Origin of the sequence: Microbispora sp. H10670, assembly GCF_014161385.1 — a bacterium.
Lineage (GTDB): Bacteria > Actinomycetota > Actinomycetes > Streptosporangiales > Streptosporangiaceae > Microbispora > Microbispora triticiradicis.
Genome location: NZ_JABBWW010000023.1, coordinates 57,395 through 115,065 on the forward strand (window position 1 = coordinate 57,395; position 57,671 = coordinate 115,065).

At 72.8% G+C, this 57,671-nt stretch carries 47 protein-coding genes and 2 pseudogenes (2 of these 49 running past the window's edge); 24 read left to right on the top strand and 25 right to left on the bottom strand.

All coding sequences use genetic code 11. The features are described 5' to 3' along the window. Positions 1-738 carry the 5' portion of an RNA polymerase sigma-70 factor gene (locus tag HHX33_RS26920; RefSeq protein WP_182877039.1) on the bottom strand. 201 nt of this gene lie to the left of the window's left edge, so only the first 738 of its 939 coding nucleotides appear in the window; its start codon is at positions 736-738; the stop codon falls past the left edge of the window. A gap of 207 nt (positions 739-945) precedes the next feature. Here HHX33_RS26920 and HHX33_RS26925 point away from each other — a divergent pair, with 207 nt between their 5' ends. The 4 genes from HHX33_RS26925 (at position 946) to HHX33_RS26940 (ending at position 4,389) form a co-directional block, all read left to right on the top strand. Continuing rightward, positions 946-1,689 (top strand): SDR family NAD(P)-dependent oxidoreductase, encoded by a 744-nt coding sequence (locus HHX33_RS26925; RefSeq protein ID WP_117409784.1) that lies wholly within the window; start codon positions 946-948, stop codon positions 1,687-1,689. A 208-nt stretch (positions 1,690-1,897) separates the two neighbouring features. Next, positions 1,898-2,464: a PadR family transcriptional regulator gene (locus HHX33_RS26930; protein WP_182877040.1), complete on the top strand. Its 567-nt coding sequence runs from the start codon at positions 1,898-1,900 to the stop codon at positions 2,462-2,464. Between the two features lie 70 nt (positions 2,465-2,534). Continuing rightward, complete coding sequence (locus tag HHX33_RS26935) at positions 2,535-3,530, top strand: ATP-binding cassette domain-containing protein (RefSeq protein ID WP_182877041.1); 996 nt, start codon at positions 2,535-2,537, stop codon at positions 3,528-3,530. 4 nt (positions 3,531-3,534) lie between these two features. Then, a complete protein-coding gene (locus HHX33_RS26940) occupies positions 3,535-4,389 on the top strand; it encodes an ABC transporter permease (RefSeq protein ID WP_117409781.1) in 855 nt (284 codons plus the stop codon). Positions 4,390-4,407: 18 nt separating this feature from the next. On the opposite strand, the gene HHX33_RS26945 is transcribed toward HHX33_RS26940, so the two are convergent. From HHX33_RS26945 to HHX33_RS26955, 3 genes are all read right to left on the bottom strand, one after another. Beyond that, positions 4,408-5,820: a condensation domain-containing protein gene (locus HHX33_RS26945; RefSeq protein ID WP_182877042.1), complete on the bottom strand. Its 1,413-nt coding sequence runs from the start codon at positions 5,818-5,820 to the stop codon at positions 4,408-4,410. Further along, positions 5,817-6,095 (bottom strand): acyl carrier protein, encoded by a 279-nt coding sequence (locus tag HHX33_RS26950; protein WP_182877043.1) that lies wholly within the window; start codon positions 6,093-6,095, stop codon positions 5,817-5,819. Before HHX33_RS26950 ends, HHX33_RS26945 begins: the two co-directional genes overlap by 4 nt. 233 nt (positions 6,096-6,328) lie before the next feature. Beyond that, positions 6,329-7,660, bottom strand: coding sequence for a hypothetical protein (locus tag HHX33_RS26955; protein WP_182877044.1), 1,332 nt, complete (start codon positions 7,658-7,660; stop codon positions 6,329-6,331). Between the two features lie 213 nt (positions 7,661-7,873). On the opposite strand from HHX33_RS26955, the gene HHX33_RS26960 reads away from it, so the two are divergent. Beyond that, positions 7,874-10,093, top strand: coding sequence for a thiamine pyrophosphate-dependent enzyme (locus HHX33_RS26960; RefSeq protein ID WP_182877045.1), 2,220 nt, complete (start codon positions 7,874-7,876; stop codon positions 10,091-10,093). A gap of 43 nt (positions 10,094-10,136) precedes the next feature. On the opposite strand, the gene HHX33_RS26965 is transcribed toward HHX33_RS26960, so the two are convergent. Continuing rightward, a complete protein-coding gene (locus HHX33_RS26965) occupies positions 10,137-10,712 on the bottom strand; it encodes a TetR/AcrR family transcriptional regulator (RefSeq protein ID WP_117410194.1) in 576 nt (191 codons plus the stop codon). Between the two features lie 46 nt (positions 10,713-10,758). On the opposite strand from HHX33_RS26965, the gene HHX33_RS26970 reads away from it, so the two are divergent. The 4 genes from HHX33_RS26970 to HHX33_RS26985 are packed head-to-tail and all read left to right on the top strand — an operon-like array spanning position 10,759 to position 16,341. Next, positions 10,759-12,333 carry a carboxyl transferase domain-containing protein gene (locus HHX33_RS26970; RefSeq protein ID WP_182877046.1) on the top strand — a complete coding sequence of 525 codons (1,575 nt, stop codon included), beginning with the start codon at positions 10,759-10,761 and terminating at the stop codon, positions 12,331-12,333. A gap of 3 nt (positions 12,334-12,336) precedes the next feature. Continuing rightward, the gene (locus HHX33_RS26975; protein ID WP_182877047.1) at positions 12,337-14,307 is read left to right on the top strand and encodes an acetyl/propionyl/methylcrotonyl-CoA carboxylase subunit alpha; all 1,971 of its coding nucleotides are present in this window, start codon (positions 12,337-12,339) and stop codon (positions 14,305-14,307) included. Continuing rightward, the gene (locus HHX33_RS26980) at positions 14,298-15,191 is read left to right on the top strand and encodes a hydroxymethylglutaryl-CoA lyase (RefSeq protein ID WP_182877048.1); all 894 of its coding nucleotides are present in this window, start codon (positions 14,298-14,300) and stop codon (positions 15,189-15,191) included. Before HHX33_RS26975 ends, HHX33_RS26980 begins: the two co-directional genes overlap by 10 nt. 1 nt (position 15,192) lies before the next feature. Next, positions 15,193-16,341, top strand: coding sequence for an acyl-CoA dehydrogenase family protein (locus tag HHX33_RS26985; RefSeq protein ID WP_182877049.1), 1,149 nt, complete (start codon positions 15,193-15,195; stop codon positions 16,339-16,341). A gap of 150 nt (positions 16,342-16,491) precedes the next feature. Here the strand turns inward: HHX33_RS26985 and HHX33_RS26990 are convergent, their stop codons facing one another. Further along, positions 16,492-16,938 carry a hypothetical protein gene (locus HHX33_RS26990; protein ID WP_182877050.1) on the bottom strand — a complete coding sequence of 149 codons (447 nt, stop codon included), beginning with the start codon at positions 16,936-16,938 and terminating at the stop codon, positions 16,492-16,494. 247 nt (positions 16,939-17,185) lie between these two features. Here HHX33_RS26990 and HHX33_RS26995 point away from each other — a divergent pair, with 247 nt between their 5' ends. Next, a complete protein-coding gene (locus tag HHX33_RS26995; RefSeq protein ID WP_117409609.1) occupies positions 17,186-17,629 on the top strand; it encodes a GNAT family N-acetyltransferase in 444 nt (147 codons plus the stop codon). A gap of 113 nt (positions 17,630-17,742) precedes the next feature. Here HHX33_RS26995 and HHX33_RS27000 read toward each other — a convergent pair whose 3' ends face one another. The 4 genes from HHX33_RS27000 to HHX33_RS27015 form a co-directional block, all read right to left on the bottom strand. Further along, a complete protein-coding gene (locus HHX33_RS27000) occupies positions 17,743-18,537 on the bottom strand; it encodes an ArsR/SmtB family transcription factor (protein ID WP_138460066.1) in 795 nt (264 codons plus the stop codon). 207 nt (positions 18,538-18,744) lie between these two features. After that, positions 18,745-21,228: a hypothetical protein gene (locus HHX33_RS27005; RefSeq protein ID WP_182877051.1), complete on the bottom strand. Its 2,484-nt coding sequence runs from the start codon at positions 21,226-21,228 to the stop codon at positions 18,745-18,747. Positions 21,229-21,265: 37 nt separating this feature from the next. Continuing rightward, a complete protein-coding gene (locus HHX33_RS27010; RefSeq protein WP_182877052.1) occupies positions 21,266-22,219 on the bottom strand; it encodes a carbohydrate kinase family protein in 954 nt (317 codons plus the stop codon). Next, on the bottom strand, positions 22,216-23,118 hold the full coding sequence (locus HHX33_RS27015; protein ID WP_182877053.1) for a pseudouridine-5'-phosphate glycosidase: 903 nt from the start codon (positions 23,116-23,118) through the stop codon (positions 22,216-22,218). Before HHX33_RS27015 ends, HHX33_RS27010 begins: the two co-directional genes overlap by 4 nt. Before the next feature lie 119 nt (positions 23,119-23,237). Between HHX33_RS27015 and HHX33_RS27020 the strand changes: the two genes are divergently transcribed. From HHX33_RS27020 to HHX33_RS27040, 5 genes are all read left to right on the top strand, one after another. Continuing rightward, entirely contained in the window at positions 23,238-24,797 is a 1,560-nt protein-coding gene (locus tag HHX33_RS27020; protein ID WP_182877054.1) for a phytoene desaturase family protein, read from the top strand. A 118-nt stretch (positions 24,798-24,915) separates the two neighbouring features. Next, the gene (locus tag HHX33_RS27025; RefSeq protein WP_310741549.1) at positions 24,916-25,635 is read left to right on the top strand and encodes a response regulator transcription factor; all 720 of its coding nucleotides are present in this window, start codon (positions 24,916-24,918) and stop codon (positions 25,633-25,635) included. After that, positions 25,632-27,062 (top strand): sensor histidine kinase, encoded by a 1,431-nt coding sequence (locus HHX33_RS27030; RefSeq protein ID WP_182877056.1) that lies wholly within the window; start codon positions 25,632-25,634, stop codon positions 27,060-27,062. The genes HHX33_RS27025 and HHX33_RS27030 overlap by 4 nt, the downstream gene beginning before the upstream one ends. A gap of 165 nt (positions 27,063-27,227) precedes the next feature. Then, positions 27,228-28,298 (top strand): transporter substrate-binding domain-containing protein, encoded by a 1,071-nt coding sequence (locus HHX33_RS27035; RefSeq protein ID WP_182877057.1) that lies wholly within the window; start codon positions 27,228-27,230, stop codon positions 28,296-28,298. After that, positions 28,288-29,349 (top strand): hypothetical protein, encoded by a 1,062-nt coding sequence (locus HHX33_RS27040; protein WP_182877058.1) that lies wholly within the window; start codon positions 28,288-28,290, stop codon positions 29,347-29,349. The genes HHX33_RS27035 and HHX33_RS27040 overlap by 11 nt, the downstream gene beginning before the upstream one ends. Before the next feature lie 7 nt (positions 29,350-29,356). Here HHX33_RS27040 and HHX33_RS27045 read toward each other — a convergent pair whose 3' ends face one another. Continuing rightward, the gene (locus HHX33_RS27045; RefSeq protein ID WP_220502235.1) at positions 29,357-30,295 is read right to left on the bottom strand and encodes a LysR family transcriptional regulator; all 939 of its coding nucleotides are present in this window, start codon (positions 30,293-30,295) and stop codon (positions 29,357-29,359) included. Between the two features lie 113 nt (positions 30,296-30,408). On the opposite strand from HHX33_RS27045, the gene HHX33_RS27050 reads away from it, so the two are divergent. After that, on the top strand, positions 30,409-31,302 hold the full coding sequence (locus HHX33_RS27050) for an NAD(P)H-binding protein (RefSeq protein ID WP_182877059.1): 894 nt from the start codon (positions 30,409-30,411) through the stop codon (positions 31,300-31,302). A gap of 42 nt (positions 31,303-31,344) precedes the next feature. Continuing rightward, positions 31,345-31,578: a darcynin family protein gene (locus HHX33_RS37760; RefSeq protein WP_220502253.1), complete on the top strand. Its 234-nt coding sequence runs from the start codon at positions 31,345-31,347 to the stop codon at positions 31,576-31,578. Between the two features lie 21 nt (positions 31,579-31,599). Here HHX33_RS37760 and HHX33_RS27060 read toward each other — a convergent pair whose 3' ends face one another. After that, positions 31,600-32,046, bottom strand: a complete 447-nt coding sequence (locus tag HHX33_RS27060; protein WP_182877060.1) for a type II toxin-antitoxin system VapC family toxin — start codon at positions 32,044-32,046, stop codon at positions 31,600-31,602. An 8-nt stretch (positions 32,047-32,054) separates the two neighbouring features. Further along, entirely contained in the window at positions 32,055-32,351 is a 297-nt protein-coding gene (locus tag HHX33_RS27065; protein WP_182877061.1) for a FitA-like ribbon-helix-helix domain-containing protein, read from the bottom strand. Positions 32,352-32,536: 185 nt separating this feature from the next. Here HHX33_RS27065 and HHX33_RS27070 point away from each other — a divergent pair, with 185 nt between their 5' ends. Beyond that, positions 32,537-33,709 carry a bifunctional glycosyltransferase family 2/GtrA family protein gene (locus HHX33_RS27070; protein ID WP_182877062.1) on the top strand — a complete coding sequence of 391 codons (1,173 nt, stop codon included), beginning with the start codon at positions 32,537-32,539 and terminating at the stop codon, positions 33,707-33,709. Continuing rightward, positions 33,706-35,808, top strand: a complete 2,103-nt coding sequence (locus tag HHX33_RS27075) for a glycosyltransferase family 39 protein (protein ID WP_259402887.1) — start codon at positions 33,706-33,708, stop codon at positions 35,806-35,808. The genes HHX33_RS27070 and HHX33_RS27075 overlap by 4 nt, the downstream gene beginning before the upstream one ends. A 130-nt stretch (positions 35,809-35,938) precedes the next feature. Here HHX33_RS27075 and HHX33_RS27080 read toward each other — a convergent pair whose 3' ends face one another. Continuing rightward, the gene (locus HHX33_RS27080) at positions 35,939-37,129 is read right to left on the bottom strand and encodes an RNA-guided endonuclease InsQ/TnpB family protein (protein WP_182877063.1); all 1,191 of its coding nucleotides are present in this window, start codon (positions 37,127-37,129) and stop codon (positions 35,939-35,941) included. Then, entirely contained in the window at positions 37,116-37,307 is a 192-nt protein-coding gene (locus tag HHX33_RS27085) for a hypothetical protein (RefSeq protein ID WP_259402888.1), read from the bottom strand. The genes HHX33_RS27080 and HHX33_RS27085 overlap by 14 nt, the downstream gene beginning before the upstream one ends. Positions 37,308-37,438: 131 nt before the next feature. Here HHX33_RS27085 and HHX33_RS27090 point away from each other — a divergent pair, with 131 nt between their 5' ends. Continuing rightward, positions 37,439-37,855 carry a ferritin-like domain-containing protein gene (locus HHX33_RS27090; RefSeq protein WP_117409557.1) on the top strand — a complete coding sequence of 139 codons (417 nt, stop codon included), beginning with the start codon at positions 37,439-37,441 and terminating at the stop codon, positions 37,853-37,855. Between the two features lie 105 nt (positions 37,856-37,960). Here HHX33_RS27090 and HHX33_RS27095 read toward each other — a convergent pair whose 3' ends face one another. After that, the gene (locus HHX33_RS27095) at positions 37,961-38,755 is read right to left on the bottom strand and encodes an FAD-dependent monooxygenase (protein ID WP_220502237.1); all 795 of its coding nucleotides are present in this window, start codon (positions 38,753-38,755) and stop codon (positions 37,961-37,963) included. Between the two features lie 74 nt (positions 38,756-38,829). Between HHX33_RS27095 and HHX33_RS37410 the strand changes: the two are divergent. Beyond that, positions 38,830-38,949 (top strand): annotated as a pseudogene (locus HHX33_RS37410) (helix-turn-helix domain-containing protein); the annotation flags it as partial. Positions 38,950-38,970: 21 nt separating this feature from the next. Further along, positions 38,971-39,300, top strand: coding sequence for a hypothetical protein (locus tag HHX33_RS27100; RefSeq protein ID WP_310741550.1), 330 nt, complete (start codon positions 38,971-38,973; stop codon positions 39,298-39,300). A 101-nt stretch (positions 39,301-39,401) separates the two neighbouring features. Here the strand turns inward: HHX33_RS27100 and HHX33_RS27105 are convergent, their stop codons facing one another. From HHX33_RS27105 to HHX33_RS27135, 7 genes and pseudogenes are all read right to left on the bottom strand, one after another. Then, positions 39,402-40,229, bottom strand: a complete 828-nt coding sequence (locus HHX33_RS27105; protein ID WP_220502238.1) for a helix-turn-helix domain-containing protein — start codon at positions 40,227-40,229, stop codon at positions 39,402-39,404. A gap of 90 nt (positions 40,230-40,319) precedes the next feature. Beyond that, positions 40,320-42,086, bottom strand: coding sequence for an acyclic terpene utilization AtuA family protein (locus HHX33_RS27110; RefSeq protein WP_182877064.1), 1,767 nt, complete (start codon positions 42,084-42,086; stop codon positions 40,320-40,322). After that, positions 42,083-42,889, bottom strand: coding sequence for an enoyl-CoA hydratase-related protein (locus HHX33_RS27115; protein ID WP_182877065.1), 807 nt, complete (start codon positions 42,887-42,889; stop codon positions 42,083-42,085). The genes HHX33_RS27110 and HHX33_RS27115 overlap by 4 nt, the downstream gene beginning before the upstream one ends. 602 nt (positions 42,890-43,491) lie before the next feature. Continuing rightward, positions 43,492-45,435: pseudogene (locus tag HHX33_RS27120) on the bottom strand (acetyl/propionyl/methylcrotonyl-CoA carboxylase subunit alpha); the annotation flags it as partial. Between the two features lie 40 nt (positions 45,436-45,475). Next, positions 45,476-47,074 (bottom strand): acyl-CoA carboxylase subunit beta, encoded by a 1,599-nt coding sequence (locus HHX33_RS27125; RefSeq protein ID WP_182877066.1) that lies wholly within the window; start codon positions 47,072-47,074, stop codon positions 45,476-45,478. 152 nt (positions 47,075-47,226) lie between these two features. Then, positions 47,227-48,903 (bottom strand): serine/threonine protein kinase, encoded by a 1,677-nt coding sequence (locus HHX33_RS27130; protein ID WP_182877067.1) that lies wholly within the window; start codon positions 48,901-48,903, stop codon positions 47,227-47,229. Positions 48,904-48,966: 63 nt separating this feature from the next. Continuing rightward, positions 48,967-50,343, bottom strand: coding sequence for an FAD-binding oxidoreductase (locus tag HHX33_RS27135; protein ID WP_310741551.1), 1,377 nt, complete (start codon positions 50,341-50,343; stop codon positions 48,967-48,969). 196 nt (positions 50,344-50,539) lie between these two features. On the opposite strand from HHX33_RS27135, the gene HHX33_RS27140 reads away from it, so the two are divergent. Further along, a complete protein-coding gene (locus HHX33_RS27140; protein WP_259402890.1) occupies positions 50,540-53,293 on the top strand; it encodes an immune inhibitor A in 2,754 nt (917 codons plus the stop codon). Between the two features lie 234 nt (positions 53,294-53,527). Then, positions 53,528-54,457 carry a diacylglycerol/lipid kinase family protein gene (locus HHX33_RS37415; protein ID WP_182877069.1) on the top strand — a complete coding sequence of 310 codons (930 nt, stop codon included), beginning with the start codon at positions 53,528-53,530 and terminating at the stop codon, positions 54,455-54,457. Positions 54,458-54,461: 4 nt separating this feature from the next. On the opposite strand, the gene HHX33_RS27150 is transcribed toward HHX33_RS37415, so the two are convergent. Beyond that, a complete protein-coding gene (locus tag HHX33_RS27150; RefSeq protein WP_182877070.1) occupies positions 54,462-55,319 on the bottom strand; it encodes an SWIM zinc finger family protein in 858 nt (285 codons plus the stop codon). After that, on the bottom strand, positions 55,320-57,671 hold the 3' portion of the coding sequence (locus tag HHX33_RS27155) for a DEAD/DEAH box helicase (RefSeq protein ID WP_182877071.1). Its footprint extends 816 nt past the window's final position; the window shows 2,352 of its 3,168 coding nt (coding positions 817-3,168); its start codon lies beyond the right edge, outside the window; it ends in the stop codon at positions 55,320-55,322.

The window sequence follows — 57,671 nt, forward strand, 5'->3', positions numbered from 1 at the left end:
CGCGGCCAGCAGGCGAGCCACCTTGCCGGCCCCCACGACGGGCCGCGGCACAGCGGGCTTGACGCCGCCGCCGTCGCTCAGGGCGACGACGTCGGGAGCGAGGACGTCGAGCAGGCTCTGCAGCTCGCCGGTCTCGACCGCGCGCTGGAACGCCTGGAGCGCGTCGCGGGTCTCGGCCGCGGAGACCACGTCGCGCGGCCGCCGGGCGGCGACGTGCGCTCGAGCCCGGTGGGCGATCTGGCGGACCGCTGCCGGGCTCTTGCCGACGGCGTCGGCGATCTCGTCGTATCCGACGTCGAACACCTCGCGCAGCACGAACACCGCCCGCTCGGCCGGCGCGAGCGTCTCCAGCACCAGCAGCATCGCCATCGAGACGCTGTCGGCCAGCTCGACGTCCTCGGCCACGTCGGGTGTGGTCAGCAGCGGCTCAGGCAGCCAGGGACCGACGTAGGACTCCCTGCGCCGGCCGAGCGTACGCAAGCGGGTCAGCGCCTGCCGGGTGGCGATCCGCACCAGGTACGCACGCCGATCCTCCACGGTGTCCAGGTCGACGCCCGACCACCGCAACCAGGTCTCCTGCAGGACGTCCTCGGCGTCGGCGGCCGACCCGAGCATCTCGTAGGCGACGGTGAACAGCAGGTTGCGGTGGGTGACGAACGCCTCGGTGGCGGGATCGGTCCGGCCGCCGCCGGCGAACGCTCCAGCTGTGCCCGCCGTCCGCTCGCTCCGCTCGTTCATATTCCCCGCCCCTGCCTGTCGCCGCTCGACTCTGCCACACGTGTGCCACACGCAAGACGCCGGTCCCCGTCGCCGTGTGACACCCGCTCGCGGTGACACACCTCACATCCGCGTCCTGTCACAGGGGTCGGGTCGGCGGCGTCTGCATGGTCGTCAGGACGCCGCGTGACGACGAACGCGGCAGGCGAACCACGGAAGTGAGGATCGATGACGAACACGGACCGGACTTCGGTGCTGATCACCGGTGCCAACAAGGGACTCGGTTTCGAAGCGGCCCGGCGGCTCGGGGAACAGGGGTGGACCGTCTTCCTGGGGTCGCGCGACGAAGGACGCGGAAGGGCGGCCGCCGGCAAACTGGCCGCCGGCGGCGTGGACGTGGTCATGGTCCCGCTGGACGTGACCTCGGACGAGTCGGTGGGCGAGGCCGTACGGCTTGTGCGACGGCACACCGACCGGCTCGACGTGCTGATCAACAACGCCGGGGCGCCGGGCAGGATCATCCCGCCCGCGGACGCGACGGCCGACGAGGTCCATTCCGTCTACGACACCAACGTGTACGGGCCGATCAGGGTCACACACGCGTTCCTCCCCCTGCTGCGGGCGGCGGACAACCCGCGCGTGGTGATGGTGTCCAGCGGCGGGGGTTCCTTCGCGGTCGTGACCGATCCGGATCAGCCGGTCTCGAAGATGCACGAGCTCGCCTACAGCTCGTCGAAAGCGGCACTGAACATGATTACCGTCCGATACGCCCAGGCGCTCCCGGAGATCAAATTCAATGTCGCCACCCCCGGAGAGGTCGTCAACCGCAAGTTCGCCGCCACCGACATGAACAACCACACCGGCGCGATGACGGTCACCGAGGGCACCGACTCGATCATCGAGCTCGCGACGCTCGCCTCTGACGGGCCGACCGGGATCTTCATCGATCGCCTCGGCCCCATCGCCTGGTAGTTCCGGGCCCCGTGACGGTCTTGTCGAGCTCGGGACGCGTGGTGGCGCGAGCGTAGCCGATCCGCGCGTGCCCGGCCGGCTCGACGTCGGCCCCGGCGGTGCGGGGCAGCCGGGTTGTTCGGGGCTGGTCGCGCGGACCCGAGCGGGGGCTTGTTCGCGCCAACTATCTAGATATATCTTTCATGTATCTCGATAGTTGGAGGATCGCATGCACGAGGATGGAGGGCCCCCGGCTGTCCCGCTCGCGCCTCCGCCGCCACCGACACCGCCACCACCGCCGTCACCCCCACCACCGCCGCAGGCCGGTCCGCGGCTCCCTCAGCCGCCCGCGCTGGGACCGCGCGTACGGCGGGGCGACGTCCGTGCGGCCCTGCTGCGCCTGCTGACCGAGGAGCCGCGCAACGGCTACCAGCTGATCGAGGAGATCGCGCGGCGCAGCGGCGGGGTCTGGCGGCCCAGCCCCGGCTCGGTCTACCCCGCCCTCCAGCAGATGGAGGACGAGGGACTGGTCCAGGGAGAGGACGCGGGCGGCAGCCGTACGTACCGGCTGACCGAGGAGGGCGGGCGGCAGGCCGGCGAGCGGGCCGAGCCGTGGGCGGACGTCTGCCGCGGCCTCCCCGCGGACCGGCACGAACTGCGGACGCTGTGGGGCCAGCTCGGCGAGGCCTTCGTCCATCTGACGCACGTCGCGGACGACCGCCAGGTCGACGAGGCCAAGAAACTGCTCAGGAGCACGCGCCAGGCGATGTTCCGGATTCTCGCGGAGGACGCATGAACGAGCGAAGCGAGCGGATCGACGGGCGCGGGGCGGTTCACGTGAGCCCGCGGCCTTCGGAGGGGGTGGCATGAACGCGCGGGCCGGTGATCTCGGCGCGGCGGTGGCGGTGCGCGGCCTGCGCAAGACGTACGGCAAGGTCGAGGCCGTCAAGGGCGTCGACTTCGAGGTCGCGCCCGGCGAGGTGTTCGGCTTCCTCGGGCCGAACGGCGCGGGCAAGACCACCACGATCAGCATGCTGTGCACGCTCGCCACCCCCACGGGCGGCACCGCCCTCGTCGCCGGGCACGACATCGTGACGGAGCGCGACGCCGTGCGCCGCAACATCGGGCTGGTCTTCCAGGACCCCACGCTGGACGGCTACCTGACCGCCGAGCAGAACCTGCGCTTCCACGCCGAGCTGTACGGCGTGCCGAAGGACCTGGTCGGCGACCGGATGCGCCAGGTGCTGGACATGGTCGGGCTGTGGGACCGCAGGGACGGCAAGGTCATGACGTTCTCCGGCGGCATGAAGCGCCGGCTGGAGATCGCCCGCGGGCTGCTGCACTCGCCCCGGGTGCTCTTCCTGGACGAGCCCACGGTCGGCCTGGACCCGCAGACCCGCTCGGCCATCTGGGGATACATCGGCAAGCTGCGGCACAGCGAGGACATCACGATCTTCATGACGACGCACTACATGGACGAGGCCGAGTACTGCGACCGCATCGCGATCATCGACCACGGCGAGCTCGTGGTGATCGACTCGCCGGAGGCGCTCAAGGCGAGCGTCGGCAAGGACCGCGTGCAGATCCAGACCGGCGACGACGAACGCGCGATGGTCCTGCTCAGGGAGAGGTTCGGCGTCGAGGCCGCCGTACGGGAGGGCCAGGTGACGTTCGCGGTCCCGTCGGGGGAGGAGTTCGTGCCGAAGCTGTTCGCCGGCCTCGGCGTGCCGATCCGGTCGGTAAGCGTGTCGCGCCCCTCGCTCGACGACGTCTTCATGTCCTACACCGGCTCCACGATCCGCGACGCGGAGTCGTCGGGGACCGGCAACCAGTGGATGCGCGCGATGGCCAGGGGAAGGTGAGCGGATGACGACCGACGTGGTCCGGGTGAGCGTGCCGCGGGCGGGCGGAGGCCACGACCTGCGGGCGGTCAAGGTGGTGCTGCACCGGGAGTTGCTGCGGTTCGCCAACGACCGCACGCGGATCGTGTCCTCGCTGGTCCAGCCGGTGCTGTGGCTGTTCGTGATGGGCACCGGGCTCGGCACGCTGGTGCGCGGTTCGGTGCCCGGCGTCGACTTCCGGACGTTCATGTACCCCGGCATGATCTCGATGACCGTGATCATGACGGCGATGTTCTCGGCGGGATCCATCGTGTGGGACCGCGAGTTCGGGTTCCTGCGCGAGATGCTGGTCGCGCCGGTCAGCCGGGGCGCGATCGTGGTCGGCAAGTGCCTGGGCGGCGCCGTCGTCGCCACCCTGCAGGGCGTGATCATCCTCGCGCTCGCGGGGCTGGTCGGCGTGCCGTACTCGCCGGGCCTGATCCTCACCCTGCTCGGCGAGATGTTCCTCGCCGCCTTCACGATCACCGCGTTCGGCGTGACGCTCGCCGCCCGGATGCGCACCATGCAGAGCTTCTTCGGCGTGATGCAGATGGCGATCATGCCGATGATGTTCCTGTCGGGCGCCATGTTCCCGCTGGCCGGTCTGCCGTCGTGGCTGCACGTGCTCACGACGGTCAACCCGCTGACGTACGCCGTGGATCCGATGCGCCGGGCGGTCTTCGGCCACATCGACGTGCCGCCGCAGGTGGACGCGATGCTCAACCCCGGCGTGAGCTGGTTCGGCCACCGGCTGCCGGTGGTGCTCGAACTCGGCCTGGTCGCCGCCGTCGGCGCGGTCCTGCTGGCCGTGGCCGTGGCCCAGTTCCGGCGTACGGACTAGACAGTTCCGGCGTACGGACTAGACGGTTCCGGCGTACGGGCCGACCCCGCACACCCGGGGGACGGCGGCGAGCGGGACGTCCTCGTCGAGGGCGCGGACCAGCAGCGCCTCCACGCCGAGGAGCATGGCGCGGGCCGTCTCCAGGGGCAGGTAGGCGGTGTCGGCGATGAGGCTGAGCTGTCCCGTGTCGGTGGCCGCGCCCACGGTGAAGAACGCCTTGAACCGGACGCCGGGCCAGGCGTTCGTGACGTAGGTGCGGGTCTTCGCGGTCAGGTCGGCGGGGGACTCGCCGGCGATCTCGCCGGCCTCGGGCCGGGGCACTCCCGGCCAGGTGCCGATGGTCCGCCGGTCGTTGAAGAACGCGTCGAGGTCCGGCTCCCGGCCGCGGCGGCGGCCGATGTCCTCGCGCATGGCCTGCATCGCGAAGGGGTCGTAGTGCGCGTTGCGGTACGCCGTGAAGGCGGCGCGGTGCGCCTCCCGGCAGGCGTCGGCGAAGCCCTCGGAGGGCGGGTCGAGGACGAACAGGCCGTCCTGGCCGACGTTGCCGATCATGGTGCGGGTGCGGGGGTCGCGGCGGTTGCTGTGCACGAGCTGCATGACCGCCTTCGTGCGGCCGCTCACCGTGGCCAGGACGGTCGCGCACGCGCCGAGCAGGACGCTGGTCGTGCTGATGGTCCACCGCTCGGCCAGCGTCTCGGCCGCCGCGGCGAGCGCGACCGACTCCATGCCGACCTCGATGAACCGGGGGTCCTCCGGCTCGCCCGGAGGATGGTCGAACACGTCGAGCGGCGCCTCCTCCAGGACGGCCCGCCAGTAGCGGATCGACCTGGCCGAGCGCGCCTGGAACGACTCCTCGCGCTCCAGGGCCGCCTGGTCCATCGGATGCCAGTCGGCGGGCGGCGGCTCCTCCCCTCTGAGCAGGACCTTCCACTCCTCCGAGAGCAGGCTCAGGGCCTGGAAGTCCACGGCCAGGTGGGAGAAGGTCAGCGCCAGCGCCATGGGCCGCCCGGCCTTCAGGACGGCGGCGCAGCGCAGCGGCAGCTCGCGGTCGTGGACGAAGGCCGTCGTGCTCAGTTCGCCGGAGATCCGTTCGGCCGCCCGCAGCGCCCGTTCCTCCCCCGCCTCCACCAGGTCCACCGTGAGCCGGCCGTCGCGTCTCACCCGCTGCACCGGTCCGTCCGGCGTGCCGTGGAACGTGGTACGCAGGGTCTCGTGCCGTTCGATCAGCACGCGCAGCGTGTCCAGCACGGTGGCGAGGTCGCGCCTGCCGTACACCGGCAGCACCCAGGGGCAGTTGAGGAAGGACTGGCTGTCCCCCATCAGATGGACGGCCCGCCAGATCAGCCGCTGCCCCCAGGTCAGCGTCGCCTCGCCCTCCCGCGCGCCGTGGAACTCCACCGTCGCGCCCGCGCAGCCCTCCGGGGTCGTCACGCGCCCGCCGTGGTCCGGTCGCCGGGCTCGGCGGCCCGGGACACCAGCGCGGCGAGGGCGTCGACGCTCTCCAGCGAGGCCCAGTCGCCGCCGAGGCCGACCTCGATCCCGAAGGTGTCCTCGATCGCGTCGACGAGCCGCACCCGGGCCACCGAGGTCAGGCCGAGCGCCGACAGCGAGCGCTCGCCGGCGAGCGCCTCCTCGGCGCCGATCGCGCCCTCGGACACCTCGGCGACCAAGTCCGCCAGGGCCCGTCTGTACTGTCCGGCCGTCATGCCGCACCACCCGTCATATGACGTCCTCCGCTGTCCCGGGGGAATCATGCCGACCTGGCACGGAAGCATAGGCAAATCGGATCGGGAATGACAACGAAACAGAAAAGACGCTGACCGAAAACTTTCGGAAACGGGTCGCGCGGTCCGCGAAGGGGCCGTGACGCGGATCGGCCCGGGGCGTGACACCCGCCCCGGGCCGGCCTGACCGTCTTCTCTAGTGCTTCTCGTCTTCTCTAGTGCTTCACGCGGACCCAGTCCGCGCGGCTGGACGAGCGCCGGGCCTCGTCGTCACCGGGGAAGACCACCTTCCAGCTTCCGGAGCGCGTCGCCTTGGTCCTGCCCCAGAACTTGCCGGAGACGTTCGTCCGCAGCGTCTTGACGTAGTGCCAGGAGCCGCCCGCCTTCTTGAACCACACGGTCACCTTCTGGTGGCCGTAGCCCTCCCAGCCGTCGTCCCACACCTGGAGCGCGCCGCGGAAGGTCAGGTACCTGCCATACCCGACCGGCTCGGGGGCGGCGTTGAAGCGGATCACCCGGGTGTCGGCGGCGGGCGGCGGCACGGGCCGGGGAGCGCGGACCGTCACGTAGTCGGACGAGCTCACCGAGCCCGTCGCGCCGGTGACGGCCTCGAACTCGGCCCGCCACCAGCCGGAGGTCCTGGCCCTGACGTCCGCGGCGAAGAAGCCGCGGTCACCGGTCCAGGCGGAGGTGACGTACTGCCAGCGGTAGCCGCCGTCGGGCTTGAAGAGGATCTTCACGCGGTGGTCGGGGAAGCCGCGCCAGAAGTCCCCGCCGCCGATCTCCAGCCGGCCGCGCAGGCGCAGGGTGCCACCGGCGCGAACGGGGTCGGGGGAGGCGTCGAAGCCGGTGACGCGGGTGCGCCGGGCGGCGTCCCGTACGTCGACCCGGTCGCTGTCGCTCGTCGCGGGCTCGGCGGCGGTGGTGCCGTCGAACTCGGCCCGCCACCAGCCGGACCTGTCCACCCTCTCGTCGGCCGAGAAGCGGCCGCGCCCGTCGGTCGTCACCCAGCCGACCCGGCCGTAGGAGCCGCCGACCGGCTTGAAGGCGAGGTACACCCGCTGGCCGGCGTACCCGCGCGACGCGCCGTAGGTGAGCGTGCCGGACAGTCTGACGACGCCGCCGCGGTCGGCCACGTCCGGCGAGGCGGCGAAGTCGAGGCCGGTGTTCCAGTGAACCTGGAACTCCTTGGTCGCGGTGCCGCCCCCGGTCCTCACCTCCAGCTTCCAGGCGCCCGGCTCGTCCCTGAAGGTGAAGCCGTACCTGGCCGAGTAGGCGCCGGAGCCGGCGGGACCGGTGGCGAGCGCGACGGCCCGGCCCGATCCGTCGAGGAGCCGGGCGGTGCCCGCCTCGGCCGACTTGTAGGTGAAGGTCGCCGGCGTGCCCGCGCCGGTGGCGACGATCACGGGGCTGGGGGAGACGGCGAGGTCGCTCGGCGCCGTCACCGTCGCCGCGCCCGCGGCGGCCGGGAGCGCCACGGCTCCGCACAGGGCGGCCGCTCCTCCCATGGCCACCGCCGCGATCACGGCGCGCATGCGTTCCAACATTCCGCTGAACCATCCTTCCCGGTGGTCGAACGGTGAACGCGGCCTGAGGGTGCCACGTCATTCCTCTCAAGTAGACGGGCGATAACCGGCATAGGTTGAGAGAAATGACATTCGTCATCAAATTGTGTCAATATAGTTGATCAATTGGCGGAGGGATACCGGGAGTTCCCACTGTGCGGGACGGGGCGAGCATCCTGCGACATAATCGGCCGTGTGGTACGGGAAGCAGTGGAGACCCATTTCGCCGAAGCCGTGGGGGCGCTGACCCCGGGGCCCGCCGGGGACCCGGATCTGCCGGTCCGGCCCGGCTCGGGCCTCACCGGGGTCCGGTGCCGGGAACTGTTCGCGGTGCAACTCGGCAGCCGGCTCCTCGACGTCGCCGCCCGCCTGATGCGCGGGCGCGACGAGGGCTTCTACACGATCGGGTCGTCCGGCCACGAGGGGAACGCCGCCGTGGCCGCCGCGCTCCGGGCGACCGACCCCGCGCTGCTCCACTACCGGTCGGGCGCGTTCTACCTGGCCCGCTCCGCGCAGGCCGGGCGGCTGGCCGAGGAGGGGCTGCGCGACGTGCTGCTGGGGATCGCCGCGTCGGCCGAGGAGCCGATCGCGGGCGGCCGGCACAAGGTGTTCGGCCACCCCCGCCTCGCCGTCATCCCGCAGACCTCCACGATCGCGAGCCACCTGCCGCGGGCCGTCGGCGTCGGCTTCGCGATCGAGCGGGCGCGCACGCTGGGCCTGCCGTCGCCCTGGCCGCGCGACGCGGTCGTCGTCTGCGGATTCGGCGACGCGTCGCTGAACCACGCCTCCGCCCTCACGGGTCTCAACACCGCGGCGTACGGCGGCCATCGCGGGCTGCAGGTGCCGGTGCTGTTCGTGTGTGAGGACAACGGCCTCGGCATCAGCGTGCGGACCCCGCGCGACTGGGTCGAGCGGGCCAGGCACCCGGCGCTGGAGTACTTCCACGCCGACGGCTGCGACCTCGCCGAGACCTACGACGCCGCGACGCGCGCCGTGCGCCACGTACGTGACAACCGCGCCCCGGCGTTCCTGCACCTGCGCACGGTGCGGCTGATGGGCCACGCGGGCTCGGACGTGGAGATCGCCTACCGCACCCGCAAGGAGATCGCCGCCGACCTGGAGCGCGACCCCCTTGTCCGTACGGCGCGGCTGCTGGTGGAGGCGGGCCTCGCCCAGCCCGACGAACTGCTGGCGCGTTACGAGACCGAGCGCGACCACGTGCTGAAGCTGGCGATGGAGTGCGCGCGGCGGCCCCGGCTGTCGTCCGCGGAGGAGGTGATGGCGCCGCTCGCGCCGCGCGACCCGCGGGCGGTGGCGGCCGGGACCCTGCGGGCGGCGCCCGCGCGGGAGCGCGACCGGGCCTTCGCCGCGCCCCCGGAGTCGGAGGGCGGGCTCACCCTCGCGCAGGCCGTCAACCGCGCCCTCGCCGACGCCATGGCGGCCGACCCCGGGGTCCTGGTGTTCGGGGAGGACGTGGCCCGCAAGGGCGGGGTGTACGGCGTGACCCGAGGGCTGGCACGCAGGTTCGGCGGCGAGCGGGTCTTCGACACGCTGCTCGACGAGCAGGCCGTCCTCGGGCTCGCGCTCGGCAGCGGGCTGGCGGGGATGCTGCCGGTGCCCGAGATCCAATATCTCGCCTATCTGCACAACGCCCTTGATCAGATTCGCGGCGAGGCGTCGACCATGCAGTTCTTCTCCCGGGGCGCGTACCGCAATCCCCTGGTCGTACGAGTTGCCTCATATGCCTACCAAAAGGGCTTCGGGGGACATTTCCATAATGACAACTCGATTGCCGCGTTGCGCGATATCCCTGGTTTGATCATCGCGTCTCCGGCGCGGCCCGACGACGCGGCGGCGATGCTCCGCACCTGCCTGGCCGCCGCCCGTGTGGACGGCAGTGTGTGCGTGTTCCTGGAGCCCATCGCGCTCTACCACGCCCGGGACCTGTTCGAGGAGGGCGACGACGGCTGGCTCGCGCCGTACGCGCCGCCGGCCCGCTGGGCGGAGACGCACGTCCCGGTCGGCCGGGCCCGTTCCTACGGCGACGGCCGCGACCTCACCATCGTCACCTACGGCAACGGCCTGCGGATGAGCCTGCGGGCGGCGGCGCGGCTCACGGCGGAGGGCATGGGCTGCCGGGTGCTCGACCTGCGGTGGCTGTCGCCCCTGCCGGTCGACGACCTCATGCGCGCGGCCGACCTCACGGGCCGGGTGCTGATCGCCGACGAGACCCGGCGCAGCGGCGGCGTCTCCGAGGGCGTGATGGCGGCGCTGCTCGACAACGGGTTCACCGGCCCGATCACCCGGGTGACCTCCCGGGACAGCTTCGTGCCGCTGGGCCCGGCGGCCGGCGCCGTGCTGCTGTCCGAGGCCGAGATCGAGCAGGCCGCCCGCGCCCTCCTCGCCCGAAGCTGACCGAAGAGCCTGATCAGGGGCCTGATCGCGGGACGGCCGCCGGTCACCCGATCCGGCACAGGGCGGCGCGGGCCATGGTGTGCAGCAGGCCGGCCATGGCCTCGGGGGACAGCTCTCCCGCGCTGTGCGGGGTGGAGTTGAGCAGGCCGAAGACCGCGTGCGCGGCGGCGCGCAGCCGCGCCTGCGGGCAGTCGGGGTGCAGTTCGGCCAGCACGGCCACCCACTCCTCGGCGTACAGCCGCTGGAGCCGCCGGATGGCCCGCCTGGCCTGCTCGGGCACGTTGTCGAGCTCGCGCTCCTGCACCCGGATCAGCGCCGGATGGCGCAGCGCGAACTCGATGTGCCCGGCCAGCAGCGCGTCCAGGGCCGCCTCCGCGGTGTCCGGGTCGGCGGTGGTGGCGAGCCGCGCCCCCTGCTCGCGGAGCCGCTCGCTGATCCCGAGCAGCATCTCGGTGAGCAGGGCCTCCTTGCCGCTGAAGTGCCGGTAGAGCGCGGGCCCCGACACCCCCACCGCGGCGCCGATGTCCTCGATGGACACGCCGTGGAAACCGCGTGCCGCGAACAGGGCGGCGGCCGCGTCGAGGATCTCGGCCCGCCGATTGCGGGTAGGGGACTTCACGGCACCATGGTAGACGGAGTCAGTTAACGATGACTAACATTCGAGCATGAGTACAAGCGACTGGCCGGTGCTGGAGAGCCGGTGCGACCCGGGCGGCGAGGCGTACAAGCGCGACGCCGAGGCGAACGAGCGCCTGGCGGCGGAGCTGCGCGAGCGACTCGCGGCGGCGGCGCGGGGCGGCCCGGAGCGGGCCCGCGCCCGGCACGCCGAGCGCGGCAAGCTGCTGCCCCGCGACCGCGTCGACACCCTCCTCGACCCCGGCGGGCGCTTCCTCGAACTGTCGCCGCTCGCGGCGACCGGCATGTACGACGACCAGGCCCCGGCCGCCGGGATCATCACCGGCGTGGGCCGGGTCGGCGGCCGCGAGGTCGTGATCGTGGCCAACGACGCCACCGTCAAGGGCGGCACCTACTACCCCATGACGGTCAAGAAGCACCTGCGCGCCCAGGAGGTCGCCCTCCACAACACCCTGCCGTGCGTGTACCTGGTCGACTCGGGCGGGGCGTTCCTGCCGAAGCAGGACGAGGTCTTCCCCGACCGGGAGCACTTCGGGCGCATCTTCTACAACCAGGCCACGATGTCGGCGCGGGGCATCCCGCAGATCGCGGCCGTGCTCGGCTCCTGCACCGCGGGCGGCGCCTACGTCCCGGCGATGAGCGACGAGGCGGTCATCGTCCGCGACCAGGGGACGATCTTCCTGGGCGGGCCGCCGCTCGTGAAGGCCGCGACCGGCGAGACCGTCACGGCCGAGGAACTGGGCGGCGGCGAGGTCCACGCCCGCGTCAGCGGCGTCACCGACCACCTCGCCGAGGACGACGCGCACGCCCTGAAGATCGTCAGGGACATCGTGTCGACGCTCGCGCCGAGAGGCCCCCGCCCCTGGGACGTCGCTCCGGCCGAGCCGCCGCTGCACGACCCGCACGACCTCTACGGGATCGTTCCCCAGGACACCCGCCGGCCGTACGACGTGCGCGAGGTGATCGCCCGGATCGTGGACGGCAGCCGGTTCCTGGAGTTCAAGGCCGAGTACGGCCCGACCCTGGTCACCGGGTTCGCCCGCGTCCACGGCCACCCCGTCGGGATCGTGGCCAACAACGGCATCCTGTTCGGCGAGTCGGCGCTCAAGGGCGCGCACTTCATCGAGCTGTGCGACCGGCGGTCGATCCCGCTGGTGTTCCTGCAGAACATCAGCGGCTTCATGGTCGGCAAGGCGTACGAGGCGGGGGGCATCGCCAAGCACGGCGCGAAGATGGTCACGGCGGTCGCCTGCGCCCGGGTGCCGAAGTTCACCGTGATCATCGGCGGCTCGTTCGGCGCGGGCAACTACGCGATGGCCGGCCGCGCCTACTCGCCCCGTTTCCTGTGGATGTGGCCGAACGCCCGCATCTCGGTGATGGGCGGCGAGCAGGCCGCCACCGTCCTGTCCATGGTCGGCGACGCCGACCCCGAGGAGATCCGGGCCCGTTACGAGCACCAAGGGAGCCCCTACTACTCGACCGCCCGCCTGTGGGACGACGGGGTGATCGACCCGGTGGACACCAGGACCGTCCTCGGCCTGGCGCTCGGCGCCGCCGCGAACGCCCCCCTCGAACCCGTCGGCTACGGCGTCTTCCGGATGTGAGTGATGTTCACCAGTGTGCTGATCGCCAACCGGGGGGAGATCGCCGTCCGGATCATCCGGACGCTGCGCGCGCTGGGGGTGCGCGCGGTCGCCGTCCACAGCGACGCCGACCGTGACGCCCGGCACGTGCGCGAGGCCGACCTCGCCGTACGGCTCCCGCGCGGCTATCTCGACGCCGGCGGGATCGTCGAGGCCGCCCGGACGAGCGGCGCCGAGGCGATCCACCCCGGATACGGCTTCCTCGCCGAGAACGCCGGGTTCGCCCGCCGCTGCGCGGCAGAGGGCCTGGTCTTCATCGGCCCGCCGCCCGAGGCCATCGAGGCCATGGGGGACAAGATCCGGGCCAAGGAGACGGTCGCCCGCGCGGGCGTGCCGGTCGTCCCCGGCGGCGCGGAGCCCTGCGACGACCTGGCCGAGGCGGCCGGGCGCATCGGCTTCCCCGTGCTGATCAAGCCGTCGGCGGGCGGCGGCGGCAAGGGCATGCTGCGGGTCGCCTCGGCGGAGGAACTGCCCGCGGCGATCGAGTCGGCCCGCCGCACCGCCGTGGCCGCCTTCGGTGACGGCACGCTGCTGCTGGAGCGGTACGTCGACGGCCCCCGGCACATCGAGATCCAGGTCATGGCCGACGCGCACGGCAACGTCGTCCACCTCGGCGAGCGCGAGTGCAGCCTGCAGCGCAGGCACCAGAAGATCGTGGAGGAGGCGCCGTCCCCGCTCCTGGACGCCGCGACGCGGGCGCGCATGGGCGCGGCGGCGGTGGAGGCCGCTCGGTCGGTCGGCTACGTCGGCGCGGGGACGGTCGAGTTCATCGTCCCGGCCGCCGACCCGGGGGGCTTCTCCTTCATGGAGATGAACACCCGGCTCCAGGTGGAGCATCCGGTGACCGAGATGGTGACCGGTCTCGACCTCGTCGAGCTGCAACTGCGGATCGCCTCCGGCGAGGCGCTGCCGTTCGGGCAGGACGAGGTGCGCCTGCGCGGCCACGCGGTCGAGGCCCGGGTGTACGCCGAGGACCCCGCCCGCGACTTCCTGCCGACCGGGGGCCGGATCCTGGCGCTGCGGGAGCCCGCCGGTCAGGACGTCAGGTTCGACTCGGGGCTCACCGAGGGCATGGCGGTGGGCAGCGACTACGACCCCATGCTGGCCAAGGCGGTCGCCTGGGCCCCTGACCGGGCGGGCGCGCTCGCGGCGCTGGACCGGGCGCTCGGCTCCACCGTGATCCTCGGGGTCACCACCAACGTCGGTTTCCTGCGGGCGCTGCTGGCCGACCCGGAGGTCGCGGCCGGGCGGCTCGACACCGGCCTGGTCGAGCACCGCCTCGGCGACCTGCTGGGCGGCCCGGTGAACGGCCCGGCCGGTGGTGGCGTGCCGGACGAGGTGCTCGCCGCCGCGGCGCTGGTCTTCCACACGGGCTTCGCCGGCCCCTCCGGCGACGGCGACCCCTGGGACGTGAACGACGGCTGGCGGATCGGGGAGCCCGCCTGGACGGTCCACCACCTCGGCGTGCCGGTGCGGATCGCGGGACCGGCCGGCGACGCCCGGATCGAAGTTAATGGACATTCACTTGGCCGGGCGCGGCTGGCGCGGCTCGGCGACGGCGCGGCCGTGGTGTCGCTCGGCGGGGTCACCCGGCGGTACGCGGTCGCCCGCGACCGCGGCACGCTCTGGCTCGCCGAGGGCGGCCGGGCCTGGCCGGTGACCCGGCACGAGCCCGGCGACCCGGGAGACCGGGCGGGCGGCGCGCTCGCCGGGGACGGCGTGGTCCGCAGCCCGATGCCGGGAACGGTGCTGCTGGTGAAGGCGGCCCGGGGCGAGCGGGTCACCGCCGGGCAGCCTCTGGTCGTGGTGGAGGCGATGAAGATGGAACACACCCTGACGGCGCCGGACGACGGCGTGCTCGCCGAACTGCGGGTGCGGCCGGGACAGACGGTGGACCTGGACGCGGTGCTGGCGGTGGTGACGCCGTGCGAGTGACGATCTACGAGGTCGGCCCGCGCGACGGCCTGCAGAACGAGTCGGCCGTCGTGCCGGTGGAGGTCAAGCGCGAGTTCGTCGCCCGGCTGGCCGAGGCCGGGCTCACCACGATCGAGACGACGAGCTTCGTCCACCCGAAGTGGGTGCCGCAGCTCGCCGACGCGGGCGAGCTGCTGGAGAGCCTGCCCCGGGTGCCCGGGGTCCGCTACCCGGTGCTCGTCCCCAACGACAGAGGCCTCGACCGGGCACTCAAGCAGGGAGTCACCGACATCGCGATCTTCGGTAGCGCCACCGAGTCGTTCGCGCGGCGCAACCTCAACCGCACGGTCGAGTCGCAGTTCGAGATGTTCGCGCCCGTCGTCGAGCGGGCCCTGGCCCACGGCGTGCGGGTCAGGGCGTACGTCTCGATGTGCTTCGCCGATCCCTGGGAGGGACCGGTCGCGCCCGCGCAGGTCGCCGGGGTCGGGCGCAGGCTGCTCGACCTCGGCTGCCACGAGCTGTCGCTGGGCGACACCATCGGTGTCGGCACGCCCCGCCACGTCGAGGACCTGCTCGACGCCTTCGCCGAGGCCGGTGTCGGGCCGGAGCGGCTCGCCGTCCACTTCCACGACACCTACGGCCAGGCCCTCGCCAACACGCTGACCGCGCTGAGACGGGGAATCACCGTCGTCGACTCCTCCGCCGGAGGCATCGGCGGCTGCCCGTACGCCAGGAGCGCCACCGGCAACCTCGCGACCGAGGACCTGGTGTGGATGCTCGACGGCCTCGGCGTCGAGACCGGGGTGGACGTCAGGTCGCTGGCCGCCACCAGCCTGTGGCTCGCCGGAATCCTGGGCCGGCCGAGCCCCTCCCGCGTCGTCCAGGCCCTTGCCAAGGAGATCTGAGATGCTCAACGACGAGCACATCGAGCTGCGCAAGTCGGTGGAGGAGTTCGCCCGCGAGGTGGTCGCCCCCGTCATCGGGGACTACTACGAGCGGTGCGAGTTCCCGTACGACGTCGTCCGCAGGATGGGCGCGATGGGCCTGTTCGGCCTGCCCGTCCCGGAGGAGTACGGCGGCATGGGCGGTGACTACTTCACGCTGTGCCTGGCCCTGGAGGAGCTGGCCCGGGTCGACTCCTCGGTGGCGATCACCCTGGAGGCGGCGGTGTCGCTGGGCGCGATGCCGATCCTCCGGTACGGCACCGACGAGCAGAAGCGGCGCTGGCTGCCGGGGATGGCCGCGGGGGAGATCCTGGGGGCGTTCGGGCTGACCGAGCCCGGCGGCGGCTCCGACGTGCCGGGCGGCATGCGCACCACCGCCGTCCTCGAAAGCGGAGAGTGGGTGATCAACGGCTCCAAGGCGTTCATCACCAACTCCGGCACCGACATCACCGCCGTCGTCGCGGTGGCGGCGATCACCGGCCGCCGGGAGGACGGAAGGCCGGAGATCTCCACGATCCTCGTGCCGTCGGGCACGCCCGGCATGACGGTGTCGAAGAAGTATTCCAAGGTCGGCTGGTCGGCCTCCGACACCCGCGAGCTCTCCTTCACCGACTGCCGGGTGCCGGAGGAGAACCTGCTCGGCGAGCGCGGCCGGGGCTACGCGCAGTTCCTCCAGACCCTCGACGAGGGCCGGGTGGCGATCGCCGCGGTGTCGGTCGGCCTCGCCCAGGGCTGCGTGGACGAGTCGCTGCGGTACGCGAGGGAGCGCCGGGCCTTCGGCCAGGAGATCGGGGGCTACCAGGCCATCCAGTTCAAGATCGCCGACATGGAGGCGCGGGCGCACACGGCCCGCCTGGCCTACTACCACGCCGCCGAGCGCATGGTGGCCGGCCTGCCGTTCAAGAAGGAGGCGGCGATCGCCAAGCTCGTCGCGTCCAACGCCGCGATGGACAACGCCCGCGACGCCACCCAGGTCTTCGGCGGCTACGGCTTCATGAACGAGTTCCCCGTCGGGCGCTTCTACCGCGACGCGAAGATCCTGGAGATCGGCGAGGGCACCAGCGAGGTCCAGCGCATGCTCATCGCCCGCGAACTCGGCCTGCCCGTCTGAACCCGTCCACGCCCCGGTACGGCTCCCCGGGGGACGAGCACTTCGGCCGGCGTGAGGGTGAACGCCGCAACCGCCCGTGTCAGGGAGGCATCGGTCTGCTTCGATCGCCATGCCAAGGCGGTGGACGTCACCGTGTGTCGCTCTTCCGGGTCAGCTGCCCTCGGTGATCCACATGCAGGTTTGCGACACTTTGGCTATCGTCTCGACGCCATATTCCGGGTCGCCCTGGAACCACTGGAACTCATCGGATGCCGCCGCGTTCGTCGGGAAGTGCATATATGTGTTGCTGCTGGTCAGCAGTACTGCGCCGCAGCCGTCCGCCTCGTCCAGATATTTGATGATGTTGGACAGTTCTGGATTGATCTTCTGTGCCGCCTCGTAGTAACTGGCTCCCGACCGGAACACGCCGAAATACCGCGTATAAGTGCAGTGCGTGTACTGCCTGTTACTCCCGATTTTGCCGCTGGTGCACACGGGCGGCTCCGGCGACTCCTGCGTGTACCCGTCGACGAGTGCGTTGGCCGGAGTGGCTGATACGAGGAGTGCTGTAACCGCTGCGGCGAATACCAGACCGAAGGCGCGAGTCATCGTTCTCATGAGCGGCAACTTAGGGCGATGGGAATGCGAATTTCTTGCATGATCCTTGAACGCTGCTTGCAGCCGTGCCGCGGCTGGTAGAGCGCCGCGGCCTCGGCCGTCACTCCACTCCAGCGCGAGGAACGGCGACTCCGGGTGGGGGAAACGGCCGGACGGCCCGCGGACGTGAGGCGGTCCCGCCTGCCGCCGGTCTCGCGGGGGGGCTCGGATTGGACGTATGTGTCTGGGTACTCCTAGAGTCCCTTTCATGACGTCTGGTGATCTCCAGCTCCGGCGGGCCGAGCAGACCGACGCGGACGAGATTTTCGCACTCGCCCGCGAGTTCGCGGTGACGTTCCGGCCCGAGCGCGCGCCGTTCGACGCGGCGCTGCCGCAGCTGCTGGAGAACGAGGACGCCTTTCTCATGGTCGCGACCGTGGACGGGACCGTACGCGGTTACCTGCTGGGCTTCACCCACATCACGCTCTTCGCCAACGGCAGGGTCGCCTGGGTGGAGGAGGCGATGATCGAGAGCGGCTACCGCCGCCACGGCATCGGGCGCAGGCTGCTGGAGGAGTTCGAGACGTGGGCCCGCTCGCGGCAGGCCGGGTACGTCGCGCTGGCGACCCGGCGGGCCGCCGAGTTCTACGGCGCCCTCGGCTACGAGATCTCGGCGACCTACTACCGGAAGATGCTCAGACCGAAGGCCTGACCTTCTCCCCGCCTACCGCGGTGCTCTCCGGGCCGCTCACCGTCCTCCGGGCGGTCGTCCAGGCGGGCCGGCCTGGCGGCGCCTCGCGGCGTCGCCGGGGCCGATCGGGGAGGTCACGCGTCGGCCGGCAGCGGTTCCCCGGTCTCCAGCAGCGTCTTCAGGCTCGCCACGACGTTCGGCCAGCCGTGGCTGACCATCTCGGCCAGGCTCGATCCGGGCTCGAAGCCGTCGTGCACGACGGTGAGCTTCACGACCTCCCGCGCGGGCTCCTCGATCGTGAAGGTGACCTTCGAGCGGGCCTCGCCGGACAGCCGGGCGAGCGTCTCCTCGTCCCAGCCGAAGCGCTTGGCGAGCTCCGGGGTGACGGCGTGCCAGGTGTAGGAGAGCCGGCTGTAGGGCTCGGCCTCCAGCACGACCTGCTCCGGGTCGCTGATCAGCACGCCGTGGTTGTCCCAGGTCATCGGTGAGCCGGCGGACCAGTCCGTGGTGAACTCCGTGGCCCAGTAGCGGCGGGTGAAGGCGGGCTCGGTCAGCGCCTGCCAGAGCTTCTGCGGCGTGGTGCGGATGTAGGTGGTGTAGACGAAGGTCGGCGCGTCCATCGGGGTCTCCTCAAGGGCGAGTTTCAGGTCCGCCAGGGCTTGGACCCTGGCCCGGTCGTAGCGGCTGATCCACCGGTGGGCGATCTCGTGCACGGGCGCGGCGTTGAGGTAGTGCAGCTTCTCCCGGCCCCGCCGCACGGTGGTGACGAGCCCGGCCTCCTCCAGCACCGCGAGGTGCTTGCTGACGGACTGCCTGGCCATGTCGAGTCCGGCGCACAACTCGCGCAGCGTCTGCCCGTTGCGGGCGTTGAGCGAGTCGAGCAGCGCGCGCCGGCTCGGATCGGCCAGCGCCTTGAACACCTCGTCCATCTCGCCCTCGTTCCCGGATCGCCTTCTGTCGATATGCAGCCTTTTGGCTGCCTCTAAATTTGGCAGCCGGATGGCTGCATGTCAAGACGTGCGGCTGTCAGGGCCGGCGCGGAAGGTGATCATTCCCGAAGCGGGCTCGCGAAGGCCGGCGCGCACGCGCGACGCACTGCTCATGGAGCGCCGTGCGCCGCGCGTGGCAGGGGTCGGTCAGACGGCCGAGGTGAGCTGGGCGTCGAGCCGGTAGCCGTCCACGGTCACGTAGACCGAGTCGCCCGGCCGGGCGTTCAGCCGCATGAGCACCGGCTGGAGCGAGTCGAACACCGGCTGCCGGTCACGCCACACCAGGACGACGGCGTTGTTCCCCGGGCCGGTGACCGACAGCAGCGTCCCCGGGCGCATGCCCAGCTGGGCGGCGTACCCCTCGGGGACCGCCACCGGCTCGCCGCGCAGGTGACCGCTGGTCACGTCGATCCGCTGCCAGCGGCGCGGGTCGGAGGCCGGGCCCGAGGTCGGACGGGGGTTCGGCACCAGGTGCGGCAGGGGTACGCCCCCGCCCCGGGTGCCGCTCGCCAGTGCGTTCAGCGCGGCCAGCGCCGTGGCGGCGTCGGGCCCGTTGCCGGCCTGGGAGGGGACCGGGATGCCGCCGCGGCCGTGGTGGTGGCCGTTCGCCCCCGGAGTGCGGCGCGGCAGCGGCGCCGGCGTGCCCGCCGGACCGCGCCGCGTCGGCAGCGCGTCCGCCGCGGACGGCGAGCCCGCCTGGGGCATCGAGTCCAGCCACGCCTTCGCCGAGTGGGCGCGGATGCCGAGCTGGCCGAGCAGCTCCACGACATCGGCGTCCGCGGGCTTGCTCGCCAGGAGGTGGCGGGTCTTCTCGCGCAGCCCGGCCAGGTCGCCGACCACGAGCCAGCCGTCCTGCAGGCGGCGGTCGGGCATCAGCGTGACCAGCACCCGCCACAGCGGCGTGCCGAGGGCCGGGACCTCGACCGGGTGGGACGGGTCGGCCGCGATGAGCTGCTCCTGGGTGGCCGCCGCGCCGAGCCATTCGGTCAGCCCGAACAGGTGCCCGGTGAGCGGTGCGGTGTCGGGGGAGCGCAGCCACAGCAGCACCCGCTCCTCGGCCGTGCGCTGCGCCTGGGAGAGCAGTTCGCGGTCGACGCCGAGGGTGTGCGCGAGCGCGCGGAGGCTCACCGGTTCCGCGGCGAACAGCCGCTCGGCGGCCACGGCCCGGGCGAGCGGGTCCCAGTCGCGGAACAGCCCCTCGACGACCCCGACCATCGGGTGCGCGGACAGGTCGGGCGGCTGCCGCTCCGGCGCCGCCGGAGCCTCCGGCCGCGCCTCGCCACGGCGCTCCGTACGGGACTGTGCCCCGGGTTGGGCCGTGGGTTGGGCTGCGGGTTGGGACGGGGACTGGGCGGTGGGCCGGCCCGCGGCTTGGGCCGGGGGCTGGGGGAGCGCGGCGCCGGGCTGCCGGGCGAAGGGCTGGGTGGCGGGCCTGGCCTGCTGGCCGGGAGGCGCACCCGCCGGCGGCAGGCTCGCGGGCGGCGGGGCCGTTCCCGGCTGTACGGCCGCCTGCTCCGCCTGGCCGGGAGGCACGGCGTCCGGCCGCGCGAAGGGCTGCGAAGGGGCTCCGTTGACCCGCGGGGGCGGCGGAGAGCCGGGTCCCTGCGCCGCGGGTCCCTGGCCGGCCACGGGGAAGGGCTGGGAGGCCGTGCCCGGAACGGCGGGGAACGGCTGGGAGGTGGCGCCCGGAACGGCGGGGAACGGCTGGGAGGGGGCTCCGTCGGCCTGCGGGGGTGCCTGCGAGGCGGGTCCGTGAGCGGTGGGTCCCTGGGCGGCGGCGGGGAACGGCTGGGAGGTCGGGCCCGGGGTGCCCGGGAACCCTTGCGCGGCCGCGGCGGGCTGCTGGGGGAACGGCTGCGCCGTGCCTCCCTGCGCCGTGCCTCCCTGCACAGTGCTTCCCTGCGCCGCGGTTCCCTGCGGCGTGGTCACCTGGGGAACCTGCGGGAACGGCCCGGAGACGGGACCGGCGGCGGGCTGGACCGTGGGGGCGCCCGGGACCGCCTGCGCGCCCGAAGCGCCGGCGCCCCGTGTACCCGGAACGCCTTGTGTACCCGGAGCGCCCGGAGCCGCCAGAGCACCCGGTGCAGCCAAAGCGCCCGGTGTGCCCGGAACAGGCTGTGTGCCCGGAACAGGCGGTGCGCCGGGAGTCGGCTGCGCGCCCGGGATCGCCTGTGTGGCCGGGGTGGACGCCTGTTCGCCGCCCGATTCCCCCAGGTGCCCGAACACCTCTCGGAAGATCGTGGTGAGGAGGGCCTCCGGCGAGGCCGAGCCGCTGGGCGTCCGCAGGTCGACGGGCGTCATGCGGCGCAGCCGGTACCACCCGCCCAGGTGGGTGACCACCGTACGGACCGGCTCGGGCCACCCGGTCATGGCCGGGTCCACGGTGTGGACCTGGAGTGCGGGGAGCAGGTCGGTGAGAGGCAGATGGTCCCAGCGGCCGACGGCCAGCCGGGCGAGCCGTTCGCAGAGCCAGTCGACGCCGGTCGCCCGCACCGCGTGCCCGATCGTGACGGATGCCCACCACCCGCCGGGCAGGCGCGGGTCGGCCAGCATCTCGGCCACCTGCTGAGGACGGCTCCAGCGCAGGGCCGGGACCAGGTCGCTCAGGCAGATCGTTGACTCGGCGTCCATCGGTATGACCGCACCCTCCCGAGAGTGACGCATGTTGCTAATGGTGCAGCTTACGCCGCAAACCAGCAATTGGTGTCAATAGGGTAAAGTTCCCAGACTTCGGACGGCCGCCCACCTGCGCGACCGCCATCGCCCCCGCCTCGCACCCCGTCCGCAGCGCCTCCTCGGTGGTTCCGCCCGCCAGCGTGGCGGCCAGGAACCCCGCCGCAAAGGCGTCTCCGGCACCCGTCGAGTCGACCACCGCCGCCGGGGGAGCGGGCGCCCTGGCGACTATACGGCCCTCACGGGCCAGCAGCGCGCCGTCGGCCCCGAGCTTGACGACCGCCGTGCCGTAGTGGGCGCTCAGCACCCGCCCGGCCGTGTCCGGGTCGGACGCCCCGGAGAGCAGCAGCGCCTCCTCCCGGTTGGGGATCACGGTGGCCGCCGGGGCGGTCTCGCGGAGGAAACGTTCACGGCCGAACTCCCGCAGCGGCCCGCAGGAGGCCGGGTCGACGCTGACCGGGATGCCCCGCCCGGCCGCCTCGCGCATGGCCAGCCGGGCCAGTTCCAGGCCCGGCCCGGCGAACATCGTGTACGCCGACAGGTGCAGCCGGCCGACCCCGTCGAGGAGATCGGGCGCCCAGTCGTCCACGCCGATGTGGCCGCTCGCGCCCCGGTTGGTGAGCATGGACCGCTCCCCGCTCGCGTCGACCATCGCGATGACGACGGCCGACGGGCGGCCGGGGTCGATCCGCAGGTGCGGCCGTACGCCGGCCTTCGTCAGCTCCGCCGCGTGCCACTCGCCGGTGTCGTACCCGGCCCGCGCCAGCAGGCGGGTGTCGGCGCCGAGGCGGGCGGCCCAGGAGGCGGTGTTCGCCCCCGAGCCGCCCGGCCGCAGCGTGATGTCGGCGGGTGTGTCGGTGCCGGTGGCCGGGGGACCGTCGTGCAGCGCGACGACGTCCGTCACCACGTCGCCGATCACCAGCAGGCCGGTCGCCGGCGGAGCGCTCACCCGGCCGCCCAGGCGGCGGCGATCCGACCGGCCAGGGCGGTGTTCCCGCGTACGGCGGCGAGGTTGGCCTCCAGCGACGCCCCGCCGGTGCCCTCGACGAGGTACTCCAGCAGGAAGGGGGTGATGGCCTGCCCGGTGACGCCGCGCTCCTCGGCGGCGCGCAGGCCCTCGGCGAGGACCCGGTCGTGCAGGTCCGGATCGAGCTGGAGGTCGGCCGGCACCGGGTTGGCCACGATGAGCGCGGTCTCCAGCCCGCCGAGGGCGTCCTGGGCCCGCATGATCCCGGCGGCCTCCTCCGGCGTCTCGACGCGCCAGTCGACCGGCTCGCCCGAGCTGTGCAGGTAGAAGCCGGGGAACTCGTCCGTACGGTAGCCGACCACGCTGACCTGCTTCGTCTCCAGCCGCTGCAGGGTCGCGGGCACGTCGAGGATCGACTTGACGCCGGCGCACACAACCGTGATCTTGGTCCGGCTGAGCGTGTCGATGTCCGCCGACTCGTCCTGCACCGACGTCCAGCCGCGGTGCACGCCGCCGAGCCCTCCGGTGGCGAACACCCGCACGCCCGCCCGGGCCGCGAGGAACGACGTGCCGGAGACGGTCGTGGCGCCGCTGAGCCCGAGCGCGGCGGCCGGGGCGAGGTCGCGGTAGCCGAGCTTGCGCAGGCCCGGCTCGGTCGCGATGCGCTCCAGCCCGTCCTTGTCCAGGCCGACCCGGGGAACGCCGTCGAGCACCGCGACCGTCGCGGGCACCGCCCCCGCCTCCCGGACGATCTCCTCCAGTTCGAGGGCGACCTGGAGGTTCCGGGGCTGGGGAAGCCCGTGGGAGATGATCGTGGACTCCAGGGCGACGACCGGCCGGCCGGCGGCCAGCGCCTCGGCGACCTCATCGGAAACGCGCATGGTGCTCCTGTTCGTGTCGGCGGAAAATTGTCCGGCTTCGTCATATTCTGCCCGGGTCCAGGGGGCAATCTTGCGATACCTTTCGGGCACCGCGCCTCGTAGACCCGGGAGAACGCTCCATGCCACGTTCGCACTACGACGTCGTCATCGCCGGTGCCGGGCACAACGGCCTCGTGGCCGCCGCCTACCTCGCCGGGGCCGGACGCCGGGTGCTGGTCCTGGAACGGCTCGGCCACGTGGGCGGTCTCGCCGTGTCGGCGCAGGCGTTTCCCGGTGTGGACGCGCGGCTGTCGCGCTACTCCTACCTGGTCAGCCTGCTGCCGTCGAAGATCGTCAAAGAGCTGGGGCTCCGGCTTGACCTGCGCCGCCGCCGCTTCTCCTCCTACACCCCGGCCGGCGGCACCGGGCTGCTCGTGGACAACGAGGACGCCGCCCGCACCGCCGCTTCGTTCGAAGCCGTCACCGGCGGACGGCGCGACCTCGACGCCTGGGAACGGTTCTACGCGATGACCGCCCACGTCGCCCGGCGGGTCGCGCCCACGCTGCTCGACCCGCTGCCGGGCCGTACGGACCTGCGCGGGATCGTGGGCGACGACGAGGCGTGGCGGGACCTGTTCGAGCGGCCCATCGGGCAGGTCGTGGACGAGCGGTTCGCCGACGACACGGTGCGCGGGGTGGTCCTCACCGACGCCCTGATCGGCACCTTCGCCGACCCCGCCGCCGACCTGCTGGCCAACCGGTGCTTCCTCTACCACGTCATCGGCGACGGCACGGGCGACTGGAACGTCCCGGTCGGCGGCATGGGCGCGGTCACCGCCGAGCTCGCCGACGTCGCGCGGCGGCGCGGCGCCGAGATCCGTACGGGGGCCGAGATGCTGGCCGTCGACCCCGGCACGGGGGAGGTCACGTTCCGGGACGTCTCCCCGGGCGGCCAGGACGACGGCGCCGAGCACGTGGTGACCGGCGGGAAGGTGCTGGCGAACCTGCCGCCCGCCGTGCTCGCGCGGCTGCTCGGGGAGACGCCCGAGACGCCCGAGGGCGCCCAGCTGAAGATCAACATGGTGCTGTCGCGGCTGCCCCGGCTGCGCGACCCCGCCGTGACGCCCGCCGAGGCGTTCAGCGGCACGTTCCACATCAACGAGAGCCGCGACCAGCTCGCCGCGGCGTACGCGCAGGCGGCGGCGGGGCGGGTGCCGGACCTGCCGCCCGCGGAGGTCTACTGCCACTCGCTCACCGACCCCTCGATCCTCGGGCCCGAGCTGCGCGCGGCGGGGGCGCACACGATGACGCTGTTCGGCCTGCACATGCCCGCCCGGCTGTTCGCCGACCCGGCCGCCAAGCGGGAGGCGCTGGCCCGCACGCTCGCCTCGATCGACTCCGTGCTCGCCGAGCCCATCGGCGACTGCCTGCTGCGCGCTCCCTCGGGTGAGCCGTGCCTGGAGGTCAAGACGCCGCTCGACCTTGAACGGGACGCGGGCCTGCCCGGCGGGCACATCTTCCACCGCGACCTGTCCTGGCCGTACGGCGAGGAGGACGCCCCTGGCGGTCACGGCGGCCCGTGGGGCGTGGAGACGGCGCACGAGCGGGTGCTGCTGTGCGGCGCGGGCGCGCGGCGCGGCGGCGGCGTGAGCGGCATCCCGGGCCACAACGCCGCGATGGCCGTCCTCGGCCACGCGTGACTCGGCGGGATGAACGCGGTCCGGCTTTCGCCCCCGGATCGCCGGCCGGGCGGGTGCCACTCAACGGGACAAAGCGCCCTTTAACCGGATTCTCATGACGCTCGGATAGCGTGTGGCGGTGCGTGAGGAAGCCGCGAAGCTGCTGGTGGTGGACGACGAACCCGCCCTGCGGGAGGCGCTGCGCAGCAGCCTGGAGTTCGAGGGATACCGGGTCGAGACGGCCGGCGACGGGCTGGCCGCGCTCGGCCTCCTCGACGACGCCGCGCGGAACCGCGAGGCGTACGACGCGATGCTCCTCGACGTCATGATGCCGCGGCTCGACGGGCTCACCACCTGCCGGCGACTGAGGTCGGCGGGCAGCCGCGTCCCCGTGCTCATGCTGACCGCGCGCGACGCCGTCGGCGACCGCGTGTCCGGGCTGGACGCGGGGGCCGACGACTATCTCGTCAAGCCGTTCGAGCTCGACGAACTGCTCGCCCGGGTGCGGGCCCTGCTGCGGCGCGGCGGGCAGTACGCCGCCCAGAGCGGCGACGGCGACGTGCTCGCCTTCGGCGACCTGCGCATGGACGCCGCGAGCTGGGAGGTCACCCGCGCCGGTCACCGGCTGGAGCTGACCCGCACCGAGCACCTGCTGCTGGAGCTGTTCCTGACCCACCCGCGCCAGGTGCTCACCCGGGAGCAGATCCTCGGCGCCGTGTGGGGCTTCGACTTCGAGCCGACGTCGAACTCTCTCGACGTGTACGTCATGTACCTGCGCCGCAAGACGGAGGCGGGCGGGCTGCCCCGCCTCATCCACACCGTGCGCGGCGTGGGCTACGTGCTGAGGTCGTCGCCGTGAGGCGCCGCTCGCTCCGGTCCCGGCTCACGCTGCTGATCGCGGCCGCGGTCGCGCTGGCCGTCGCGGTGTCGGCGGCGGCCTGCTGGCTGCTCGCCCGCGCCGAGCTGCGCGACCAGATCGCCCGCTCGCTGACCCGGCTGAGACCGGCGGCCGACCAGATCGCGATCGCGCTGCGCGACTGCCGCGGCGACGAGACGCAGCGCCGCGGGCCCCGGCCCGACTGGGACCCCTCGGGGCGGAGCTGGCAGATCGTCGCGCCCGACGGCACGGTCTGCGTCTGGGCCGGCTCGGCCTACGTACGGCCGTCCGAGGCGGAACGCGCGCTGACCTCGGGCTCGATCCTGCGGGACGCGGTCACCACCGACGGGACCTCCGTGCTCGTCCACACGACCCGCTACGTGCCCCGGCTGCCCGGACCGCCCGGCCGGTTCCCGGAGCTCGCCCAGCCGCCCGCGCCGGTGACGATCAGCGTGTTCCGCTCCACCGCCGAGATGGACCAGACGCTGGGCATCCTCGCCGTGGTCTTCGGGTCGGTCAGCGTGCTCGGTGTGGCCGGCGCCGCCGTGGCGGGCCTCTGGCTCGCCCGTACGGCCCTGCGGCCCGTGGCACGGCTGACCCGCGCGGTCGAGCACGTGGCGCGGACGGAGGACCTCACGGTCACGATCCCCGTCGAGGGGGAGGACGAGATCGCCCGCCTCGGCCGGTCGTTCAACACGATGACCGCCGCCCTGTCGAGCTCCCAGGAGCGCCAGCGCCTGCTCGTCTCCGACGCCGGGCACGAACTGCGCACCCCGCTCACGAGCCTGCGTACCAACATCGACCTGCTGCTGCGTAGCGAGGCCACGGGCCGCGCCATCGAGCCCGCGGCCAAGCGGCGGCTGCTGGCGAACGTCAAGGAGCAGTTCGAGGAGATGTCGAGCCTCGTCGGCGACCTGCTGGAGCTGTCGCGCGAGGCGGAGAGCGGCGAGTCGTCGGCCGAGATCGACTTCCATGAAGTGGTTGCGGCGGCGGTCGAGCGGGCCCGGCGGCGCGGCCCGGGGCTGCGCTTCGACGTCGGGCTCGATCCCTGGCAGGTCCACGGCGACGCCCGCGGCCTGCAACGCGCGGCGGTGAACGTGCTCGACAACGCGGTGAAGTTCAGCCCGCCCGGCGGCCTCGTCACGGTGCGGCTCGACAAGGTGCGGCTCGGCAAGGGCGTGCTGACCGTGCGCGACGAGGGGCCGGGCATCGCCGAGGACGAACTGCCGCACGTCTTCGAGCGCTTCTGGCGTTCGCCGTCGGCGCGCGGCCTGCCCGGCTCCGGCCTGGGCCTCGCCATCGTGGCCCAGGCCGTACGGGACGCCGGGGGACAGGTCACCGTGGAGAACGCCCCCGGCGGCGGCACCCTCGCCACCATCGTGCTGCCCGGGACCGCGCCGGGCGACTGACCCGGCCGCTCTATTCCGCGGACCCGGCTCTGGTGGCTTGCCGCGCACCGGCTTGCTCGCGGGACGTTCTCGTTCTCCGGAGCCACCCGCTGAAAGCGAACACCCCTTTTCCGGGATGATCTCCGTGAATATGGTGGGCTCGACGTTGCGACGGAGGCTGCTCGGGTGGAGTCAGGGAAGCGGTTCGGACGGCGGCAGCGGCGGGTGCGGCCGGAGGCGGAACCCGCCGCGCCGAGCTCTCCGCCTCCGCCGGCGCCCCCGGCCCAGGAGGCCGGACCACCTCGCCGCCGGGGAGACTGGCTGCGGCTGTACGGCTGGCTGGCCGCCATCATGGCCGCGGTTCTCGTCGGTGGCTGGATCCTCTTCGCCGCCGGGCCGCCGACCGAGGCCGAGTTACGCGAGCAGGCCCGGCTGACGGGGAAGAAGAAGCTCCTGATCGGGGTGAAGGACGACACCCCGGGCATCGCCCTGCGCGACAGGACCGGCGCCTTCTCCGGCTTCGACATCGACATCGCCTACATGATCGCCGGAGAGCTCGGTTTCCGGCCCGACCAGGTGGAGTTCCTGTCCATCGAGACCGAGGACCGGGCCCGCCGCCAGGCCACCGACGCCGACGGGAACTTCGTCACGGTCGACCTCGTGGTGGCGACCTTCAGCATCACCGCCAAACGGCTGCAGGATCCGTCGGTCGGCCTCTCCAGCCCTTATCTGTTCACCGAGCAGTCGGTGGTGACACGGGCCGATCACGCCCGGGTGACCTCCCTCGGCCAGCTCGCCGGTGAGAAGGTCTGCACGCTCGGCACCTCGACCTCGGAGGGCCCGCTGGCCGAGAGCGGCGCCAGGGTGACGGCGGAGAACAAGATCAGTGCCTGCTTCGAGGGGCTGGAGGCCCACCTGTACGACGCCGTCAGCACGGACGCCGCGATCATGGCGGGATTCGTCGCCAAGTCCGGCGGGAAGCTGAGACACCATGACATCGGGCTGGAGACGACCGAGATGTGGGCGGTGAACACGGGCACCAACACCGCCCTGCGCACCCTGGTCGAGCTGGCGTTGTACCGCTCGTACGCCGACCCGCAGAACAGGATGTGGGAGGAGGCCTACGACCGGCACATCCGTCCGATGCTGGCGGCCAATCCCGGGGTGAACGTGGCCCAGAGCACCCAGCCGTGCCTGAAGGCGCCGCAGGTGCGCCGGTGGCCGTGGGAGCGAGCCCTTTCCGCCGATGGCTGCTGAGGCCGGGGAGACGCCAAGGGTCCGCGCGCCGCAGCGCAACCAGGAGTGGGTGCTGACGCTCCTGCCCGCCTTCCCGCTGGTGCTGCTGGTGATGCGGCTCTGGTACGCCAGCAGGCAGGACACGCAGACCCTGCTGCTGCTCGTGCAGTACGTCAGCCCGCTCGGCCTGCTCACCACGGTGCTGCTGACGCTCGTGTGGGTGCTGCCCGCCGTGGTGCTGGCCGGACGGGTGCTCGGGCCGCTCTACCGGCTCAGCACCCGGCGCTCCTTCTGGGTGGCGCGGGCCGCCGACCGGGTGCCCGACTGGGTGGTCGCGGTGGCCGTGGGCGTCGGGCTGCTCGGCTGGCAGCTCCGTTTCCTGCCGACCCTGCTCATGCTCACGCTCGCGGTGGCCGGGCTGACCGTGCGGGAACGCCGCCCACTGGACCGTACGTGGATCCGGGCCGTCTGCCTGGTGGTGCCGGTGGTCTCCGGCGTCCTCGTCCTCCTGCTGTTCCGCCCGGCGATCACGCAGGCGCTGGCGCAGCGTGACGTCGCCACGCTGATCCTGCTCACCGCGCCGCCCGTGCTCGCCCCGCTGGTCACCGGGCCGGTCCCCGCCTTCGCCGCGCCGTTGGTGGTGCACGGCCTGACCTGGACGCTCGCCGTGCTCTTTCCGCTGGTCGCCGGAGTGGTGGTGCTTCGCTCGCCGATCCTGCCGCTCACGGCCATGGAGATCGCCACCAAGCCGAACGGCGGGGCCGAACAGGTCACGATCGGCTACGTGATCGCCAGCGACGACCGTCTCGTCACCATCCTCGAACGCTCCGGCGCGGTCCGTTTCGTACGCAACGACCTGCTGGTGTCCCAGGTGCTCTGCCCGGAGCCGGGCGCGGTCCCGCACACCACCGTGGACCTCCACCAGTGGAACGTCGAGCGGAGCGCCCTTTCCTGGCTCGCTCCCGCGCCTGTGCCGATCCCGCCCGACTCCCGCTGCGAGGGCCGTCCGGCGTCACCGGCCGACCTCGCCCCCGGCGAGGCCGCGGACTCCGGGGGAGGCCCGCGCCGCTGACGACACCTCAGGTGATCGCGGGTGCGCCAAGAGTCCGGCGGACGGCGTCGCGGAGCCAGCGGTGGGCTCCGTCGGCGGCGTGACGGGGGTGCCAGGCCATGCCGATGGTCAGCGGCGGCAGTGGGAGGGGGATGTCGAGGAGTCGGAGGCCGAGGGCGCCGGCGGGGTCGGTGAGGGGCGAGGGGCCGGCGCCGGGGGGTGCGGTGGGGATGAGGCAGACGACGTCGCTGCGGGCGGCGAGGATCATCGCCGCCAGGTGGCCGGGAAGGACGGCGACGACCCGCCGGTGGAGGTTCCGCTCGGCCAGGGCGGTGTCGAGGGGGCCGGTGAACCGGCCGCGGCGGCTGACCGCGACGTGCTCGGCGGCGGCGAGCCGGGCCGGGGTCAGGGTTCCTTCGGTGAGGGGATGACCGGGCCGGACGGCCGCCGCCATCCGGAGGGTGACCAGCTCTTCCACCCGGGTTTCGGGGTCGACGTGGTCGATGGATCCGATCTCCAGGTCGATGCGGCCGTCACGGAGGGCCGGCCCGGCCTCCAGCTCTTCGGCCCGGAACCGCAACGAGACCCCTGGCGCCTCCTGCCGGGCCCGTCGCAGCAGTCCCGGAGCCAGCGCCGCGCCGACGAGGTCGGCGGTCTGCAGGGTGAAGGTGCCGCGCAGGGCGGCGGGATCGACGTCGGCGCCGGGCGTGAGCAGTGCTTCGAGGCGGCGCACCACCGCGGCGGCTTCGTCGCGCAGGGCCTGGGCGCGGGGGGTGGGGACCATGGCCTGCCCCGCCCGGACCAGGAGCGGGTCCTGGAGGATGCGGCGGAGGCGGGCCAGGGTGCGGCTCATGGCGGCGGGGGAGGTGCGCAGGCGGGCGGCGGCGCGGGTGACGCTCTGCTCGGCCAGCAGGGCGTCCAGCGCGACGGCGAGATTGGCGTCGATGATCGGCTCTGAGCTGTTCACCAGCGTAATTCCATTTCAGGCAATTATTCCATGCTTAAGTTCCCATTGTGGCAACACTGTGGCCCTCCGCAGGATTGGAGGCGTTCCGATCCGACGCGACCCACGAGGTTCTCATGATCGTCATTACTGCTCCGACCGGGAACATCGGCCGCCGCCTGCTGCCCCTGCTCCTGGAGGCCGCCCCCGCCCGTGGTGAGGAACTGCGCGTGGTCGTGCGCGACCCCGCCAGGCTCCCCGGCCCGGTACGCGAACGCGTCGAGGTGGTCACCGGCTCGCACGGTGACGCCGAGGTCGTCGACCGGGCCTTCGAGGGTGCCGACGCCGTCTTCTGGCTCGTCCCCCCGGACGCCTCCCTGACCCCTGCGGACGCCTACTGCGGCTTCACCCGCCCCGCCGCGAAGGCGCTCGCCGCCCACGGCGTCGGCCATGTCGTCGGCGTCTCCGCGCTCGGCCGCGGCACCCCGGTCGCCGGACGCGCCGGACTCGTCACCGCGTCCCTCGACATGGACGACCTCATCGCGGGCACCGGCGTCGCCTACCGGGCCCTGGCCTGCCCCTCCTTCTTCGAGAACCTTCTGGAGGAGGCCGGCTCGATCCGCGAGAAGGGAGTGTTCACGGACGTCGTCGCCGCCGACCGCAGGGCCCCCCTCGTCGCCGTCGCCGACATCGCGGCCGTCGCCGCCCGCCTGCTGCTGGACCGCTCCTGGACCGGCACCGGCAGCGTCCCCGTCCTCGGGCCGCGGGACCTTTCCCCGAACGACCTGGCCCGCATCATGACCGAGCAGCTCGGCCGTCCCGTCCGCTACGAACGCCAGTCGCTCGACGACCTGCACGCCACCCTCGCCGGTTACGGCCTCAACGAGGCGTTCGTCCAGGGCGTCGTCGACATGAAGCGGGCCAAGGACGACGGCCTCGACGCCGGTGTCACCCGTACGCCGGACACCGCCTCCCCCACCACCTTCGAGCAGTGGTGCGCCCGGACCCTCAAGCCCGCCGTCCTCGCCTGACGCCTGCCGGCGCATCCGTGATGCCCACCAGACCGAGACCACCTGCCACCACGCGTCCGGTCACGCTTCTACGACACGGAGTTCCACTCCGCGCGCGTCACCGACGTCTGGGTCTGGGAGGCGGACGACCACCACGCCTATCGGCTCCTCATCGACGCGCTGCGCGAAACACCCTTCTGGGACCGCTACTTCGAGGTCGTCGACCTCCTCGTCGGCGTGGAGAACGGCTACGCCCGCACCTACGGCCTCGACCCCGTCGCCACCGTCACCACCTGACACACCGGCACAGCCGCGTGTTCACACGAGAGCGAATCCGAGTGCTTCGGCGGCCTGTGCCTGAAAGCCATCGCGGCTGGCGAAGCCGAGCTTGTCTCCCTCTTCCTCCAGAAGAGGAATCGCCGCGATCTCCGCCAGAGCGAGGTGAATCGCGTCGAGTGCACGCAACGCATGGACATAGACGATCTCGGTGGCGCGCTGTTCGACTGCCTCACGTGGAGCGGCGAGCAGCGTAACAGGACCGTCTTCGCCAAGGTCGGACGATAGAACCGCGAGAGTTCCGTCCAGATCCATCCGTCGGTGCGTGCGTGCCGCACGCACCAGGACACCGGTCACTTCAACCACCGTCAGCGTCCCTGTCACCAAGAGATGATCAGGGTCGTCCAGCAGCTCACGAGCCCGACCATGACCAGGTTCGTCACGAAGGTAGGCGCAGGCGAGGACGGAGGAGTCGACATAGGTCAGCACGGCGGCGGTCAGCGACCTTCGGCCCAGAGCCGGTCGAGTATGGGGCCGATACCCTCGGTCGTTTCCAGAGCGTGTTCGCGGTCAGCGCTCGTCACCCGTGGCGTCTTGGGCACACAACCCTCCGCGAGGACACCCAGGCGGCGGGCCCGGGCGCGCAGTTCCGCCCGCGCATCGAGCGCCTCATCGGCGACGCCTCTCGCGAGGATCTCTCCGGCGGTCGCGTTGATGGATCGGCCCGTGCGGTGAGCTCGGCGCGTGATGCGCCGATGCAGGTCGTCATCGATCCGGAGCAGCAGTTGTTTCACCGTTCGATGCTATCACCGAAGACCGCTCTGGTGATATCACTTGTAGTCGCCGGCCCCGCTTGTCTCCTGTTGGCAGCGGCGCCGAGAGCGGCCTGTGGGGGCGCTCCCGCAGCGTCATGGAGGTTCTCATGCGGCGTTAATCGAGGGCTCAGGGCGGTCCCATCAGGGGTCGCGAGCGTGGGGCCATGAGCGTAACGATGGTGTCCGGGCCGGAGGCGGGGGCGTCCCGCCGGACCCGGCTGGTCGAGGTGGTCGTCCCCGTCCACAACGAGGAGCGCGTGCTGGCCGCGAGCGTGCGGCGGCTGCACGGCTACCTCGTCCGCGAGTTCCCGTACGGCTTCCGCGTGACGGTCGCGGACAACGCGAGCACCGACGCCACGTGGCGGATCGCCGAGCGGCTGGCGGGCGAACTGCCCGGGGTGCGGGCCGTGCACCTCGACCGCAAGGGCCGGGGCCGGGCCCTGCGGAGGGTGTGGGAGGCCAGCGACGCCGACGTCGTCGCGTACATGGACGTCGACCTGTCGACCGACCTGGACGCGTTCCTGCCGCTCGTCGCCCCGCTGCTGAGCGGGCACAGCGACCTGGCCATCGGCACCCGCCTTTCCCCCTGGGCCAACGTGGTGCGCGGCCCGAAGCGCGAGATCATCTCGCGGGTCTACAACCTGCTCCTGCGGTCGCTGATGGGCGTGCGCTTCTCCGACGCGCAGTGCGGCTTCAAGGCCGTCCGCACGGAGGTGGCGCAGGCGCTGCTGCCCGCCGTGCGCGACGAGGAGTGGTTCTTCGACACCGAGTTGCTGCTGCTCGCGGAGCAGCACGGCCTGCGCATCCACGAGGTGCCGGTCGACTGGGTGGACGACCCCGACAGCCGGGTGGACATCGTCAGGACGGCGGTCGGCGACCTGCGCGGCATGTGGCGGGTCGCCCGCGCGAGCCTGCGCCGTCCGCCGGCCCACCCGGCCACCACGTCCATCAGGAGGCAGATCCCGGCGTTCGCGGTCATCGGCGTGATCAGCACGGCCGCCCACCTCGCGCTGTTCTGGACGCTGCGCGCCGTCCTGCCGGCCGTGATCGCCAACGCGGTCGCGTTGCTGGTGACCGCGGTGGCCAATACCGCCGCCAACCGGCGCTTCACCTTCGGCGTACGCGGCCGGGCGGGGGCCCTGCGGCACCACCTGGGCGGGCTCGTCGCCTTCGTCGCGGGGCTCGCGCTGACCAGCGCGGGCCTGACCGCGCTGCCCGCCGGGGCGCCGCGGGCGGGCGAACTGGCCGCCGTGGTCGTCGCGAACGGCCTCGCCACGCTCCTGCGCTTCCTGCTCCTGCGATCCTGGGTCTTCGCGCCCGGCAAGGACTCCCGATGACCGCGCTCGCCACCATGATCCCGATCGGCCGGCGAGCCCCTGCCGCTCCGTTCCTGCGCTGGGGCAGGTGGGCCGTCCTCGTCCTCGCGGCCGTCCTCCACACCTGGGCGCTCGGCCGCAACGGGTACGCCAACGACTACTACGCGGCCGCGATCTACTCCGGCACCCGAAGCTGGAAGGCGTTCTTCTACGGCGCGCTCGACGCCGGGTCGTTCATCACCGTCGACAAGCCGCCGTTCGCGCTGTGGGTCATGGGCCTGTCGGCCCGGATCTTCGGCTTCGGCACGTGGAGCATGCTGCTGCCGCAGGCCGCCGCCGGAGTCGGGTCGGTGGCCCTGGTCGGCTCGGCCGTACGGCGGTCGCTGCGTGGGCTCGGCGAGCGTGCGGCCGGGGTGGCGGCCCTGCTGGCGGCGCTGGTGATGACGCTCACGCCGATCACCGTCGCCATCAACCGGGACAACAACCCCGACACGATCCTGGTGCTCCTGCTGGTGGCGGGCGGGTGGTTCTGCCTGGAGGCGACCCGCACCGGGCGCCTGCGCACGCTGCTGACGGCCGCCGTGCTGGTGGGCCTCGCCTTCAACACCAAGATGCTGCAGGCCTACCTGGTGCTGCCCGCGTTCGCGCTCGCCTACCTGTACGCGGCGCCGGGGCGGCTCGTACGGCGGATCGGGCGCCTGCTCGCCGCCGGGGCGGTGCTCGTCGTCTCCAGCGGATGGTGGATGGTCCTGGTCGACCTGACCCGGGCCTCCTCCCGGCCGTACATCGGGGGCAGCACCGACAACAGCGTGTGGGACCTGGTGATCGGCTACAACGGCCTCGGCCGCGTCTTCGGCGGCACGGGCAACGGCGGACCGGCCCGGCTCCCCGCGGCGGCGTCCGGCGACCTGCCCGAGGGCCTCACCCGGGCCTTCGGCGGCGGCCCGGGAGGTGGCCCGGGAGGCGGATTCGGCGGCACGGCGGGCGCCGGGCGGCTGTTCAACGACGTCATGGCCGGGCAGATCTCCTGGCTGCTCCCGTTCGCCGCGGTGGCGCTCGTCTGCGGCCTGCTCCTGGCCGCCCGGCACACGTACGGGCCCGCGACCCGGCCCGTCCGCGCCGCGCTGCTGCTCTGGGGCGGCTGGCTGCTGGTCCACTTCGCCGTGTTCAGCTTCTCCAGCGGCACGTTCCACCCGTACTACACGACCGCGATGGCTCCCGCGATCGCGGCGCTGACCGGCGTCGGCGGCGTGCTGCTGTGGCGGGCGGCCCGTACGTCCCGGGCCTGGCGACCGGTCCTGGCGGCGGCCGTCGCCGTGACGGGCGCCTGGGCGTTCGCCGTGCTGCGCCGTACGCCGGAGTTCGTGCCCTGGCTCGCCTGGACGATCGCGGGCGTGACGGCGATGGCCGTGCTCGCCCTGGTGGCCTCGGCGTTCGTCCCCGCGAAGCGAGACGCGGACCCCGACGGCGGGCGCGGAGGCCGTGCGGCCACGCGGGTCACGGTGGTGGCACGGGTCACGGCGCTCGCATCGGCCGCGGCGGTCCTGGCCGGGCTCGCCGGACCGGCGGCGTACGCCGTGACGCCGCTCGGCACGGCGGTGAACGGCACCAACCCCACCGCAGGCCCCACGACCGGACGCGGCGGCGCCCCCTTCGGCGGGCGCGGTGGCATCCCCGGTGGCATCCCCGGCCAGGGCACACCGCCCGGGGGGCCGGAGGACGGGACGGACGGACGGCTGGACGGGCGGCTGGGCGGACCTGGAGGGATGGGCGGGGCCGTGGACGCCGAGATGGCCGCCTACCTGAAGCGGAACAAGGGCGGTGCCACCTGGCTGGTCGCCGTGGGGAGCGCGCAGAGCGCCTCCTCGCTCATCCTGTCGACCGGAGAGCCGGTCATGGCGATGGGCGGCTTCACCGGCTCCGATCCCGCGATGACCGTGGACCTGCTGAAGAGGTACGCCGCGGACGGCAGCCTGCGGTACGTCCTGCTCGGCGAGGGCCGCAGGCCCGGCGGCGGGGCCGACTCGTCCGTCACCGCCTGGGTCAAGGCCAACGCGGCCCTCGTCCCGGCGTCCGAATACGGCGGAACCGGGACAAGCTCCCTTTACCGCCTGAGCTGAGCGCGTACGAGCGCCGATATCGGGACCGGACGTGTTCGGCCGCCACCTTCGCGGGTACGGGAAGGGCCTCTCGATGACGAAAGGACGATCACCCGTGACTCCTCCGCTCCCTGAAGGGAGCGGCTTCTCGCTAGGCCGCTTTCGCAGCGTCGCGAAGGGCAAGCCCTGCCCTGAGAATGTTCACGGCCGCGTTTATGTCGGCGTGCGCGGTATGTCCGCACGCCTGGCATCGGAACGCGGCCTGGGTGACGCGGTTCTCCTTGGCGCAGTACCCGCAACGCGGGCAGGTTCGGGAGGTGCAGGCGGGGTTCACCGCGATGAGCTCTCGACCGGCGCTTTCAGCCTTGTGCGCGAGCACACGCAGGAACACCCCCCAACCCGCGTCCAGGATGCTCCGGTTGAGGCCGGACTTCTGCGCGACGTTCCGGCCGGGGGCCTCGATAGTGCCGGACGCCGACCGGGTCATGTTCGCGATCCGCAGGTCCTCGTGCACGATCACGTCGTAGCCGCAGACCAAGCGCAGCGCGGCCTTGTGCGCGCCGTCCAGGCGCTGCCGCCGCACCCTGGCGTGCAGGGCTGCGACACGGGCCACGGCCTTGCGGCGGCGCCTGGAACCACGCTTCTTGCGGGCCAAGTCCCGCTGAGCACCAGCCAGACGTTCGGCCGACGCTTTGAGGTGGCGTGGGTTGGCCAGATGCTCCCCCTCCGATGTGGTGACCAGCGAGGCCACGCCCATGTCCAGCCCGACGACCGCACCCGTCACCGGGAGCGGCTCCGCGGGCACGTCATCGCAGGACAGGACCACATACCAGCGGGCACCTTCCCGCTTAGCACTGATCGTCTTCACCCGGCCCCGCACCGGCCGGTGCCGGTGAACCCGGACATGGCCGACGCCCTGCAACCGGACGTACGTCGCACTCGGGTGCTCGGGCTGGGAGTCCCACCGGCAGCCGTCGCCGTCCCTGGGCCACTCCACCGTGTCGAACCACCCGCGCCCCTTGAACCGCGGGAACCCCGGCGTCCGCCCCGCCTTCATGCGGGCGAAGAACGCAGCGAACGCCTTATCCAACCGGCGCAGTGTGGCCTGCTGGGAGGAGAACGACCAACGCCCCTGCCCGTCGGGGTCATCGGCGCGAATGTGCTTCAGCTCACCCGACTGGTCGCCGTACCGGACACTCACCCCGGCCTTACGGTAGGTCGTACGCCGGTGCTCCAACGCCGCGTTGTAGAGCTGCCGGTGATCCTCCACGCAGGCCGACAGCGCGACGGCCTGCTTACTCGTCGGGCGCAGCAAGAACTTGTAGGACCTACGCACAACCATCCCCCAGGGGGCTGCGCTCGTACCACATCTCGATGTAAGGCTGCACCGCCCGCGCGCAGACCGCACCGACGTAGGACCCCGACCCCAGCGTGGGCAACTGCGAGCGCAGGTGGGGGAACTCGGCGTGGTATCCGAGGTCATACGCCGCACCGGGGGTTGTGCGCACCTGACGAGCCACACGGCCATCATGACAGTGCTGTGAATCCAACGTGCTGAAGAAAGGAATTCACGATGAGTGCAGAAAGAACACCGGTCAGGGACGGCATTCCCCCGTCGCCTGAAGGCGACGGGGCTCCTGCCGAGGCTTTGATGGACACGGAGGCCTTCATCGCCCTCCTGAACGAGGATCTGGAGAGCGAGTACCGCTCGATCGTGCAGTACGTCCAGCACGCGGCGACGATCAAGGGCGCGCAGTACCTGTCGATCATCGAGGAGCTCAAGCAGCACCTCGGCCAGGAGCTCAACCACGCGAGCACGCTGGCCGAGCAGATCGACTTCCTCGGCGGCGTGCCGAGCGTCCGCGTTCCCGAGATCCCGGTCGCGACCGACAGCGCGCAGGCGTTGCGGCTCGACCTCGAACTGGAGCAGGAGCAGCTGCGCCGCTACCGCGAGCGGGTGGAGCAGGCCCAGCAGCTCGGCCTGAGCGACGTCGCCGAGGCGCTGCGCCCGCTGCTCCAGCAGACGCAGGACCACGTCATGGACCTGCAGACCGTGCTGGGCGAGTGACGGACCGCCTACCGGCGGATGAGGCGCGCGGGCTCGCGGCCGGGACGGGTCGCGTCGCCCGCGCGTCCGGCGCGTCCGCCAGGGCGGCGGTGCCTCGGCGAGGGGTCACGAGGTGTGCGCATCCGCAGGGGCGGCCCCTCCGCCGAACATCGTGACCGCGGTCTCCCGCCCTGTCGCCTGGTTCTCCGCGACGTAGGGCCGCAGTTCCTCCTCGTACGCGGCGAACGCGGTCGTGTGATCGCCGCCCGCCGAGGCGAGGGCGCGTGCCAGGGCCCGGGCACCGACCAGTGCCTGTGAGGTGCCCATGCCGCTGGTCGGCGCGGCGCAGTACCCCGCGTCGCCGACCAGCGCGACCCGGCCCGCCGACCAGCGGTCCAGGTGGACCTGGCAGGACGAGGAGAAATAGAAGTCGTCGGCCTCGCTCATCGCCTGTAGCAGCCGGGGCACCTCCCAGCCGCGCCCGGCGAAGGCGGCGCGCACCGCCTGCTCCTGCTCGTGCCGGGGCCGCCGGTCGAGCGCGGGGGAGGCGGTGGAGAAGGAGAGGCTGACCGTGAGCCGGTCGGCGTCGCCCGTGCTCAGCAGGAAGATCGCCCGGTCCGCGCCGTGCTGCAGTATTCCGCTCCGGCGGAGTCCGAGGTGGTTGACGGTGCTGAAACCGGCGCCGGAGAGGCCCAGGTGCCGCAGGGTGCCGGCGGGCGAGCCGAAGGCCAGCCGTCTGACCTTCGAGTGCACGCCGTCGGCGCCGAACACGAGGTCGAACTCGCGGGTGGCGCCGCGTTCGAACTCGGCCGTGATCCTGGACTCGCGCTCGGTCAGCGCGCTGATCGAGTCGTCGAACACGTACGTCACGTCGCCCGCCGTGATGCGGTGCAGGATCCGGGTCAGCTCCCTCTTGGGCACCTCCAGCTCGCCGGCGAAGGCCTCGGCGGGCAGCCGCCCGATCTGGGTGCCCTCCTCGTGGACGAGGAGATCTGCTGGCCGGCGCCAAGCGGTGCCTTGTCGAACGCGGCTGGGCGCACACGACCGTCCGTGACATCGCCTCGGCCGCCGGAGTCAGTCACGCCGCCATCGGCTACCACTTCGGCTCCAAGGACGCCCTGCTCACGCAGGCCCTCGTGGAGGCGGTCGACGAGCTCTCCGAGGAGCTGGCCTCTCGCACTCCGTCCGACAGGCCCGAACAGCGCTGGCAGGTGCTGATCGACAGCTTCACCACGCACCGGGCGCTGTGGGTGGCCCAACTCGAGGCCGCGGTGCGGGCCGAGCGGTCACCGGAGGTACGCGAACACCTCGCCAGGGGGCAGCGGGAAGGACGCGAGGGGCTCGGCGGCTCGGTGCCGCTCGCCCTGTTGAGCGGTCTGATGCTGCAGTGGCTGGTGGATCCGGACCACGCGCCCGGCGGCGCGGAGGTGATCGCCGGGCTTCGCTCACTCGCCACTCGGCTCTGAGGGCTCCGGGCGCCCGACGCGGCGCCACGGGGCGCGCGGCCCGGCGGGCGGGTGGCGTGGAGTCTGGGTCCGTGCGGCGGGCGGGTGGCGCGAAGCGCAGGTCAGCGCGGCTGGTGGAGGGTGTAGTCGTCGAGGGCGCGGACGATCAACGCCCTCGCGTCGTCCCTGAAGGCCGCCGCTTCCCAGAACTCCTCGAACGCCCGGGCGTAGAAATCCACCTCGCCGGCGTCGCGCAGCAGCAGGTCCCTGGTGCCGGTGGCCACCCCCACCAGGGCGTTGTCGTAGATCCAGAACGAGTTCGTCAGCGCGGACGGCAGCGGCGCCTCGAACGGCAGCAGGCCGAACTCCACGTTCGGGAGTGTCGTCACCGCGATCAGCCGGTCGAGCTGGCCGCGCATCACGTCGGGTGGCGCCAGCCGGTAGCGCAGCACCGACTCGGGCATGACGAACCGGAACCGCCGCGCCGGGTCGTACAGGATCTCCTGGCGCCGCATGCGCACCCGGATCGCGTCGTCCACGTCCGCGGTCGACTTGTACAGCCGCCTGAGCTTCCCGAAGACGTGCCGGGCGTACTCGGTGGTCTGCAGCAGCCCGATCACCGCCCCGGGCTCGAAGGCCCGGAACAGGAGGGTGCGCGTCTCCAGGTCGCGGATGTCCTCCTGCAGGGCGGCCAGGCCGTTCCGGTGCCGCTGCCGCCAGGAGTCCTGCCGCTCCTGGAGTCCGGCCGCCTGCCTGACCAGCGCGTCGATCGTCTGCGGGTCGGCCTCCACGGCCTTCCCCCACGCGGCCACGTCGTCCTCGGAGGCGGTCTGGCGGGCGTTCTCGATGCGCGAGACCTTCGACGGCTGCCAGTGGAGCCGCTCGGCGAGGTCCTTCCCGGACAGGCGGGCGTTCTCCCGCAGCCGGCGCAGCCGGACCCCCAGGTCCATGCGGGCTTGATGGAAACCGCTCACTTCCACCTCCGCATGCGGGCGGTCCTGCGATTGCGCAATCCTAGTGCGGGAGCGGCACGAGGCAGTTCAGGGCGGGACCGGCACGCGGACCGCGCGCAGGCGTTCCCCGAGCGCCTTGGCCTGCGCGTCGAGGAGCGGGCTCGCGGCCACGCCCCTGCCGAGCAGGCCGCGGATCACGAAGTTGAGCGCGTGCAGGTTGGGCAGCGCGAACCGCTCCACCGGCAGCCCGCCGATCTCCGGCAGCAGTTCCCCGAGCCGCTCCACGGTCAGGAACGCCGCGAGCCACGGGTAGCGGGCGGGGTCGCGCACCCAGACGCCGAGATTGGCGTCACCGCCCTTGTCACCCGACCGCGCGCCCACGACCCGGCCCAGCGGCCGGACCGGCCCGGCCGTGAGATCACCCGCGTACGGCGGTGCCGCCTGGTGATCCGTGACGCCGCCGGTCGGGCCGTACGCGTCAGGGGAGACCAGCGGCCCTGGCGGCGCGTACGGCACCTCGATGCGGACCCCGCCGACGGTCACGACCGGGAGCACGGCACGGGCGTCGACCGCGGAGGGCCAGTAGACGCCGTAGGGGGAGGCGTCGGCGGGCGGCGTCAGCCCGAAGAAGCCGGGGTAGCTCGCCAGGCCGGTCTCCACCACCGCCGAGGAGAACGCCCGTCCCGCCTTGCGGGCGTCGGAGTCCATGACCGTGATCCGCAGCAACGCGGTCCCACCGGTCTCCGCGGCCGTACCCGGCTCGTACGCGTGCGGGCCGAGGGGGGTCAGCTCCACGTGGACCTGGTCGAAGGAGTCCCGGGGCACGCGGGCCCAGATCGCCTCCTGCGCGACCCGGGCCTTCGTGGCGATGTCCAGGCCGGTCAGCACCAGCGTCATCGTGTTGCGGTAGCCGCCGACGTAGGTGACCGCCACCTTCAGCGTCTCCGGCGGGGCCTCACCGCGTACGCCCGTGATCCTGACCCGGTCGGGCCCCTCCTGCTCCAGGTGGACGGTGTCGAACCGGGCCGTCACGTCGGGGCCGAGATAGCGGGGCGAGGCGATCTCGTAGAGCAGTTGCGCGGTCACGGTGCCGGTCGAGACCAGCCCGCCGGTGCCCGGGTGCTTGGTGATGACGCTCGACCCGTCCGCGTACAGCTCGGCGATGGGGAAGCCGCAGTCGGGGAGGCCGGTCACCTCCTCGAAGAAGGCGTAGTTGCCGCCGGTCGCCTGGCAGCCGCACTCGATGACGTGCCCGGCGACGACGGAACCGGCCAGCGGGCCGAGGTCGCCGGGCCGCCAGCCGAACCACCACATGCCGGGCCCGGTGACCAGCGCCGCGTCGGTGACCCGCCCGGTGACGACGACGTCGGCGCCGTGCTCCAGCGCCACCGCGATCGGCCGTCCGCCCAGGTAGGCGTTCGCGGTCAGCGGAGTCTCCCGCAGGATCTCGCCGGTGCCGGCGTTGACCGGCGGCCCGGCGAGCGGCATGAGATCGTCGCCGGTGACGTGGGCGACGCTCGCGCGCAGCCCCAGCCGGTCGGCCAGGGCGGACACCGCCTCCGCGCAGCCGGCCGGATCGAGGCCGCCCGCGTTGGAGACCACCCTGATGCCCCGGTCGAGGCAGGTGCCGAGGACCTGCTCCATCTGGGTGAGGAAGGTGCGGGCGTAGCCGGGGCGGCCCTTGAGCCGGTTGCCGGCGAGGATCGACATGGTGAGCTCGGCGAGCCAGTCGCCGGTCAGGACGTCGATCGGCCCGCCCTCGACCATCTCCCGCGCCGCCGAGAGCCGGTCGCCGTAGAAGCCACCGCAGTTCGCGATCCGCAGCGGTCCCGGTCGCCCGGCCCCGGCCGTCATCGCGCGGCTTCCGCGCCCGAGATCTCGGCGGGGACCCAGGCGGCGGGGCGTTTCTCGGCGAAGGCCCGGATGCCCTCCCGCCCCTCCTCCGAGGTGAACCGCTCGGCCGACAGCGCGGCCATCTCCCGCAGGCCCTCCTCGACCGGCATCAGCGGCACCTCGCGGACGAGCCGCTTGGTGATCGCCAGCGCCTCGGGGCCGCCGCGCAGCAGCATGCCCGTGTAGTGCGCCACCGTCGCGTCGAGGTCCTCCTCGGGTACGGCCCGGGTGAGCAGCCCGATCTCCACCGCGCGCGCGGCGGTGAAGACCTCGCCGGTGAGGAGGTACTCGGCCGCGGCCCGGGGCTCCAGGCGGCGCAGGCAGGTGGCCGCGATCATCGCGGGGACCACCCCGAGCCGCACCTCGGTGAACGCGAACGACGCGCTCACCGGGGCGATCGCGAAGTCGCACGCCGCCACCAGGCCGAGGCCGCCCGCCCTGGCCGTGCCGTTGAGGCGGCACACGACCGGCTTCGGGCTCTCCCAGATCCGCAGCATGACGCCGGGGAACGACGCGGTCACCGGCGCCCCGCCCGCGCGCTGCTCCTTCAGGTCCGCCCCGGCGCAGAACACGGGCCCGGCGCCGGTCAGCACGATCACCCGTACGGCGGGCTCGTCCAGCGCCCGTGACAGGGCCTCGTCGAGTTGCGCGAGCAGCCGGGACGACAGGGCGTTGCGGTTGTGCGGCGAGTCGAGCGTGATCGTGGCCACGCCACCCGCCTGCTCCCACCGCACGAGATCCCCCGGCTCGCCGGTCGTGTTCATCTCTGCTCCGCCTCCCCCCTCGGAGCCGCGCCCGGATCGGAGCCCGAGTCCGGGCCGGGAGCCACGACCGCACCACCACCCGCGGCCGTGCCCGGGTCCACGCCCGGAACCGTGCCGCTTGGAGCCGTGCCGCCCGGAACCGTGCCGCTTGGAGCCGTGCCGCCCGGAACCGTGCCGCCCGGAACCGTGCCGCCCGGAACCGTGCCGCCCGGAACCGTGCCGTTTGGAGCCGTACCCGAGTTCGCGCCCGGGTTCACGCTTGGGTCCGCGACCGGAGCCGCGCCGCTCAGAGCCGTGCCCGTGCCCGGCTCCGGGCCGCCGGCGTCCGTGGGGAGGTCGCCCCGCGTGTCCGTCTGGGCGTTCTCCCCGGTGCCGTCGCGGCCCGCCGCCAGGCCGCCCGCCGGGTCGGCGGCGGCCACGGGTGCCTGGCCGGGGGCCGGGGCGCCCGTAGTGTCCGCAAACGGATCCCACGGCCGGACACCGGCCGACTCGTGATCCGCGTTGCGGGTCTCGGTGGGGGCTCCCTCGCGGGCCTCGACATCGGGCCTGGTCTCGGGCCTGGTCTCGGGCCTGATATCGGGCTTGGTCTCGGGCGCGGGTTCGATGTCGGCCAGGGGCACGCCCGCCTCGACCCGCGCGCCGGGCACCACGTGCAGGGCGGCCACGGTGCCGGAGGCGGGGGCCACGATCAGGTGCTCCATCTTCATCGCCTCCAGCACGACCACCGGCTGCCCGGCCTCGACCACGTCGCCGGGCTTCACCTCGACACGCAGGACCGTACCCGGCATCGGGGCGGGCAGTGCCCCCGGCGACACCCGCGCCGCGGGCTCGGGCAGCCGCTCCACCGGGGTGAGCCGGACCGGCCCGAGAGACGAGTCGACGTGCACGAGCCGCCGATCACCGGGGCCCGGGTAGACGGCCACGTCGAACGCGTGCCGCAGGCCTCCTGTCTCCAGCACCACCCGGCCGGGCTCGGCGGACACCAGGGCGACGTCCTCGAAGCCCTCGGCCCGCAGCCCGTCCCTGCTCAGCCGGTAGGCGATCTCCAGGCGGCCGCCGTCCTCCGTGTCGTACGCCGGGCGCCGGGGCTGCGAGGGCACGTTGCGCCAGCCGCTCGGCAATCCGCCGAGCACCCCGTCGCGCCGCGCCTCCGCCCGGTTCGCCGCCGCCCCGGCGAGCGCCGCCGCGAGGGCCGACAGCCGTACGGCCCCGGGCCCGGCGAGCGACGCCGGAACGGGCCGCCGGTCGAGGAACCCAGTGTCGAGCGCGCCGGACAGGAAGTCCGGATGCCGCAGCACGCCCACGAGGATGTCGCGGTTGGTCGTCAGCCCGTGGATGCGGGCCCGCGCGAGCGCGTGCGCCAGCCGCCGGGCCGCCTCCGCCCGGTCCCCGCCGTACGAGACGACCTTGGCGAGCATCGGGTCGTAGTGGACGCCCACCTCGCCGCCGGAGACCACGCCGGAGTCGAGCCGCAGCCGGGCGCCGAGACCGAACTCCCCGTCCACGCCGGGGATCTCGAAGCGGTGCAGCACGCCGCTCTGGGGGCGTCCCTCGGCGTCCTCCGCGTACAGGCGGGCCTCGATCGCGTGGCCCACCGGGCTCGGCGGCAGCGCGGCGAGCCGCGCGCCCTCGGCCACCTCGATCTGCAGCCGGACCAGGTCGACCCCGTAGACGCACTCGGTCACCGGGTGCTCCACCTGCAGGCGGGTGTTCATCTCCAGGAAGAAGAAGTCCTCGTCCGACACGAGGAACTCGACGGTGCCCGCGCCGGTGTAGCCGATCGCGCGGGCGGCCCGGATCGCGGCGTCGCTCAGCTCCCGGCGCAGTTCGGGGGTGACGGCGGGGGAGGGGGCCTCCTCGATCACCTTCTGGTGGCGGCGCTGGATGGAGCACTCCCGCTCGCCGAGGGCCCAGACCGTGCCGTGCTCGTCGGCGAGGATCTGCACCTCGATGTGGCGGGCGCCCTCCTGCAGCGGCTCGGCGAACAGCGTGCCGTCGCCGAAGGCCGACAGGGCCTCGCGGCGGGCCGACGCGACCGCCTCGGCGAGCCCGGCCTGGTCGCGCACCACCCGCATGCCCCGCCCGCCGCCGCCCGCCGACGCCTTGACCAGCACGGGAAACGTGAGCTGGGGCGGGGCGTCCGGGGACAGCGGGATGGTCGGCAGGACCGGCACCCCGGCCTCGGCCATCAGCGCCTTGGCCTCGATCTTCGTGCCCATCGCGGCGACGGCCTCGGGTGAGGGGCCGATCCAGGTCAGACCGGCGTCGAGCACGGCACGGGCGAAGCCGGCGTGCTCGGACAGGAAGCCGTACCCGGGATGCACCGCGTCGGCCCCGGAGCGGCGGGCCGCCTCGATCACGCGGTCCGGGTCGAGGTACGCCAGCGGGGCGCCGAGCCGTACGGCCTGGTCGGCCTCGGCCACGTGCGGCGCGTCCGCGTCGGCGTCGGAGAAGACCGCGACGGTCTCCACGCCCAGCTCACGGCAGGTGCGGAACACCCTGCGGGCGATCTCCCCGCGGTTCGCCACCAGCAGCCGCCCGATCATGACCCACCCCCGCGAATATGGAAGCCGAAGAGCATGCCCGTCACATCCGGAAGACGCCGTAGCCGGCCCGCCCGGGGTCCGGCGCCCCCGCGACCGCCGACAGGCACATCCCGAGCACCGTGCGGGTGTCGCGCGGGTCGATGACCCCGTCGTCGTAGAGGCGGCCGGACAGGAAGAAGGCCGCCGACTCCGCCTCGATCTGCGTCTCGACCGCCGCGCGCATCGCCGCGTCGGCCTCCTCGTCGTAGACCTGGCCGCGCGCCTCGGCCGCGGCCCGGCCGACGATCGACATCACCCCGGCGAGCTGGGCCGGGCCCATCACGGCCGACTTCGCGCTCGGCCAGCTGAACAGGAAACGGGGGTCGTAGGCCCGCCCGCACATGCCGTAGTTGCCCGCGCCGTAGGAGGCCCCCATCACGATCGTGATGTGGGGCACGGTCGAGTTGGCCACCGCGTTGATCATCAGCGAGCCGTGCTTGACGATGCCGCTCTGCTCGTACTCCCTGCCGACCATGTAGCCCGTCGTGTTCTGCAGGAAGACGAGCGGCGTACGCGTGGCGTTCGCGAGCTGGATGAACTGCGCGGCCTTCTGCGACTCGGCCCCGAACAGCACCCCCTGGGCGTTGGCGAGGACTCCGACCGGATGGCCGTGGACGCTCGCCCAGCCGGTGACCAGGCTCGGCCCGTAGAGCGGCTTGAACTCGTCGAAGTCGCTGCCGTCCACCACCCGGGCCAGGACCTCGCGGGGATCGAAGGGGACCTTCAGGTCCTCCGGCACGATGCCCAGCAGTTCGTCCTCGTCGAACAGGGGAGCCGGGTAGTCGCGGGCGGCGGCGTGCCCGGCCCCGCGCCGGCCGATCCGCCGCACGATCCGGCGGCCGATCCGGAGCGCGTCGTGCTCGTCGGCCGCGAGGTGGTCGGCCAGGCCGGAGGCGCGGGCGTGCATCTCCGCCCCGCCCAGCGACTCGTCGTCGGACTCCTCGCCGGTCGCCATCTTCACCAGCGGCGGGCCGCCGAGGAACACCTTGGCCCGCTCCCGCACCATCACGACGTGGTCGCTCAGGCCGGGGACATAGGCCCCGCCGGCGGTCGCGTTGCCGAAGACGAGCGCGATCGTCGGAATCCCGGCGGCCGACAGCCGGGTCAGGTCGCGGAACACCTGCCCGCCGGGGATGAAGATCTCCTTCTGCGTCGGCAGGTCCGCGCCGCCCGACTCCACCAGGTTCACGTACGGCATGCGGTTGCGCAGCGCGATCTCGGTGGCCCGCAGCGTCTTGCGCAGCGTCCAGGGATTCGACGCGCCGCCGCGCACGGTCGGGTCGCTGGCCGTGATCACGCACTCGACGCCCTCGACGACCCCGATCCCGGTCACCACGCTCGCGCCGACGGGGAACTCGGTGCCCCAGGCCGCCAGCGGGGACAGTTCGAGGAACGGCGCGTCGGGGTCGACCAGCAACTCGATCCGCTCCCGGGGGAGCAGCCCGCCGCGCTCGCGGTGCCGCTCGACGTACTTCGGCCCGCCGCCCGCGACGGCCTTCGCCTGCTCGGCCTCCAGTTCGGCGAGCTTCGCCAGCATGGCCTCGCGCCTCGCGCCGTACTCGGCGCCGGAGGGGTCCAGCCGGCTCACGAGCACGGTCATGGCGCCACCGAACCGACTTGTGTCACGGTGAGAACCTCCGGTTGGTCCGCGATCACGTCAACGAGCCGAGTCTGCCACCGGGCGGTGACATTCGTGCCGCACACTCCTGGCCGGCCGTGGTACAGCCGTGGTTCAGCCGTGGTTCCGCGGGGTCAGCCGCAGTGGGACCACGCGCTGCTCCAGGAGGCGCCCCCATACCCGCCGCCCCAGATGACGCACCTGCCCTTGGCGGGCAGCCGGAGCGGCCCCGCGTACACGGTGTAGGCGCCGGCGTCGGCGGCCGACGCGCCCCCCTTCACCTTCAGCACCACGCTCATTCTGATCTTAGCGGGCATCGTGTAGCGAGAGAGCGTGATCACGCAGTTGCGGCCGGTGGAGGCGTTGTAGAGCAGGTACGTCGTCGCCTGCCCGCCGTACGAGTGGGAGTCGACGACGGCGAAGCCGGTCCCGCACACGCCCTTGGCCGTGTACGGGTTGGGCTTGGGCGCGGCGGTCTTCGTGGGAGTCGCCTTCGCCGTCGGGCTGGGCCTGGGCGTCGCGGTGGCCTTCGTCGGGGCCGGACTGGCCTTCGCCGTCGGAGGAGCCTCCGTGGGCTCCGCCGCCGGTCCGGTCGCCGTGGGGGACGGCCGCGCCTGGCGGGCGGGCGAGGCGGCGGGCTTCGCGGTCGCACCGGGTCTCGCATCGGGTCTCGCATCGGGTCTCGAACCGGGCCTCCGGGTCGCGGAACCCGGCGAGGGACTCCCGGTCCGGTGTCCCGAGGGAGTCGCCAGGCCGGACGGCGGCGGGATCGCCGGTTCGGCGGGCGCGGACGCCGCCTGGCCGGGCGCCTCCGTCGCGGTGGTCTCGCTCCCGGCCGCCCGCACCGAGACCCAGGACGGCACCACGAAGGCCGCGGCGACCAGGGCGGGCACCCCGATCCCGGCCGCCGTCCAGGTCAGCACCGTACGCCGGGGTCTCCTCCCCCCGGGCACGGTGACGTGCCCGGGGGGAGCCGCGGCCTGTGCAGGGGGTGGCGGGGGAATGAGGTGGGCCTGCCCGGTGAGGCGCGCGACGACGTCCTGAGCGGAGGGCCGCGGCGCGGGGTCCTTCGACAGGCAGGCGGCGACGATGTCCCGCAGGGGCGCCGCGAGGTCGCCGAGGTCGGGCTCGTCGCGCAGGATGCGGGTGATGACCGAGGGGATCGAGTCCGCGCCGAAGGCGGGCCTGCCGGTGGCGGCGAACACCATCGTGACGCCCCAGGCGAACATGTCGGCCGGGGCGCCCGCCGTGCCGCCCGACAGCACCTCGGGGGCCAGGTAGGCGGGAGTGCCGATGGACGCGCCGGTCGCGGTGGCCTGCGGCGAGTCGAACGCCCTGGCCACCCCGAAGTCGATCACGACCGGCCCCTCCGGGCCCATCAGCACGTTGGCCGGCTTGAAGTCGCGGTGGGTGATGCCCGCGCGGTGGATGGCGGCCAGCGCCGTCGCCGTGCTGATGGCGAGCCGTTCCAGCGCCGCTCCCCGGCGCGGGCCCTCCCGGTCGACCAGTTGCCGGAGCGACGGGCCCGGCACGAACTCGCTGACGATGTACGGCTGGTTGCCGGCGAGGTCGGCGTGCAGCACGGGGGCGGTGCAGAACGGCGCGACCCGCTGCGCCAGCGCCACCTCGCGCAGGAAGCGCTCCCGCGCCTCGGGATCCGCCGTCAGCCGCGTGTGCAGCAGCTTCACCGCGACCTGTTCGCCCTGCGGGCCGTGGCCCAGGAAGACGACCCCCTGGCCGCCCTCCCCGAGCCGGTCGACGAGCGTGAACGGGCCCAGGCGGGCCGGGTCCCCAGCCTCTAACGCCACCATCGCCCCCGATTACCCCGGTAACCCCACCAACGGTGCCAAACGCTACCGGATCGGGAACGGCCGTCAGATGGCCTTGCCGGGGTTGAGGATGTTCAGCGGGTCGAAGACCTGCTTGATGCCCTGGTGCAGTTCGGCGGCCACCGGGCCGGTCTCCAGGCCGAGCCAGCGCTTCTTCAGCAGCCCGACGCCGTGCTCGCCGGTCAGCGTCCCCCCGAGGGCGAGCGCGGCGCGGAACACCTCGTCGGCCGCGGCCCAGACCTCGGGCGGCGGCTCGGCCAGGCCGCGGTCGAACACGAACACCGGGTGCACGTTGCCGTCCCCCGCGTGGGCGACCGTCGAGATCAGGACGCCGTGCCGGGCGGCGGTCTCCTCGATCGCGGTGATCATCTCGGGGAGCGCCGACCGGGGCACGCACACGTCCTCCACCAGGCACTGGCCCAGGCGCTCCTTGGCCGGGTAGGCGAGGCGCCGGACGCCGACGAGCTCGGCGGCCTCCTCCGGCGTGGACGACACCGCGACGAACGACGCCGCGGCGCACAGCTCCGCCATCCGGGCGGCGGACTCGTCGGCCGGGCCCTCCGCCTGCGCGATGAGCATGGCCCTGGTGGACGGCTCCAGCCCGATGTTCTTCCAGTCGTCGATGGCCCGCAGGGTCGTACGGTCGAGCAGTTCGAGCATCGACGGCTGGCAGCCCTCGGCGATGATCGCGGCGACGGCCGCGGCGGCGTCGCGCAGCGAGGTGAACTCGGCCGCGACGGTGGACAGCTCGCGCGGCGCCCGCCGCAGCCGCAGCGTCGCGGCGGTGATCACGCCGAGCGTGCCCTCCGAGCCGACGAACAGGCCGGTCAGGTCGTAACCGGTGACCCCCTTCATGGTGCGGCGGCCGGTGTTCAGCACCCGCCCGTCGGCCAGCACCACCTCCAGCCCGAGCGCCGAGTCACGGGTCACGCCGTACTTGACGCAGCGCAGGCCGCCCGCGTTGGTCGCCAGGTTGCCGCCGATCGTGGAGATCTCGTACGACGAGGGGTCGGGGGCGTACATCAGCCCGTGCGCGCGGGCCGCCCGGTCGAGGTCGGCGGTGATGACCCCGGGCTCCACGACCGCGATCTCGTCCTGCGGCGACAGCTCCCGGATCGCGGTCATCCGCGCGAGGGAGAGGACCACGCAGCCGTCCACGGCCGTCGCCCCGCCCGCCAGGCCGGTGCCGGCGCCGCGCGGGACCACCGGCACCCGGTGCGCGCTCGCCCAGCGCAGGGTGGCCACGACGTCGTCGCGCGACTGCGCGAGCACCACGCCGAGCGGCTTGCCCGGCGGTGCGAACGTGCGGTCCCGCGCGTACGCGTCCATGACGTCGGGGTCGGTGAGGACTCGCCCGTCCGGCAGCGCGGAGGCCAGCCCGGAGGCCGCCGAGGAGGTCGGCCCGGAGGTCGCTTCGGTCACGTCTGGACTGTACGACATGACCCGATATCGGGTCGCAACCGGAATTACTAACGGATATTGGTACACATCACATTTTGACAACCATGCATGGCGGCTCTTTACGATCCCTTTACCCCCTCGTCTAAGGTCCCGCATGCGCGCTCATCCCGGCGCGCTGTGCATGGTGTCCGGGGAACCCGGACGGGAAGGGATCTCGTTGTCCAAGAGAATCCGGCGTCTCGCCGCGATCGTGCCCGCGCTCGGGCTGGCGGCAGGAGGTCTGGCCGCGGCCGGTGCGGCGGCGGCGCCTACGGCGGGCTACCAGCCGTCGGCCACCGACCATTACATCAACTACGCACCGCCGCGTGTGCAGGGCGACTTCACCACCACCGAGGAGAAGGTCCCGCCGAAGGGGGCCAAGCGCACCGCCGCCCTCGCCGCGGCGATCGACCACAAGTTCGCGGCCGGCAACCCCGTCGCGGCGCGCGTGCTGGCGCAGCACGAGAAGCAGGCGATCAGGACCGGCAAGAACCCCTTCGACTTCATCTACAAGAAGGCGAAGACGACCCGCACCGCCAAGCTGCTCACGCTGCTGGTCGAGTTCAACGACCAGGCCAACGACGACTTCTCCGGCTGGTCGCACCCGAAGACGACCGACGACGTCAACGACTGCGTGACCGAGCCGGCCGGCACCAAGCTGAACGGCCCGCTCCACAACCACATCCCCAACCCGGCGACGGCCGGCGGCGGGGGCAAGGACAACAACTCCATGTGGGTGGCGGACTTCAACACCGCCCACTACAACAACATGCTCTACACCTCCAAGGGGATCACGACCCGGGTCCGGCCGGACCTGAAGGACCCCCGGGACGGCAAGAAGGGCATCGACATCTCCGGCTCCACCATGAAGAACATGTACGAGGAGCTGTCGAAGGGCGCCTACACCGTCACCGGCGAGGCCGTCGGCTGGCTGAAGGTCCCGCACTCCGAGGCGTGGTACGGCGCCGGCAAGTGCGGCACCTACCCGCAGGACATGACCGGCCACCCGGACAACCCGCGCGGCGCCGCCCAGCTCGCGGTCGACGCGGTCGACACCCTGGTGAAGACGAACCCCTCGTTCCCCTGGGCCGACTACGACGTCGAGGACGTCTCCGACGCCGACGGCGACGGGAACTTCGACGAGCCCGACGGCGTCATCGACCACCTTGTGCTGATCCACGCGGGCGAGGACAAGTCCGGCGGCGGCGGCAACGAGGGCACGTTCGCCCTGTGGGCCCACTCCAGCGACGTGGCGGGCGGCTACACGATCCCCGGCACGAGCAAGAAGATCTCCAACTACATCCTCCAGCCCGAGGACTCCGGCGTGGGCGTGTTCGCCCACGAGTACGGCCACGACCTCGGTCTGCCGGACCTGTACGACACCTCCGGCGCGGGCGACTCCGACGTCGACTTCTGGGACCTGATGTCGAGCGGCTCGCACTCCGGGCCGATCTTCCAGTCCCTGCCGACGCACATGAGCATCTGGGACAAGTGGGTGCTCGGCTGGGCCAACCCGAAGATCATCGAGCCGGGCGCGGCCAAGCAGCTCGCCGTGATCGGGCAGGCCTCCCGGACGCCGAAGGGCACCGAGGACGGCGTACGGATCAACCTGCCGGACAAGCTGAACATCATGTCCACCCCGCACAGCGGGTCGAACATGTGGTGGTCCAACAGCGACCAGAACTGGGCCGACCAGAAGCTCGTCCGGACCGTCGCCGTGCCGGCCGGCACGGACGTGAAGTTCCGCTGGTGGAGCGACTGGGGCATCGAGGCCGACTGGGACTACGGCTTCTTCGAGGTCTCCGCCGACGGCGGCGCCACCTGGGCCGAGCAGAAGATCTTCGACGAGGACGGCACGCTCGTCAGCACCGGTGACGACTACACCGACCCCAACGGCCGCATGAAGGACTACGGCGGCAAGAAGTACGGCCTGACCGGCGAGAGCGGCGGCTGGCACCACCTGTACGCCGACCTCGCGCCGTTCGCCGGCAAGACCGTGCAGATCCGCTTCCGGTACAACACGGACGCGGCCTCCGTGGAGCGCGGCTGGTTCAACGACGACTTCTCGGTCACCAACGGCGCCACGGCGGTCTGGACCGACGACGTCGAGGGCGGCGCCAACGGCTGGACGACCGTCAAGGGCACGTTCACCGACACCACCGGCGGCGGCTGGACCATCCACCCCGGCCGGGTGCAGGCGGCGCAGTACTACCTCGCCGAGTGGCGCAACTTCGACGGGTTCGACCAGGGCCTGAAGTACGCGTACGACACGACCTGGCTGCGCGACGGCGCATGGAAGGTCGAGAAGATCGCCTACAACGCCCCGGGCCTGCTCGTCTGGTACCGCGACACCTCGCAGGGCAACAACAACGTGTCCGACACGACGTTCGACCTGCCGTCGGTGGGCCCGAAGGGCCAGCTGCTCCTCGTCGACTCGCACTACGAGCCGCTGCGCCGTACGGGCGAGGCGGCGGCGCACGACCCGAGCACGCTGAAGAACCTCCCGTCGCGCCCGCAGTCGTCGAACGCCGCGTTCAACTTCGCCGGGACGTACCCGTTCAAGGAGTGCGTCGAGGGCGAGCCGTTCACGGAGTACTGCACCTCGTTCGGCAAGCAGTCCGCGGTGAAGGAGTTCACGGACGCCAAGGGCTGGTACCCCGGCCTGGAGCTTCGCGACGGCAGCCTGTACTACCGCCACCGCGACGCCTCCGTGGTCATCCCGTCCAAGGACAACCAGCCGTACTCGACCAGGATCGTCAACCCCGACGGCACGCCGGCGACCGACCTCTACGGCACCGACATCGGCGGCGCGATCCTCGGCAGCGGCAACCCCGGTGACGAGGGCAAGCAGCTCGGCGTGCAGATCAAGCTGGTCAGCCCGCTTCCGCTCAACCTGGGTGCGGTCGTCCAGATCACTCCCGCCAAGAAGTAACGGCCACCGGGTGGCGTGACGCCACCCGGCAGTCCGTGGTGTGGCCACGGTGCATGGTCACAGTGCATGGTCACGAGCCCTGCCACGGTGCATGGTCACAATGCCCGGCCGCCGTCCGCTCATGGACGGCGTGCCGGGCACGTCCATGCCGGGGGCGTCCCGGCGTCCCGATCCGGGGCCGGGAACGGCCGGCGGCGATGCGCGCCCACGCCCGGCGGCCCCTAGCATGTCAGCGTGCGGAGCAAGGCGGATCACACCGCGGCCATCCACCGGGACCGGAAGGCCGCCGTCGTCGTGAACACCAGGTCCAGGCGAGGCCGCCGCCGTTACGCGGAGGTGCTGCGGCTGCTGAAGGACGGGGACTTCCGGCTCACCGGCGTCCATCCGGTGACCGACCCCTCCCGGCTGCGCGACGTGCTCACCCGCGCGCTCGACGCCGGGCCCGACCTCCTCGTGGTCGGCGGCGGAGACGGCACGCTGAGCAGCTCGGTCAGGCACGTGGCCGGCCGCGACGTCGCCCTCGGCGTGCTGCCCCTCGGCACCACCAACAACTTCGCCCGCAGCCTCGGGCTGCCGCTCGACCTCGCCGGGGCGATCGGCGTGTTCAGCGGAGGCAAGGTGGCCGACATCGACCTCGGGATGTGCGGCGACCGGCCGTTCGCCAACCTCGCGAGCTTCGGCGTGTCGGTCGAGGTGGCCGGCACCGTCAGGCCGTGGGTCAAGCGTGTGCTCGGCCGGGCCGCTTACCCGCTGACCGCGCTCACGATCCTGCCGGGGCACCGGCCGTTCCGCGCGTACATCACCGTGGACGGCAAACGCCACGAGCTGCTGACCCACCAGCTCAACATCGCCAACGGCCGGTTCCACGGCGGCTGGCAGATCGCGAGGGACGTCAGCATCGACAACCGCAGGCTGGTGGCCTACCAGCTCGGCTCGGGCAAGCGGCTGCGGCTGCTCGGGGAGACGCTCGTACGGGCGACCACCGGCAAATGGACCAGCCTCGCGGGTGGCCCGTTCGTCACCGGCCAGGAGATGCTGCTGGAGACCGACCCGCCGCTGGCCGCCGACATCGACGGCGAGGTGCGGCTGCGTACCCCGCTGGTGCTGAAGACCATCCCCAACGGCCTGCGGGTGATGGTCCCGCGCGACTTCGTGGACACCTGATCCGCTACGCGTCCTCCTCGGCGGCGAAGGCCCGGTAGGAGGGCCGCAGCAGGTCGAGCAGCGGGATGTGCCTGGCCTTGACCGGCGGCGGGTCCAGCGCGCGCAGCAGCAGGTCGGAGGGCGAGCCGGGATCGGCCGGCGGGCCGAGGCGGGCAGGCGAGACGCCCGAATCGTAGAAGTCGCCGACGCGCTCCGCGAACGGGACGTCGGTCACGTCGAGAGGCGCCGGCGTCCCGCCGCCCGTCATGCCGCCCGTCCCGCCGGTCTGTCCGCCGGTGTGGCGGAGGGCGTCGAGCAGCGTGTCCCTGGCCATGCCCCGCCAGGCCAGCACCAGGAACGGGTCCGCGTCGAACGCCTCGGCCAGCAGGTAGAGCACCGCGGACAGGTGCTTGCAGGGGAACCCCCAGTCGGGGCAGGAGCACTCCATGTCCAGCCCGCGCTCGCCCGGGAAGAGCGGCAGCCCGCACTGCTCGAAGACGTCCTCGATCTCCGGCGGCATCTCCCCGGCGAGCAGCTTGGCGCGGTGCACCGCCCGCGCGCCCAGCGCCCCGGTCAGCTCCGCCCACTCGCCCGCGCCGTACGCCGTGATCCGCACGCGCACGTCGTACGGGTCCGGGCGGGAGCCCTGCACCCTGGCCTTCACCAGGCCGGGACCGAGGTCGAGGTCGAGCACCTGGCCCCGCCGCGCGTACGCGCGCCCCCGGCTCAGCCTGCCCGCGTCGCAGACGCGCTCCAGGATGTCGACGAAACGCCGTGACCACCACTGCTCGCCGATGGACCCCCGCTTCGAGCGCGCCCTGATGCCGCCGTCGACCCTGATGGGCCGCGCGGCCTCGAACCAGCCGTCCCGTCCGGCGGGCACTCAGCTCACCGCCTCGGGGGACAGGCGGAACAGCTCGCGCAGCTCCGCCGTGGACAGCCCGGCGATCCAGTCCTCGCCCGTCCCGACGACGCTCTCCGCCAGGGCCTGCTTGCGCTCGATCATCTCGTCGATCCGCTCCTCCAGGGTGCCCGCACAGATGAACTTCCTGACCTGCACGTTCCGGGTCTGCCCGATGCGGAACGCCCGGTCGGTCGCCTGGTTCTCCACGGCCGGGTTCCACCACCGGTCCACGTGCACGACGTGGTTGGCGGCGGTCAGGTTGAGCCCGGTGCCCGCCGCCTTGAGTGAGAGCAGGAAGATCATCGGCTCGTCATCGGTCTGGAACCGCTCCACCAGCGCGTCACGCGTCCTCTTCGGCAGCCCGCCGTGCAGCCACAGCACCGGGCGGTCGAGCCGAGCCGCCAGGTAGGGCTGCAGCATCGAGCCGAACTCGGCGTACTGCGTGAAGACCAGCGCCTTGTCGCCCTCGCTCACGATCTCCTCGGCCAGTTCCTCCAGACGGGCGAGCTTCCCCGACCGCCCGGCCAGCCGCGAGCCGTCCTTGAGCAGGTGGGCGGGGTGGTTGCAGACCTGCTTGAGCCGGGTCATCGCGGCCAGCACGTTCCCGCGCCGTTCGATGCCCTCGCTGCCGGCGATCCGGCCCATCATGTCCTCGACCACCGCCTGGTAGAGGCTCGCCTGCTCCGGGGTCAGCGTGCACCAGACCTTCATCTCCATCTTGTCCGGCAGGTCGGAGATGATCGTCTTGTCGGTCTTGAGGCGCCGGAGCACGAACGGGCCCGTGGCCCGCTTGAGCGCGGCGGTCGCCGCCTCGTCGCCGTGCCGTTCGATCGGCTCCTGGTAGCGGTCGCGGAAGGCCCTCGCCGGTCCGAGCAGGCCGGGGTTGCAGAACTCCATGATCGACCAGAGCTCCGCCAGATGGTTCTCGACCGGCGTGCCGGTCAGCGCCAGCCTCGTCCGCGCCGGGAGCGAGCGTACGGCCTGCGCCTGCCGGGCGGCCGAGTTCTTGACGGCCTGCGCCTCGTCGCAGACGACCCGGGCCCAGGTGAACCCGGCGAGGACGTCGCGGTCGCGCAACGCCGTGCCGTAGGTGGTGAGGACGATGTCGGCCGCGGCGACCCGCTCGGCCAGCTCCGCGCCGCGCAGGCGGCCTGAGCCGTGGTGGAGGTAGACCTCCAGCGACGGTGCGAACCGGGCGGCCTCCTTCTGCCAGTTGCTGAGCAACGACATCGGGCACACCAGCAGCGTCGCCCCCGCCCGCCCTTCTTCCTCGCGTTCGCGCAGAAGAAGGGACAATGTCTGAAGGGTCTTACCGAGTCCCATATCGTCCGCGAGAATGCCGCCAAGTCCGATTTGGGACATGAAGGTGAGCCAGGCCAGACCCCGCTCCTGGTACGGCCGGAGCGTGCCGTGGAAGGCGGCGGGGGTCGCCACGGGTTCGAGACGGCGGTCGGCCTCGCCGGAGAGCAGGTCACCGAGCAGGCCGTCGGCGTCCACCCCGACCAGGGGGAGGTCGTCGTCCCCGCCGTGCACCACCTCGCGGACGACCTCGCCGACCGTCATCTGGCCCGATCCGCGCCGCTCCACCGCCTTCAACGCGGCCCCGAGCTGCCGGGCGTCCAGCTCGACCCACTGCCCCCGCAGCCGGACCAGCGGCACCTTGAGCCGGGCCAGCTCGGCCAGCTCCGCCTCGCTGATCGTCTCGTCGCCGACGGCCAGCTCGGCCCGGAAGTCGACGAGCTGCGCCAGCCCGAACCCCTGGTCGGCGGCGGCGCCCGGCCCGGAGCGCGACCGGGCCGTCAGCTTCAGGCCCAGCCGGGCGCGGCCCGCCCACGCGGGGAGTTGCACGCCGAACCCGGCCGACTGGAGGAGCGGCGCGGCGTGGCGCAGGAAGTGGAAGGCGCCCTCGACGTCGAGGTCGACGTGCGCCGGCCGGGCCTCCCGGAGCGCGTCGTCGATCCTCGGATAGAGGCGGGCCGCCCGGCCCAGACCGGCGAGCAGCGTCTCGTCCGGCCGCCCGGGAAGGCCCGGCAGACCGGGCAGGGCCTCGCCCGTCCAGACGAGGGAAGCGGGCAGGTAGAGGCTGGGGTCCTCGGCCGACTGGAGCGCGAACTCCACCCGCCACCTGCCGCTGTCTGAGTGGGCCGCGGCGTACTCGGCGGCGACGGCTGGGCCCGCGACCGGTGCGGAGCCGGGCCGGGGACCGGACACGGGCTCGGGCTCCGGCTCGAACTCCGGCTCGAACTCGGGTTCGGGCTCGACGAGGCGGAAGCACACCCTGACCGGGCCGTCGAGCTGGTGGGCCGCCCGGAACCACTCCTGCAGCGGCCG

Coding starts and splice junctions, on each gene's coding strand:
- HHX33_RS26985 (WP_182877049.1), top strand. CDS start 15,193: ATGCTCAACGACGAGCACATCGAGCTGCGCAAGTCGGTGGAGGAGTTC.
- HHX33_RS27075 (WP_259402887.1), top strand. CDS start 33,706: ATGACCGCGCTCGCCACCATGATCCCGATCGGCCGGCGAGCCCCTGCC.
- HHX33_RS26955 (WP_182877044.1), bottom strand. CDS start 7,660: ATGTTGGAACGCATGCGCGCCGTGATCGCGGCGGTGGCCATGGGAGGA.
- HHX33_RS27130 (WP_182877067.1), bottom strand. CDS start 48,903: ATGGTGGCGTTAGAGGCTGGGGACCCGGCCCGCCTGGGCCCGTTCACG.
- HHX33_RS27050 (WP_182877059.1), top strand. CDS start 30,409: ATGATCGTCATTACTGCTCCGACCGGGAACATCGGCCGCCGCCTGCTG.
- HHX33_RS27070 (WP_182877062.1), top strand. CDS start 32,537: ATGAGCGTAACGATGGTGTCCGGGCCGGAGGCGGGGGCGTCCCGCCGG.
- HHX33_RS26990 (WP_182877050.1), bottom strand. CDS start 16,938: ATGAGAACGATGACTCGCGCCTTCGGTCTGGTATTCGCCGCAGCGGTT.
- HHX33_RS26925 (WP_117409784.1), top strand. CDS start 946: ATGACGAACACGGACCGGACTTCGGTGCTGATCACCGGTGCCAACAAG.
- HHX33_RS26995 (WP_117409609.1), top strand. CDS start 17,186: ATGACGTCTGGTGATCTCCAGCTCCGGCGGGCCGAGCAGACCGACGCG.
- HHX33_RS26940 (WP_117409781.1), top strand. CDS start 3,535: ATGACGACCGACGTGGTCCGGGTGAGCGTGCCGCGGGCGGGCGGAGGC.
- HHX33_RS27105 (WP_220502238.1), bottom strand. CDS start 40,229: ATGGACCTGGGGGTCCGGCTGCGCCGGCTGCGGGAGAACGCCCGCCTG.
- HHX33_RS27020 (WP_182877054.1), top strand. CDS start 23,238: ATGCCACGTTCGCACTACGACGTCGTCATCGCCGGTGCCGGGCACAAC.
- HHX33_RS26930 (WP_182877040.1), top strand. CDS start 1,898: ATGCACGAGGATGGAGGGCCCCCGGCTGTCCCGCTCGCGCCTCCGCCG.
- HHX33_RS27110 (WP_182877064.1), bottom strand. CDS start 42,086: ATGACGGCCGGGGCCGGGCGACCGGGACCGCTGCGGATCGCGAACTGC.
- HHX33_RS26975 (WP_182877047.1), top strand. CDS start 12,337: ATGTTCACCAGTGTGCTGATCGCCAACCGGGGGGAGATCGCCGTCCGG.
- HHX33_RS27040 (WP_182877058.1), top strand. CDS start 28,288: ATGGCTGCTGAGGCCGGGGAGACGCCAAGGGTCCGCGCGCCGCAGCGC.
- HHX33_RS27005 (WP_182877051.1), bottom strand. CDS start 21,228: ATGGACGCCGAGTCAACGATCTGCCTGAGCGACCTGGTCCCGGCCCTG.
- HHX33_RS26950 (WP_182877043.1), bottom strand. CDS start 6,095: ATGACGGCCGGACAGTACAGACGGGCCCTGGCGGACTTGGTCGCCGAG.
- HHX33_RS27080 (WP_182877063.1), bottom strand. CDS start 37,129: ATGGTTGTGCGTAGGTCCTACAAGTTCTTGCTGCGCCCGACGAGTAAG.
- HHX33_RS27015 (WP_182877053.1), bottom strand. CDS start 23,118: ATGCGCGTTTCCGATGAGGTCGCCGAGGCGCTGGCCGCCGGCCGGCCG.
- HHX33_RS27115 (WP_182877065.1), bottom strand. CDS start 42,889: ATGAACACGACCGGCGAGCCGGGGGATCTCGTGCGGTGGGAGCAGGCG.
- HHX33_RS27000 (WP_138460066.1), bottom strand. CDS start 18,537: ATGGACGAGGTGTTCAAGGCGCTGGCCGATCCGAGCCGGCGCGCGCTG.
- HHX33_RS26970 (WP_182877046.1), top strand. CDS start 10,759: ATGAGTACAAGCGACTGGCCGGTGCTGGAGAGCCGGTGCGACCCGGGC.
- HHX33_RS27125 (WP_182877066.1), bottom strand. CDS start 47,074: ATGACCGTGCTCGTGAGCCGGCTGGACCCCTCCGGCGCCGAGTACGGC.
- HHX33_RS27090 (WP_117409557.1), top strand. CDS start 37,439: ATGGACACGGAGGCCTTCATCGCCCTCCTGAACGAGGATCTGGAGAGC.
- HHX33_RS26935 (WP_182877041.1), top strand. CDS start 2,535: ATGAACGCGCGGGCCGGTGATCTCGGCGCGGCGGTGGCGGTGCGCGGC.